Below are 57,671 nucleotides of genomic sequence, written 5' to 3' on the forward strand. Positions count from 1 at the left end.
TCTTCGATCGGCATGTCTTGATTCATAATCGCCGCTCCCCCGCTGCTGTTATGTACTTACCTTATTGAAAGCTTTCGTCGCTTGCCGCGCTGCTTTGCGGTTTCCATTGCAGGGTATAATCCGTGCCCCTATCCCTGGCCCAAGGGTCGAACACATTGACGACGCCGGCAAGCTGATCCTTAAGTTCCGGCATGGTGCGCAGCATGATTCTTTTCAACGGCGATACTTCAACCTCGTGGCCGTTGGAAGGCTTGGGCTCCATTTTTTTGCCGTCGGGTCCGTTGTTCATCACCCATTCCACGCCCAGCGAGGAATAAAATTCCGGACGGAAGCTGGAGGTAAAGAAACGGTCGCTAAACAAACGCCGCGAGGCATTCAGAATGAACACATGGAACTGGGTTTCGGAAATGGCGTAACCGTGCGGACGGGTGAACTCCGACAGCCAACCGACCACGGTATCCAGGTCCTCGATATTGTCGACCATGCTGCCGTCCGGATGCCCCAGGCAATCGTTGATGCGCGAACCATCTTCGTTCAACTGCGCGGCGGTGATGATCTTGCCGGCATCGCATTTATGCTGGCCGTAGACTTCGCGCAACAACCCGGTCAGGCGTTTCTGCTCCAGATATTCCGCGCTGTTGGTCGGCAAGCGCCAGTCGATAAAATCGTCGAAGCTGGTCAGCTGTTTCAAACCGTATTGGCGGCGGAATTCGTTAAAGCGCGGTAAGCCGCGTTCCCGGTCCCGGATCAAATCCAATGCCGCGATATCGATTTTGTTGGTTTCGGTGTTCAGGCGCGGCAAATCCAGGTTTTGTAAAAACTGGGCGTGGTTCTGCAAGGTTAACAAGCCGAGACGTTGCCGGCCCATGCTCAATGCCCAGTTGCTCAATCCGCCGTCGGTCATGGCCTGAGTGGCTTTGCCTCTAAAGGTGCTGATTACCGGCACTTTTTTGGCAATGGCATTCGGAGCCTGTAATTCCCGATATTCCAGCAAATCGGGCAACAAAGGATGCAAGCGGTAAACGGTGGGAAACTCTTCCGGAAAATTGAACGGCGAACCAAAGTGATTAATACCGCCGTTTACATGTTCTGGATTACGGATATCCCAAATATCGCGTTTGTCGATTAATCTGCCTAAAAAGGTCGGATGGTTTTTATAGCGGTGACTGCCCAAGCCGAAGATGCCGGCACCCGATGCGAACACCGAATAAAACTGATTGGCCTTGATTTCTTTTTCGGATTTGGCCAGTTTATTCACGACGATTTTTTCCAACACCTTGGAAACAGGGTCGTCTTTCATTAACAACCCGTTCCAGTTGGCGTTCATACCTAAATAGAGCGGTTCGTCGTATAACAATTGCGTAGTCCATTCAATGGTGTGAATTTTGGCAATCTCGGCAGACACCACCAGACGGGCCGCTTGATACAACTCTTCGTCACTGACTTTTTTGTAAGTAATCACCTGCTCGGGACGATCCGGATTGCGCAAACCGGAGTCTAAATCCGGGTTGACCTCGGCATTGGCGCGGAATTTATCGACAAAGGCGTTATGTTCGCGCACGAACAGGTTATGGTAAAAACTCAGGCCCACCGTCCAGTTATCCGCGAAACCGGCGGCTTCCTGACCTTTCCAGGCAGGATTGATGGGATCGGGGGAACAATCCGGTCCGGCATTTTCGCAACTGTTGAACACCGGCAGATAACCTTGTTTTTCGCCGGCCCCGCTATGATTGCCGCGCGGCGTCATCAATAATTTCGCGGCGTCCTTAGGATCCCGTTTCACCCGTTTTTGCGAAAGTTCATCGAACCCGTAAATTTGCGAAGCATCCCACCAAGCGGTAACGGTGTTTTCCGTGGTGCGGTGAGCGCGGGACAAATAGGTTTTACCCTGGTATTCAAAGGTAGGCGCGGGTTCTTTTTGCGCGACCAACGCCACATCCACCTTGTCATTGGGTCGACATCCCAGTTTGGCGGCCTGCTCGGCGCTCAGCGCTTGTTCCTGGTTATTGACCATTTGGCTGGCGCAACCGACCGGCATTCTGGCCTCGGTATTCTGTCCTTCCCGCAAATGGTAGAACCAATCGTGGGTCATGAACTGTATCCAATAGGCCGCCAATACATTAAAAAACGGGGCTTTCTTATAGTCGCACTCGGCATTTTTGGCATTACCCGGTAAACCCTGCCCTTGTTTACACGCGTCGGGTTTTGATTGACTACGGGTAAATAACTTCCTGGAGATGACTTGCGGATCGGGCTTTAATAAACTCAAGCGGTCGCCATGGCGATTGCGGACCAACTCATTGGCGCCCAGGTCGGGAAAGGTCGAATCGAAACTGACGTTGCGGGCGAATAACTGGTTGGTCGAACCCATGGCCGGATTGAAAATATCGTTGCAGATACCGGTGATATTACGGTGACGGATCAGTTCCCCTTTGCAAACTTGGGTGCCGTCCTTGTCGGTCACCTGCTCATACAAAGGATGAGTATGCGGCAAACGCATTTCCGCCCATACTTTCACCACGGGACCGGCGGTTTTACCAACACCTTTAATGAAGGTTTCGTAGGTTTTATTGTCGTACAGATTGAAGCGTAGCAATTCCATGCGTTGATATTCCAAATCCATCAAGGCGCCATCCACGCCCCGGCCGTTGGGATTGAGATGTTTGCCCAGTTTGGTGACGGATTCCCAGCCTTCCGCCTTGCTGCTGGCATCTCCGGTTCCCCAATAATTGGGCCAATCCACCCACACCACACTACGACCGGCCAAGGCTTTTTTGCCGCCGCGGCATTGTGCAGTGTCCTCGCTGACTTTTCCCAGAAAACGTTCGGTTTGCTGCTCGGCAATCGGCCGTAAACCCTTCGCCACCATTGCCGCACAGGCCCTATCGGCCCTGATTCTTTCCAAGGTTGAAATGGCTTCCGCTTGACAAGTTGTCGCTATAAACCATGAAATGACAAATAGAACCGGCGCATTTAAATTTGTTTTCATTGTCTCGTCCCCATATCCTGTGAATAGTGGTATTCCACTACATGACTCGGGTTCAGCTTAACTGAAGTGTTCAGCCGCCGCCATGACCCAAATGGGTCAATTTTTTGGCCAATCAATTATTTAAGGGGTATGCTAAGCAACACCGTTTCATAACGGGCAGCGCTGCGTTTTGGATTGAATAAACACCTTGATGCAGCAAACTTTTACAGCCGCTTGACGGGAAATTAAACAGACCGGCGACAATCTTTTTAAATCAGATAACCGACAGGAAGCCTTATTTTAGGCTGTGTATAAATTCATAAAAGCAGGCAACGCCCCGCGTTCGCAAATGACGCTTATTGACTGATGACAACACTAATAATAAAAACAAGGGTGGCACTCAATGAGACAATTATCCGACGATCTATATCTGCACACCATACTCGCAAACGCCCCTGGATACCCTTTAATCTGGAACCGTTTTCTGAACGAATTGACTCGACAACTGTGTTTCGATTCCAGCGCGTTATTGGTGACCGATCTAAATGATTACGGAAACACCCGCTTTCTATTCAGCGCCCACATCTCGAACGAATATCAAGAACAGTACCAGGACAAATTAAACCGGCTGGATTTATTCAATCATTACATCAGCAAAAATCCGCGGCGCATAACCTGCAATCAAAACCTGCAATACGGAAATCCTTCTGAACTTAAAAGCGCCTTTTTCGCCCCCGAACAGCAAAATTTTCGATTCGGCGTCGCATTGGCCTGCTCTCAAAATCACGCACTCAGTTTGCTGCTGAATCGTAAACATGCATTTAGTCATGCGGAGCAACAACACATCACCCAGCTGTTGGAAAACATGCTGCCGATACTGCAAGATGCCATACATAAAGAACAACGCCATAAAATCAATAGCCAGTTGCTCCACCACCTGGGCGATCATTTCGACGGCTATATCATCGTCGATCATGAACTGAATATTCTATTTTCCGATCCGATCTATACGGCGATTATCAGCCAGCTGGATTGCGTGCATATTTCCGAGAACCGCTTCGGTATGAAAAACCCGGTCATCGAACAACGATTGCTGTCCCTGATCGAACATAATCAGGAAAGCAGCTCTATTCATAACCAGTGCCAGTCCTGTCAAATTTCCTTGATTCCCATCGCCTCGTTAAAAAATCTGTATCAATGGGAATGTTATATGGATGGCTTCATTCTGACCTTTACCCACGAAAAAGATAAAAATCCGGCCCTGGACCGCTTGATGCATCTTCACAGCCTGTCACGTTGCGAAGCGATTTGCGCCCTGCACTTTATGAAGAACCCTTCCATACCGGACATAGCCAGCCATACCTATCGTTCGCAAGAAACGGTGCGGAATCATATCAAGCACACCATGCAAAAAATGAATGTACATAGTCAGGCGGAACTGATGAAAAAGTTGATTACACTGGCCTCGTTATAAACCAACCCTGTTATGATTGCCTGCCGGATGCCGGCAATCGGCCGCCTCCCACAGATATCAGAGCCTTTGTGAATAGCCCAGAATTTTCCGCATTACCGTTAAAACCCGCCTTACTTGAAAACATTGCATCGCTAGGCTATACCCAGCTAACCCCCATACAGGCCGAAAGCCTACCGCATATACTGGAGGGCAAGGACGTAATTGCCCAAGCCAAAACCGGTAGCGGAAAAACAGCCGCGTTCGGTATTGGTTTAATTTCCCGGTTGGATGTCGGTCATTTCAAAGTCCAAGCCTTGGTAATATGCCCTACCCGCGAACTGGCCGATCAAGTCTGCAAGGAAATGCGTCAATTAGCCCGCTTCACCCAAAATATTAAAGTGTTGGCTTTGTGCGGCGGCGTGCCGTTTGCGCCGCAGCGGGACTCCTTACTGCACGGTGCGCATGTGGTCGTGGGCACGCCCGGCCGCTTGCAGGAACACCTGCAAAAACACAGTTTGCGTCTGGATCATATAAAAGTGTTGGTGTTGGATGAAGCCGACCGAATGTTGGACATGGGCTTTTCGGACATCATTAGCGATGTAATTTCATACGCCCCCAGTCACCGGCAAACCCTGTTATTTTCGGCAACCTACTCCGACACGATTCGGAAACTGAGTCAATCCTTTCAATTTAAACCCATCGCCGTCAGCATAGACACCAACCATCACGACAACGATCTGGCCCAACACTTCCATCGCGTCGACCCAGCGAAAAGATTGCACGCCTTGGGCTATTTATTGGCCTACCACCGACCTGAATCCACGGTAGTATTTTGCAACACCAAGCGTGAATGCCAGGATGTGGCAGGCAGCCTGGCCAATTGCGGCTTTTCCGTGCAAGCCTTGCATGGTGATTTGGAACAAAGAGACCGCGACCAAGTTTTAGTGCGGTTCGCCAATAAAAGTTGCTCGGTATTGGTAGCCACGGACGTAGCCGCCAGAGGCCTGGATATCAAGGAATTGCAGGCCGTCATCAACTATGAACTGCCCTGGGACCCGGAGGTGTACGTGCACCGCATTGGACGCTCCGGCCGGGCCGGCAAAAAAGGTTTGGCGCTGAGCTTGTGCGCCGAGACCGAGCTGGACAGAGTCAAGGCCATTGAAGATTACCTGAACATTTCAGCTCATTGGGACGAACTAGCGCCCTTTAAACTGAGTTATGAACGGCGCTTTCAACCGCCCATGATCACGCTATGGATCGACGGCGGCCGCAAACAGAAAGTACGTCCGGGTGATATTTTGGGCGCCTTGACGGGCACGGCCGGTATTGCCGCCACCGAAGTCGGCAAAATCGATGTATTTGACAAACACGCCTACGTAGCCATAACCCGCCAATATGCCGACCAGGCCTTGACTTGTCTAAGAAACGGCAAAATTAAGGGCCGCCGCTACAATGTGCACAAGTCCCAATGGGATTAAAACGCCGAGTGTTTGCCATGTTGTACTATTCGCGGATACGCGCATCCGAAAAATTGTAATCCGTCAGCACATCGTGATCAGGAAAATACCGTGTCTGAGCCATTGACTAAACCCCAACAGAGCGTTTTATTGAGCCTGGCCTGGCAATCCGTTGCCCATGGCCTAAAAACCGGCAAGCCGCTGAGCGTCGATAATTCGAAATATTCGCCGGCACTGGTAAAGCCCCGCGCAACCTTTGTGATGTTGGAATACCACCAGCAACCACGCGGCTGTATCGGTCGTCTGGACCCGGTTCGCCCATTAGCGGAAGATGTCTCGGAAAATGCCTTTGCCGCCGCGTTTTGCGATAGACATTTCCCTGCCGTCAGTTCCGAGGAACTTGACGAACTGGATATCCATATCGATCTGGTATCCGCGCTGGAACCACTCAGTTTTAATTCGGAAGTAGAACTCATCAGCCAATTAAGGCCGCATATCGACGGCCTGGTTTTACAAGACGGCTCGCACCATGCTTCCTTTTTGCCTTCCAACTGGCAAAGCCTGCCTAGCCCCATGCAATTTCTGCAGCACCTCAAGCACAAGGCCGGACTTCCGCTTACCTACTGGTCTAAAACCATCAAAGCCAACCGCTTCACCACGCAACAGCTGCCCTGCGCGGATTAATACTCCGCATCCGCTCGCTTCGCTGCGCGGTTATATGTGCCTAATCGCCGCCGAACAGTTAAAATAGTCCGTTCGATTGTTTGTATGCTGCCCGCTACAGGCCGAATCAGGCTTAAAGAATGCCGCTAAAATTAACTGCTGTCATTAATCTTCAACCGCCTTTTGCATTAATCGGGCAACCGCAAATTTGATAGACTTCTTTGTATAAAGAGATGAAAGATGGCTTTATCCGGATATAAAAATTTTCTGTTTGTTATGCTGATGGGATCCACGGCTTGCACCACGCTACCGCCGGCGGCAAAAGCCTACGATAACTTCGCCGACTATGCAGAGTCGGTCTTCAGGCACCAAAATGTGTTGATCAGCCGTCTTATGATGATGAACGACAACGACAACGAAAAGCTGGAAGATGCCGAACAAGAAATGAACGACGCCTGCCATCTATTAAATGAATACGCCGAGCATGAAATGGCGGGTGAATCCATGAGCTTATTCTTCAAACGCAAAGTACAAGCCAGTATCGAAACTTGCGATGAACAAGTCCAAAACTTGGAAACCCTGTTAACGGAAACCCTCCCCTAAACCGATGCGAACGTTTGTCGTGCCTGCCGCCTAAGCCCATATCGCTATTATGAGCAATAGCCTGGACAGCGGCATCGCCGTCATACATTCCAACCAACTGGAAGCCCTGCGGGATGTGGTGGAACACTGGCTGCGCCAACACCCGTTGGCGCCGTTGGAAAATGAAGTATTGCTGGTGCAAAGCAACGGCATGGGCCAATGGTTAAAGCAAAGTCTGGCGCAAAACAACGCCTTGGGCATTGCCGCCGCCATGCACATCCAATTGCCGTCTCTGTTCATCTGGAGCGTCTACCGGGCGGTATTGGGACAGCAAATTCCCAAGCAGCAACCGCTGGCCAAAGCCCCGCTGAGCTGGCGTCTGTATCGATTGTTGCCGGCCTTGATCAGCCGAACCGGCTTTGAAAGTCTGGCGCATTTCCTACAACACGATTTCAATAGTCGAAAACGCTTCCAATTGGCGGAACAACTGGCCGATCTGTTCGATCAATACCAAGTATATCGTTCCGACTGGATAGTCGATTGGGCAGCCGGCCAGGATACTTTCCGCGATGCGCATGGCGAAGCACGACCCTTGCCCGACCGGCAAATATGGCAATCGCAACTCTGGCGGGCAATATTGGAAGATCTGGGCAGCGACTATAACCCGTTCGCCAGTCGGGCCTCGGTGCATGCCCAATTCATGGCCAATGTCGACACGCTGCGGCAACGTCCCGCCGGTATCCCGCGCCGCATTGTGATATTCGGTTTGTCGTCTCTGCCGCAACAATCGCTGGAAGTGCTGGCCAAGCTGGGTAGGTTTTGCCAGGTGGTTTTGTTCGTGCATAACCCATGTCAACATTACTGGGCCGACATCATCGAAGACAAGGAATTGTTAAAAGCTCAGCGTAAACGACAAACCTACAAAGCCGGCATGGCCGCCGGCCTGAATCCGGAACTACTGCATCTGCATGCCAACCCGCTGTTGGCGGCCTGGGGCAAACAAGGCCGCGACTATATCCGCTTGCTGGACCATTTCGACGAAACCCAGGCCTATGCCGACTGGCACTGGCCGGATCATAAAATCGATTTGTTCAAGGATTACGGCGACGACGGCCGACGCAGCATCCTGCAACGGCTACAACAAAGTATCCTGGATTTGGAGCCGATACCGGAACAACCGCTGTTGCTGGACAAACCCGATCAATCATTGGCCTTCCATATTGCCCATAGCCGGCAGCGGGAAGTGGAAATATTGCACGACCAGTTGCTGGCTCGTTTCGATGCCGCGCAACTAGCCGGCGAAATACTCTATCCGCGCGACATCATCGTCATGGTGCCGGACATCAATCAATACGCGCCGCATATCCGCGCCGTGTTCGGCCAAGTCCAAGCCGAAGACCCGCGCCATATTCCGTTCAGTCTGGCCGATCAACAGCAACGCGGCGAAAATCCACTGCTGGTGGCCGTGGAAACCCTGTTGAATCTGCCGGAATCGCGCTTCAACGTCAGCGAATTTCTGGGGCTGTTGGAAGTACCGGCCTTGCGGCTGCGCTTCGACATAGACGAAACCGCCATTCCCAAACTCCACCAATGGCTGGAACAAGCCGGCATCCGCTGGGGCCTGAATGCCGAACAACGCGCCCGCACGGTAGAGATGCCGGCCGATTTTGCCGCCAACACCTGGCAATTCGGTTTGCGCCGTATGTTGCTGGGTTATGCGGTGGGCGCGGGGGACGCCTTCAACGGCATCGAGCCTTACCCGGAAATCGGCGGGTTGGATGCGCAATGGTTGGGACATTTATGCCATATCCTGGATACGCTGGAACGTTACGCCGGCAGTCTCGGCCATGAGCAAAATGCCGACGCCTGGTTGCAAGCACTGAGCCAATTGTTGGCGGATTTTTTTGTTGCCGACAACCAGCGCGACCGCAAAACCCTGGATACACTACGGCTGGCCTTGGGCAATTGGCATCAGGCCTGCCTGCAGGGCGGCTGCGGCGCAAACGACCTATTACCGTTAAACGTGGTGCGCGAAGCCTGGCTGGCGGCGGTGGACGAACCCAATCTGCAACAACGTTTCCTCAGCGGTCGGGTAAATTTCTGCACCCTGATGCCGATGCGGGCCATCCCGTTCCGAGTGATCTGTTTGCTGGGCATGAACGACGGCGATTACCCGCGCAACCAATACCCGCACGGCTTCGACTTAATGAACCAGCGCGGCCAATACCGGCCCGGCGACCGCTCGCGGCGGCAGGACGATCAATACCTGTTCCTGGAAGCGCTGCTCTCGGCCAGACAGCAACTTTACATCAGCTGGATAGGCCGCAGCATCCGCGACAATAGCGAACGACCTCCCTCGGTGTTGATCGCCCAATTGCGCGATTTTCTGCAACAAAGTTTTGGTTTGGCGGACGGACAAAAGCTGCTGGAAACCCTGACGCTGGAACACCCGTTGCAGCCCTTCAGCCCGGACTACATTAAGTCCAACCGCGATCCGCGCCTGTTCAGCTATGCCCGGGAATGGTTTCAACCGTCGCCCGACGAGGCAACGGTTGCTACTGACGAAACTGCTAGCGAGGAAATATCCTACACCCTGAATCTGGAAGCACTGGCGCGTTTCCTCAGAGCGCCGGTCAAAACTTATTGCCAGCACAGCCTGAAATTCAGCTTCGACAGCGAGGATGTCACCAGCGAAGATAACGAACCGTTCGGTTTCGACCGCTTACAGGCACACATCCACGGCAAAGAACTGTTGCAGGATTTACAAAGTCGGCAACCGGTCGACCTCGACGGCTTTTATCAACAGCAAATGACCGCGTTAAGCGCTAAAGGCGCGCTGCCGTTGGGCGGCTTCGCCCAAACCACTTTCGCCGGCATCGCCAACCCCGCGGACCGGGCTTGGCATCAATATCGAATGCTGCTTGAGCAATGGCCTCAGGAGATACCGCCCCGGCATATCGAGCTGAGTTTTGTCATTGCGGACCACATCAATGTGCAACTGAGTGCCGGACTCAACCAATTGCGCCGAGCCGACGCTGATGACCCATGTGCATTGCTAAGTTTGACGGCGCAAACGCTGCTTAAAAAAGACCTGATTCAGTATCACAACCTGATCCTGCCCTGGCTGCGGCATCTGGCCGCCTGCGCCGATGGCCTGTCGGTACATAGCTTTATTGCCGCCGCCGACAGTATCATTACCATTCAACCGCTGCCGCAAGCCGATGCAATTAGCCATTTACAGACTTTGCTGGAATCCTGGCGGCAAGGCATGCGGGCCCCGCTACCGGTAGCCTGCCGCACCGCGTTCGCCTGGCTGAATACCTCGGAAGAAAAAGCCCTGGAAACCGCGCAAGCACAATACGACGGCGATGAATGGAACCCCGGCGAAGTTACTTACGATACGTATCTGGGACGTTTTTTCCCCAGCTTCGCCAGTTTGTATCAAACCGAAACCGCACATTTTGAGCACTGGGCAACCGCGCTGTACCAACCGCTTTACCGCCATCTAACACCGCTGCAGCCATGCAACACCTTGCCGACCGACGAATCCGGACCACCAGGAAATTGAATATTCAAACTTGGGCAACTGCGGTTCGGCGGGGCGAAAGCGCTAGCAGACTATTGGCCGCTAACCTGGCTATGCTCAAGCATGTGATACCCATCTTGCTACTGCCAACGCTTTGCCTGGCAAACGATGAGAATCCCGACGTTCCGACCGAACTACGAATTTTCGTGGCAGCGAATACGTCATTATTGGCCTATGCCGGCGCCGATCTGAATGGCGACGGTTTATCCGATTATGTGTTTATCCTCGAACGTCAAAAAATGCATGACGCCGCTCCTGAAACCGAGACAGGCCAACGACCGTTAAAAATTGCCTTGCGCCAGCCAGACAACAGCCTGAAAGTCGTCAAAACCAACCACAAGATCATGTTTTGCTCGACCTGCGGCGGCGTATTCGGCGTCCCGTTCGCCGAGCTGTCGGCCACGGCGAAATCGTTTAGGGTCAGCCACTACGGCGGGAGCAATTGGCGTTGGACCAACAACTTTCAGTTTAACTATTCAAGGCGCGACGATACCTGGCAGTTGGTGCGCGTCGAGGAAAGCGCCTTTCATACGTCCGACCCGGAGACGCTTGAAACGCTCATCTATAAACCGCCCAAGGACTTCGGCAAAATCGATATTGCCGACTTCGATCCGGAGAACTTTAAGGGCGTGGGTAAAAAATAACGGCCCATGCAGGTGGATTGAATACTGCAAACCCGGCGCTGATAGGCCTACGAGTAAAACTCTCAAGCCTATCAAATCGAACCCTCTCGGAGATAGCAACACCTCCCCCTAAACACTCAGACTAACTTTCCGCTTCGCAAATGCTTTTAAACTCCGGTATGCCGGCGGTTAAGCGCGCGCGCAGGAAATTAAACTGTCTTTGCAATTCGTCTTCGGCATCGCCGACATTTTTGAATACTTGAACAACTTTTTGATCGTTCAACATATCGGGATAATGGGCATCTATGAACTCAAGCACTTCCGCATCAAGTTCACTAATGTTGCTCAAAGCGCCTTCCATGCGAGACAATACCGCACGTAACGCTACAAGATCTTCGACCATAAATTTCCTCGGTTAAATAGACGCTTTCTTTAGACGTTTTTGTCGAGATATCTGAAAAACGCCACACAATTTTTTCTGCCGGGCAGGCCGGAAACGCTAACGTTTAACCCGGCCCGCCCTCCAGCAAAATAAACTAGCTTACGCATAGCTCGGCTGAAACGCTTGCTCCGGGTCGGCAACAGGCTCGTTGTTGATACTATCCCAATACGGCGACAGCTTGCGCAGAGTGGCGACGATGCTCGGCATGACTTTCAGCACTTCATCCACATCACTCATACTGTTGTAGCGCGAGAATGAAAAGCGGATGGTGCCGTGAGCAGCGGTATAAGGTATATCCATGGCCCGCATCACATGAGACGGCTCCAGGGAACCCGAGGTACAGGCCGATCCGCTGGAAGCGGCAATGCCGGCTTTATTCAGCAACATCAATATCGCCTCGCCTTCGATATATTCAAAGGCAATGTCGGTGGTGTTGGGCAGGCGGTTGTTCAAGTCGCCGGTGATAAAGCTATGCGGAATGGCTTCAACGATGCCTTGCTCCAAACGATCGCGCATGGCTTTGACCTGAACGTTTTCGTATTCCATGTGCTCTATAGCCAGTTCGCAAGCCTTACCCAGACCGACGATGGACGCAGTGTTTTCGGTACCGGCCCGACGGCCCCGCTCCTGATGACCACCACGCAGCAAGGGCCGATAACGTGTTCCGCGGCGCAGATACAACACGCCAATACCTTTTGGTGCATGCAATTTATGGCCGGAAATCGATAGCATATCGATCTTGGTATCCTGCAACATCATCGGAATTTTACCGACCGCCTGCACGGCGTCGGTATGAAACATTACGCCGGCCGCATTGGCCATTTCGGCCATTTCCACCACCGGAAAAATGGTCCCGGTCTCATTATTGGCCCACATGACCGACACAATCGCCACCTGATCGGATAACAGGTTTTTATAGGCGTCCAGATTCAGCCGTCCGCATTTATCCACCGGCATCCGGTGGATGGTATAACCTTCTTTCTCTAAATTATCCACCAGATTCAGAATCGCCGGATGCTCAACCGCCGTGGTGATGATTTCCTTACGGTTCGGCTGGGCTTTAATAGCGGACAATATTGCCGTGGAATCGGATTCGGTGCCGCACGAGGTAAAAATGATTTCCGAATCATGCTCCGCGCCGATCAACTCTTGAACTTGGCTACGGGCTTTCTTGATGGCCTTGGCCACCCCGTCGGCAAAACGGTGAATGGAAGACGGATTACCGAACTGTTCGGTAAAGAACGGAATCATCGCATCGACCACCACGCTATCCACCTTGGTAGTCGCGTTGTTATCCAGATAGATATCAGGCATGACCAACCTCCTTGATGTTCACCAATTCACTAGTAGGCATTTGCGAAGCAGGCACGACCTTGATGAACTCAGCCATTACTTCCATCAAGCGTTGTTGAATGCCGGCAATAGTCATTGACGACATTTGGCAGCCGCTGCAGGCACCGGTCATATTCACGTAAGCAGTGTTGCCGATCACTTCCACCAACTCGACGTCGCCGCCGTCGGCCATCAATTGTGGACGGAAGGACATAATCACTTCCTCGATTTTCTTAATGCGTTGCAGGTTGGTCAACGGTTTTTTCTCGGCCTTGGCTTCGACTTTTTCAATTGGCGCCGCACTCGGGTCGAAGGTTTCGCCGCGTTCTTTCATGACTTTTTCCAAAATCGCTTCGATATCTTCATGACAGGCGGCGCAACCGCCGCCGGCCTTGGTGAAATTGGTAACGTCTTCAACGGTGCGTAGTTTGTTCGCCCACACCATTTCTTCGATCATCACCGCGTCGATGGCGAAACATTTACACACCAGGGCGCCTTCTTCGTGATCGTCTTTCCACTCTTCGCCGCGATAGTTGGCAACCGCTGCTTGCAGCGCTTCGCGACCCATGACCGAGCAGTGCATTTTTTCCGGCGGCAGGCCGTCCAGTTCCGCGGCAATATCCTGGTTGGTAACTTTTAAGGCATCATCCAGTGTCAAACCCTTGATGATTTCGGTTAACACCGAAGACGAGGCAATCGCCGAACCGCAACCGAAAGTCTGGAAACCGGCGTCTTCGATGACTTCGGAGTCTTCATTGACTTTCAGGGTCAGCCGTAATGCGTCGCCGCAACTAATGGAACCCACTTCGCCAATCGCATTGGCCCCTTCCACCGCACCGGCGTTTTTAGGGTTGAAAAAATGGTCTTTAACTTTATCCGAATAATCCCACATGACTTTAATCTCCGCTTCTTAAGAACAGGTTTTGGGGGTGCCACCGTTATCGCCGGTGGTGAACGAAGAGCCGCAAGCGCAGCTTTTGACTGCGTTGGGATTGCTAAATTTAAAACCCGATCCTTCCAGGCTATCCACAAAGTCGATGGACATACCATCGAGTTTCGGATAACTGGCCGGATCGACAAATACTTTCACTTCACCGCAATCTATCACGGTGTCTTCGGCGGCTTCCTTGTCTTCCAAGCGCAAACCGTAAGACAAACCGGAGCAACCGCCATCTGTCACTTCGATCCGCAGGCCCGCGGTCGGTTTGTCGGAATTGCTGATAAAACGACCTACGGCTTGTACGGCGCTATCGGTTAAAGTAATCATTGTTAACTCTCCTGAACGGTTTGGCATTGATCTTGTAAACAGTTAAAGCAACCGGCATGCCATGCGAGAAAATCTTAGCTAAACCGCTGAATTATCTTGCCTCATGACAACCGGCCACCTTGAATCAGCAATCCGTTTAACAACAATCCCGCTGTCTTTGTCGGCTTTGCTACAAACCCGTAACAGGAGAACACCATGAATATTGAAGATTTGGATTTAGGCGATGTGGTTTTTGCTGCGCATACCATCATCGACGACGGCAGCATGCCGGAGAGCGAGGAAGGCGAAGTGCTGGCGGAAGAAGGCGCGCGCGGCGTCATCGTTATGAAAGGTTATGTGGAGGAAGATCCCAGCCGCAGCGTATTTTTAGTGCGCTTCGAGGACAAGGATATGAATTTGGGCCGGCCGATCGGCTGCTGGACAGAGGATTTGATGATGCCGGAACTGGTATCCTAATTATAGAAGGGCAGTCATCATGACAGCCTTGACCATCATAATTAACGCTTCACACCCAGGACATCATGGAAAACGCCGCCGACGCCGTACTGAATTATCATCAACGCACCAAACATCAATTAAATGCGTATGCCAAAGGTCCGGAATCGCTGGACTGGGATGATCAGCCCAATCCGTTTCGGCGTTTTAAGGGTTGCGAAACGGTAACGTTACCCACGCCGGGCGCCGAACTGGATTGCCTGTTTGCCGATCTGGACAAACCGGAGCTGATTACGCCCGAGCCGCTTACCTTGGCCAAGCTCGGCTTATTATTGGAACTATCCTTCGGTCTGTCGGCCTGGAAGCAATTCGGCCCGGATCGCTGGGCCTTGCGCTGCAACCCTTCCAGCGGCAATCTGCATCCTACCGAAGCTTATCTGATCTGCACCAACGCTGAACTGCTGCCACCCGGCGTGTATCATTACCTCAGCCACGATCACCATCTGGAACGCCGCGCTACATTTGATGCGAACGACAGGGAGTCGGCCTGTTATATCGGCTTGTCGTCCATCCACTGGCGGGAAGCCTGGAAATATGGCGAGCGGGCCTTTCGCTATTGCCAACATGACATCGGCCATGCCTTGGCTGCGCTAAGTTATGCCGCCGCTTGCTTGGGCTGGTCGATAGAGCTACTCGGCGCAACGGGCGATGCCGACCTTGCCCACTGGTTGGGCTTGGACCGGCAGGAGGACTTCGTCGAACACGAACACGAAGCACCTGATCTGCTTTGCCGTTTGCATACCAATAAAGCAAACCCCGGCGGCTTCAATACCGAACAATTATCGCAACTGTATGCAACGGCTAGCTGGTTTGGGCAGGCCGAACGCTTAAGCGGTCGGCATTTTTACCGCTGGCCGGTTATCGACGAAGTGGCAAAAGCAGCAGAAAAACCCGCCACTGCGGTTGAACGTCAACAGATGCCGGTTTTGGCGCTACCGGCAGCCAGCCAAAATTTACCCGCCAGCCGCTTGATACGCCAGCGCCGCAGCGCCCAACATTTCAACGGAAAGGCCGAAGCTTTGCCTTTGGCCGATTTTCAGCGGATTTTGCTGGCGCTTTTACCCAACGCCAAGCCGCCGTTTACGGCCTGGAACTGGTCGCCGCAAATACATATGCTGTTGTTTGTGCACCGGGTCGACGCTCTGGAGCCCGGCCTGCACTTCTTACCGCGCGAACCGCGTGATGTGGCGACTTTAAAACAAGCGTTTTCCAAGGATTTCATCTGGCAAGCGGTTGACGCGCCTTTCGAGTTCTATCGACTGGTAGCGGGCAATGTGCGGCAAGCCGCCAAAACCCTGTCTTGTCATCAACCGATTGCCAGCGACAGCGCGTTTAGCTTAGGCATGCTGGCCCGCTTTGCCGGCAATATCGAGGCCCAAGCCTGGCGCTATCGGCGGCTGTTTTGGGAGTCGGGACTGTTGGGGCAGATTCTTTATCTGGAGGCCGAAGCAGCCGGTATTCGGGGTACCGGTATCGGTTGTTTTTTCGATGACGCGGTGCACGGTGTGTTGGGTTTACAAGATAATGCCTGGCAGAGCATTTATCATTTTACAGTGGGTACACCCTTGGATGACGGTCGCTTAGAAACGCTGCCGGCTTATACGCATTTGTCGAAAGAACCGACACCGATGTGAGTGCTCAAGGTTCATTCATCCGTTTATAAAGCTGGCTGCTTCAGCAGCAACAAAATGGCCGTCCGACCCGCCGGTGAAGCGGGTCGACAGCTTGGAGCAATGGCCGAATCCAGCCCCACGGCAGGTCAAGTTTCGATGCGTTCTGAAGCCGGGATTCGCTGCCCGGTCGCGGGCTCCGACTTTCCGGGCCGGAAAGACGATCAGGAAGGCCTGTTCTATCATTTCACGTTAGCAGCTTGCTAATCGGATAATTCATTTTCAGCGGTTATTTTTAACGTCGAGGCCATGGCAATTAAAGCCCAACCTCGAAAGCTGATATCGACGCTCAGCGAAAACACAATAAACCACAACGATGCAGGCGAATCTATCCAGATAATAATGCCCAGTATAATTGAAACCAATCCCGTAACCCGGTTGGACAAAGGGTTGCGCACTTCTCCAACCGACAGCAGTATGTTCCGATAGATACCCTGCGTTACTAAATATCCTACTATCAGAAGATTTAAATTATTGACGTTACTATTGCTACTGACAGTAACCAGCATACCGACAACAATATCCAGTACGCCACCCTGCATATTAAATAAAAACCCTTGTGCATACTCCGAAGCCAAACCGTCAATACAACGAAAGACCCCAACCAGCAATATGACAATACCAATAATTGGCGCCCAAGAGGCCTCTTCGCCAAACATATAAACATCCGGCGAAACGATGCACAACGCGGCGACGATTATTCCGAGAACAATCATCGCCCCCCCCTGAATGGTGTACCACCAAGGCCTTGCAGTAAACTGAATTAAATCGGCGGTAATTTTAGACTTTATCATTTTTTATAGAATTCAATTGATCCGATTATCGATAGGCTTGCCATCGGTTAGTGCATACCAGCCCACTGCAATCCTGTATATCATCCAAACGATGGTAATAGCCAGCACAAAAATGCCAAAGCCCATGCTAAAGGTAAACCCGGCTAACGCAAACCCTGCCAGCGCAACCCAAGTGGTTTTAATTTGCCAGTTAAAATGAGACTCAACCCAAGTTCCCTGCACATCGTTTTTTTTATAGAAATTAATGGCTACCCCAATCAATAACGGCAAACCTGCCAACATAAATGTCAATACCTGACAAAGGTATACCGTGGCAGCCAATTTTTTTAAAGTTGAATTTTTCTCATTATCTGTTTGTTCCATGGAAGTATCCTTCATAACACACCTACCTTTATTTCGTTGATTAAATTCGACCAGGCCAAGATTATTAATTCAGGCGAGTCATGTTAATAAGTATTACTGTATGCGGAATCAAGATTAAAAAGGCTACTCGCTTCAGCCGAATAGTCCGTACGCCACCGCACATAAATTAATCGTCTAATCACAAACTTCATTCCACTATTGCTTAGCTTCGCGCAACACCACCATCAACGAAGTCTGTAAGCAGCATTCGATAAATCGACCACTATATCACTGCTGATTATCGGGTATCGATCGACTGCCTTAAAACGAATCCTGACTATAAAACTGCTTCGGCAACAACAAAATGGCCGTCCTATCCGCCGGGAAGCGGTTTGTCCGCGGATGCGGGAGACATGGCACTGTATGGCGCAACTAGCTGATCAGAAAACGAATTGCCTAGCACCCATGCAAAGACGTCAGGCATTCGCCGCAAAAGCGGCCGGCAAGGCAGCCGGAAAACTTCAGCAATTCAGCAATCAGGTTTGGTCGGCTAAAACCGGGGGTATATATCATAAGTTTGGATAAACCGGGTTCGCACGCTGGGGTATGCGAGCGTTATCAGCTGGATAAAATCAAATTCAAGTATCCTCTTACCCATACCCGGATTTCGATGAAGGCTCTGAAGCGGATTCTCTCGCGCGACAACCGAAGCGCAAAAGACTCAGCACGGATGAAGTCATTAATTTAATAAGATCACCATTCGTGCTGAAATTGTCAAAGTGCCATTTTTAAAAACGGCTTGTGTTGACGCCATTTATTTCCTTTCAGCTTCCATCTGTACAATGGCGGACTTCATTGCGGCAATGCCTTCTGACAAATTGCCGGCCTTACCTGATTTTAAAGCTTTCTTCATTCTGGCGTCAGCGCGTTGCAAACGAATGGAACTGCCTTTGTCGTTTTGTTCACCTATTGCTGTCAAGACAACCTTGACACTGTCGACAAATGCTTCCGTATCTCCGGTTTCACCGACTTCAATAGCGGTGTTGGATAGGGCAATCAAGTTAGTGAAACTTTCGTTCAGAGGACTACCCGCGGCTCCCGCTGTTAGTGAAAACACCGACAACAGCAACGCCATCAAAAAGTATTTGGTTTTCATATATTTTCCCAGTTATCTAGTTATTAAAAGCGCGCAAGAATAAATTTTGCTGATCGGCCGCTAAAAGCTTCTCATGAAAGCTTACCAAGCACGTAAATTAAACCGTCTTGCATAAAGCGGATTAACGATAATTTGCTAATCGATTTTTACATTTCGGTTGCCGGGCGTTTTTCACCAAGCTATGGTTAGACTACTACAGGAAACCGCCGACGTCTGTGCGCTAGCGTACATACATAATTCCGCAATCAGCCTACCTGCGCTCACCTACGGCTAGCAAAGCCCGTATGACTTAGGCAGCTAAAAGTTCGATGGGTTTTCCAATCCATCAACCGCCGACACCCTGTTTCAGGATGTCACGGCCTTTCAGGGCTGTGCCGTCGCGTGGCAAAATAAGCGGATACCCCCCGTATCCGCCGCTCCAGTTATGGTTTTTACGGATAGGCCATCTTCCACAGCCCTGGACAAGCAGCGCTTTAATCCACAGTTAGCGTCATCAAGGTAGTGGCCATTTCTCGATTGAGTTGCGTTAAACATTGATTGAGGGCCTCGACTCTCAATTGTGCATCGTCGTTATCGGCCGCCACCTTAAAGCTGCTTTGCCGGCTTAAAACCACCCCACCGCCCCGCCCGGCTTGCCACTGAGCGTTCAAGCGGGCTTGTCCTTCGGGATCAATATGAAACTCTAAAACGGTGACGGACAGGGTCAGATTAGCTTGTCTGGCGCGTTGACTGTTAGTTAACACGACGTCCGCCGGCATCAGAACACTCAGATCTTGCAACATCACCCGGGTTATATTGTCGTCAAGACTTTCGGCCCAACGATGCAACTCATCCAGTTGATAGGTGTTTTTGCCGCTGGCGGACACTATTTGGGCCCGCTCCAGATAATGCGGAATGCGAACCGGCGCCAGCGCCAGAGTGGGTTTGCCTGATACCGAAACGTCCGTGGCGGCAATGGGTTCCAGTAAATAAAACTTCGAAGGCGGCGTGGAACCGACACAGGCGACTTGCGCCAATAAGGCCCAGCCCAGGCATGTTCGGATTAAATATCGCATCATAATCACTTCCTATTGCTGCTTTCCGGACAATAACGCTTCCGGGTGTCGTTCCAAATAATCGCCTAAATCGCGAACGGCGCGGGCGGCTTGCTTAACGGCGTGCAAGGTGTCCGTCAAAGCCGACTCCGGCCCAACGGCCCGATCAACTTGTTTTAAAGCGCTTTCGGCTTGCTGCAAGGCAGTGGTTGCCGCGAGCATGGTTTTATCTGAATTGCTCAATAAACTGGGCAAGCTTTTTTGCAACGCTTGCACCATACTGCGGGTGTCTTTGACTAAGTCGTTGCTGTTTAGAATGGCTTTATCGGCATGCACCAAAATCGGTTCAAGATTTTTATTCAGGGTTTTAGTGGACTTCTGCAGTTCAACCAAGGTCTCGGCCAGCGCAATTTGCGATTTTTTAACATCCTCGGATGCTAACAGGACTTTAATTTCGCGTAAGCTGGAGGCAAAGTCCTGTACGATTTCATCCAAGGGTAGCGCGCGTAATTTTTGCGCGACTTCTTCGGCGGTATTCCGCAGTTCATCCGTGGTAGTGGGCAGGCTGGGAATTTCCAACAGCCCCTTATATTCCAAACTGGCGAACATCGGCGGCTTATCGGGATAAAAGTTAAGATCCACATACAGCAAACCGGTTAAGAGACTCTGGGTTTCCAATCTGGCCCGCATGCCAAGTGCAACCAAATTATCGCGATTGACTTTACGCTCATCCCAACTCATTTTTTCCGGCATGTGTCCGCCGCCGGAGCTATTTAAATTATTTCGATCAATTTCCAATACTACCGGTTTATAGATCTTGCCGCCCTTTTGATCGAATTGCAAAGCAATCTCTTTGACCTGGCCTATCTTGACGCCCTGCATCTTCACCGGCGCGCCAACCTCAAGACCGTTCAGCGACGAATCGAAATACACCACAAAGCGGATTTTGTCGGCGTTGAATTCCTGACCACCGCCAAATACCAGTAATGCAATCATCAACAGCGCCAAGGCTCCCAAACTAAAACCGCCAATCAGTGCCGGATTAACAGGCTTACTCATCGTTATAAAACTCCTTTCTGTTTGTCGCCACGGCCCTCGCCTCGGGTCAAAAATTGAATGATCCGCGGATCATCCGACTCGGCCAGCAGTTTTTTCGGATTGCCGGTAGCCAACATGGTTTTGCTTTCCGGATCGAGGAAAACCGAATTAGTGCCTATGGCAAAAATACTGGCTAACTCATGCGTCACGACCACGATGGTGGTACCCAGGGTATCGCACAAGCTGAGAATAAGATCGTCCAGCAAGCGCGCGCTGACCGGATCGAGCCCGGCGGACGGTTCGTCGAAAAATAATATTTCCGGGTCCAGAGCCATGGCTCTGGCTAAACCCGCGCGCTTTTGCATGCCGCCGCTGATTTCGGCCGGATAATAATCTTCAAACCCGGCTAACCCCACCAGAGCCAGCTTGTAAGACACCATGTCGGCAATTTCCGCTTTGTTCAAGCCGGTAAATTCGCCTAACGGCAAGGCGATATTCTCCGCCAGCGTCAATGAACTAAACAGCGCTCCGCTTTGGTATAAAACCCCAATTCGGCGCATGACTTTAATGCGTTGCTCGGCATCCGCCCGCCAAAAGTTTTGTTTATCGTAATATACCTGGCCTTTAGCGGGTCGGTGCAGACCGATCAAATGCTTCAACAAGGTGCTCTTGCCGCAACCGCTGCCGCCCATCACGATAAATACCTCGCCGCGGCCGATAGTGAAACTCAAATCGCGCTGAATTACGAAATCGCCATAGGCCATGGTTAAATGATCCACCGTAATGTGCGCTGTCGTCATAAATTCGCTTCCGGCTAGATCCGCATTTGGTTGAGAATCAAGGTAATCAACGAATCCGATACCACGATATAGACTATGCTGTCGACCACCGCGGCCGTTGCCGCGTCTCCCACCGCGGAAGCGCTGCGACCGCATGCCATGCCGCGCATGCAGCCGGCAATGGCAATTAGCACCGCGAATACGACACTTTTGAAGAATCCGACCGAAAAGTCGACGATATCGACCGCTTTGGTAATTTCATGGTAATACTGAGTTATCGAAACATCGAAGGCGCCGTAGCTGACGGCCGCCCCGCCGAGTATGCCCAGCAGATCGGCGTACAAAGTCAACAAAGGCATCATCAACACCAAGGCCAACATTCGGGGAATCACCAAAAACTCCATCGGTGAAATACCCATGGTTTTTAAGGCATCGATTTCGCTGTTGACGTTCATGGTGCCCAATTGGGCGGCATAGGCGGCGCCGGTGCGGCCGGACATGATGATTGCAGTCATTAATGGCCCCATCTCGCGCACCGTGCCCAACGCCACCAAATCGGCGATATAAATCTGCGCGCCGAACATAGCCAACTGCAAAGCGCCGACAAACGCCAAAATCAAGCCGACCAGCAGACTGATCAATGACACTATAGGAAAGCCGTTGGGGCCGGCATCCTGAACAAAAATAAATAAATCCAGCGCCCGAAACCGCGCCTGCCCTCTTAGCACCTCCCCAACAGCCAATATCAATTCGCCCAGAAAGATTACCAGTTGCCGACTATCTTCAATCAAGTTGAGTACGCTGTTACCGACATTGGCTAAAAAGGGAGCACGTTCTTCGCGGCGGCGAGCTCCACTGCGCTCCGGAACCGCGCGCGCCAAAGCCAATAAATCCTGTACCCCTTGCGGCATGGCACTGACATCCAATTCGATCGCCTTGGCAACGCAATAATCGGCAATTTTTAAAAGATAACTGGGTAAACGGCTATCCCAATCCGCAAGCTCTACCGGCAGTATGGAAAGTCGCTTAACCGGCCGGGATTCAAGCTCCGCCACTACCTGTTCCACCGGTTTGATGCGGGCATCACGCAACCACTGCCCGCTCACTTCCAGGCTTGCGTTAGTATCCGTATCTCTGCGGACAACTGTGTAACCGACAATTTCAGACTGCTGGGTAGAACTGGCTTTACGCATATGCAATTAAATTTGTTGAGTAATGGCCACTCGACATGCAAACAACCGCGTATCGTCCCGCACGGCTCGGCGTTGATAAAATCAACTTATACGATAGAAGTTTAGACGATTGCATGAATAGTCGGACAGTAAGGACATCGGGATTGTTCACTTACCAAGACAATTGCATGAAAAATTAAGCATCATTTCCATGCCGGCAGCGAAAATACCCGACAAAAAATCGCCGCGTAATCGGCGCGAAGCTGTTTAACTTAGCCATTCCATGATGTGGTCTTCAGGATCCACTTGAGGCGATTCCTGAATGGCATAAGTGCGGATCGACATCTTGGCCTGATGCACCGATTGCGCATTACCCGATTTTAACGGGTGCCAATCCGGCAACGGCTGACCGTTGCTCAACAGCCGGTACGCGCAAGTGGACGGTAGCCATTGGTATTCGGCAAAGTCGTGCTGTTTTAAATCGATGCAATCCGGCACCAGAGAGCATCGTTTACTGTAATTTGTACACTGGCAGGTTTTCAGGTCGAGAAGTTTACAGGCCACGTTGGTCAGAGCAATTTCACCACTGTCTTCATCTTCCAATTTAACCAGACAACATTTTCCGCAGCGATCGCAGACCGACTCCCATTCATCCGCAGTCATTTCACGCAAAGTCTTGGTTTCCCAGAATGTCATATCACTGCGGCTTAAGCTGCCGCAACTGGTAATGCAACACCGCCCAGGAACCCAGCACGGCCAGACCCGAGGCCATCATCAATAACAGGATGAATTCGGAAAAACTCAAGTAGAGTAATTGAAAGGAACTGTTATATAAACCGGACAGTTTTTCCACCGGCGTTTCCACTATCAACAACATGACGGTGATAATCAGCCAGGCCGAAAATCCGGCAATAAAACCCAGCCAAAAGCCGGTGTACAGAAAGGGTCTTTGGATAAAGGCATGGGTGGCGCCGACCAATTTGGAGATAAACACTTCATCTTGGCGGTTGTGTAATTCCAAGCGAATGGTGTTGCCGGTAATAAAGGTGACGGCAAAACCCAGCAGCACACCGACTAAGGTGACTCCGCGACCGGCGATGCGCATGATGGCTTGCAACCGCTCCACCCATTGCATGTCGACCTGCACAAAATCCACCTGCGGCATCTGTTTGAATTCCGCCATGAGCGCATCCAATGCTTCGCGGTTATCCAAGACATCCTTGGGCAACACCTGAATTACATTGGGCAGAGGATTACTTTCCAGGGCGTTCAACGCTTCGCCGAAGCCGCTATTGGCTTTGAACTCTTCCATAGCCTGTTTTTTTCCGATGAATTTGATGTTTTCAATCCGCTGGTGCTGCGCCAATTCGTCAGCCAATTTTTGCCCGGCCGATTCATTGACGTGGTCTTTCAGAAACAGCGACATCTGGTTACTGGCTTGCAGATTGCCGGTCAATTGCTGAATGTTGGCCACCACGATATAAAAACAACCCGCCAGCGCTATGGCGACAGCCAACACCAAAATCGTCATGCTGGAAGTCACGGGCGCCCGGCTCAGACGACCTAGGCTGGAAAACAGACCATGGGCATGGTTCAACAAATAGGCCTGAAATATTTCTAGCAACCGCTCGCTGGTACGTTTACGGCGTGTTTGTCGTTTCATGTTCAACTCGCTAACATCCTGCCATTATCAAGCGTCAACACTCGATGTCCAAGACGCTGAATCAGTTCGATATCGTGAGTGGCAATCAGCACCGTCACACCGACCTGCATGAATTGTTCGAACATATGCATGACTTCGGAGGACAAGTCCGGGTCCAGGTTGCCGGTGGGCTCGTCGGCCAGGATCATTTTCGGCTTGTTGACAATGGCGCGAGCAATGCCGACCCGTTGCTGCTCCCCGCCGGAAAGAGACAACGGATATTTTCTCTCCTTGCCCAACAAACTAACCTTATTCAAGGCCGCCCGCACCCGTCGGGAAATATCCTGATGCGAATAACCAGACACGATCAGCGGTAACGCCACATTATCGAATACGGTTCTGTCGTTCAGCAGCTTGTAATCCTGAAAAATCAGCCCTAGATTGCGGCGCAAATAAGGGATTTTACGTTCGCTGATGCGGGTAATATCCTTGCCGTCTAGCATCACATTGCCGCGCGAGCATTGCTCCATCATGGCGATTAACTTTAACAGCGTACTTTTGCCGGCACCCGAACGACCGGTCAGGAATGCCATTTCACCACGCTCCAAACGAAAACTAACATCGATGAGCGCGTCACTGGCATCTGGATAGCGTTTGCATACGTGTTCGAATCTCAACATGGTTTTAGTCTGTCACAAACAGCGCGTCTACGAAAGTCTTTGCATCGAAATCTTGTAGATCTTCCTTGGCTTCGCCAACCCCAATAAAGCGGATCGGAATGCGTAATTGGTTGGCCAATGCGAAGATCACCCCACCTTTTGCGGTACCGTCCAGCTTGGTCAAGGCTAAACCGGTCAGGCCCACGGCCTCGTTAAATAACCGGGCTTGCGATAAGGCGTTCTGTCCGGTTCCGGCATCCAGCACCAACAATATTTCATGCGGTGCACTGGCATCCAGTTTGGCCATGATGCGTTTAATTTTAGACAATTCTTCCATTAAGTTGGATTTAGTATGCAACCGGCCGGCGGTATCGGCAATCAGTACATCGACACCTTTGGCTTTAGCCGATTGCAGCGCATCGAATATCACCGAGGCCGAATCGGCGCCGCTATGCTGCGCTACCACCTGCACATTATTACGTTCCCCCCAGGCCTGCAATTGCTCTACCGCCGCTGCGCGAAAGGTATCGCCAGCAGCCAGCATCACACTATGTCCCTGTTCCTGCAGGCGATGCGCCAGTTTGCCGATTGAAGTGGTTTTACCCGCGCCGTTGACACCCACCACCAAAATCACAAACGGCCCCTCTTGCCGGGATATTTGTAATGGCAGGCTGCAAGGTTGCAGCATTTCGAACAGGTTTTGCTTCAAAGCCTGGGTGAGCATCGCGCCATCCTTAAGCTGATCTTTCTGCAGGTTTTCCTTTAGATGCTGAATAATAGCCGTGGTGGTTTCAATGCCGATATCCGCCATCAATAAATTGGCTTCTACATCGTCCAGTAAATCGCGTGTAACCGCCTCCTGCCCCGTTAATATACTTAACACCCCGCCGATGCTGCCGCGGGTTTTCTTTAACTGGGTTTGCAGCCGCAAATAAAGCGATACCGGCTCTTCAGGCAATGCCTTTTCCAGCGTCTCCGCAGGTATTTCGACCAGAACCTGGCTTTCCGCCTGCTCTTCGCCCGGCAATGCATACCGGCTAAAAAAGTATATTCCCAACAAAGGCAACATCAGCAATGCGGCAAAAGCATTGTGTGCCACGGCCAAAGCCAAAGGCACCCCGTGTTTGACCGTAAAAATGCCGATAACAATTTGCACCAATAACAACACGCTCAACAGCACACCGGAACGGCGAACCGATCGGGGATATTGTTCCGAAGTGGCTGACAGCATCAGCCAGGACAACAGCAAAAAGGTGATTACCGCGCCTACTCTATGCAAAGCATGGATTGCTACTTTGCCGGCCGCGGATAAAGAGCTGCTGTCTTGCGCAAGAAAATTAAAGGCGTTGGCATAGCCAGTTTCAGGCAACCATTGACCCTGACAACGCGGAAGGTCGGTACAGGCCAACGCCGCGTAATTACTGCTGACCCAACCCCCCAAGGCGATCTGCAGAAAAAGCACCAACATGCCCAGCAGCGCAAACAAGGCTGGACCAGCTACGGTTGAGCGGCGCTGAATGTCCGGGTTGCTGCGTAAATACGTCCAACTAATAGCCCAAAAAGTAATAAAACCCATTAGCAAGTGCAGCATCACGATCAAGGGCATGACTTTTAAATGGACGGTCCACATGCCGAGAGCGGCTTGCAATGCAACCAGCAACAGCAGCACAAAGGTCCAGGTAATGGCGGCGCTGCGCTGCTGCGTTAAACGCCAGGCCATGGCGAATAAAATCAACACAACAATACCCAAACCGCCGGCCAGGTAGCGATGAGTCATTTCTTTCCAGGCTTTAGTCGTGTCCAGTGGATTTTCGGGGAATACGGCTTCCGCGTCGGCTTTAAACTGAGCACTATCATTAACCATGGCCTGACCGTAACAGCCCGGCCAATCCGGACAACCCAGCCCGGCATCCGACAGCCGCACATAAGCGCCCATAACAATGACTATTAACGCCAAAATGGCGCAAAACAAACTCAATTTTCTAAACATGCTTTTAACCGATTTGTGAAATTCGTAATAACTTACTTAAGTCATTTCTGACTTTATAGGGGTCGTAACCAGGATCATATTTCATCATCAGGTTACCCAAGGGATCCATTACCAACAAAGCGCCGGGTTGATCAGCGGCGGATATTCCCTGGATGGTGGCTTTTAACCTTTCAGCAGGCAACACTTTCAATAAGCGGGCATCCTCTTGCCATTGTTTTGGCAGCGGTTGAGCGGCCTGATTAAAGATCACCGCCAATCGGCGAATACGCGCTATGTCCTTGCCCATCATCAAGGTGATTTGCTGGGTTTTATATAAGCCTTCCTGGCAGACTTTTTGGCACTCGTGCTGTTGCAGCACATTGATCAATATCCAATGACCTTGCAACTGTTTGATATTGTCGGCCGAAAAGCTATCGTAACCGGTAAAGTCGCTTATTTCGGTGGTTAGCGGCGGGCTGATCAATTCGCCGTTATTCGTACCCAATTTGACTTTGCCGGGGTTATCCGCCAAAAACCACGCTATGGCAAAAGGGATAACAGACATGGCGAAGATCACCAAAATGATGATGCGGTTTTTTTTAAGCTGTGTGTTCACTACGATTTTTGATACTTATCCAAATAAACAGCGCGGTCAACGTCAGCGCTAAACCGAACCATTGTACTGCATAGGCCAGATGCTTTTCAGGTGGGATTGGCACATTGATCCTCCATTCCCTTTTGTAACCGTCGGCCACCGAAGCCTCCAGCTCGATCTGGAAAGCCGCGATTTCATAGCCCAATTTTTGCGATAGCACCTTGCTATCCACAATTTGCACAACAGACGGCCAATTTTCGGTCGGGATTTCCGCGCCTTTTAAGACCAGCCCAACCGATGGAAATTGATTGATACGGCCCGTCACTTCAGTAGGTTCCGTCCGCATGGTCAGATCAGGCATTTGGTTTCTATCGCCACCCACCGCTAACCAACCGCGATTAATCAGAATCGCGCTCTGCCGCCCATTCACCCGAAATGGCGTCAGCACAAAATAACCAGTCTTGCCGTCCACAATCTGGTTATCCAGCAAAAATTGATGAGCAGGGTCATAGTGTCCGGTTAACTTGGCTTTGCGATAACGCACCGCCGACACATCAGCCACGGCCTGTTGGTTCAAATTAATGACACCTGAATCAATCGCGGCTTGCTGTTGCAACAACATCTGTTTTTTTTGTTCCGCGCGTCCCAGTTGCCAAACACCCAGGCTGCATAACAACAGCATCATCAGCGCATAAGCACTCACCCCCAGCCATGACATCTGGAAAGACCGATTTAATAACTTGAATTTCATAATGTCCTTTACTAGCGCCTTAAAATGATTGGCAAGATGGCTTTAATCATCCAGAATGAAGTACTCCGTTTATTTTACGTATTTGCCATGACTATAAAAACTATTGCCGTTGTTATTTTTATTGCCATTCTCGCAAGCTTGGGTTCGGCTTTATTCCATCTGGTTAAACACGGTGATGAAGAACATTCCCGCAAAACCGCAAAGGCATTAACCTTTCGTATTGGCCTATCCTTGATTTTATTTATTTTGTTATTCGTGGCGTTTGCCACCGGCTTATTCCAACCCAGCGGCATCGGCGCCAGGATTCAACAAGCCCACGAGCTTAACAGCAACCAGCCGGTAGCGAATCCTTAAATTTTTCGCAAAAAAAAAGCGCGCCCCGACCGGAACGCGCTTTTTTAGCTTTTTTGCGATTACAAGATGTAAACGAAGATAAACAAACCCAACCAAACCACGTCAACAAAATGCCAATACCAAGCAGCCGCTTCGAAAGCGAAATGGTTTTCCGGGGTGAAGTGGCCTTTCCAGCTTCTGAATAACACCACTGACAGGATAATAGCCCCCACGCAAACGTGGAAACCGTGAAAACCGGTCAGCATGAAGAAAGTTGAGCCGTAGATACCCGAACCCAGAGTCAAACCCATCTCGTGATAGGCTTCGTAATACTCGGTCGCTTGGAAAGCCACGAACAAAAAGCCCAGGCCGACGGTTGCCAATAGACCTTTAATCAACTGGCCGCGGTTTTTAGCCAACAAGCCGTGATGTGCCCAAGTACAGGTTACCCCGCTGGACAACAGTAGCAAGGTATTGATAAACGGCAAACCGAATGCGCCCATGGGTTCGAAGTCACCACCAACTTTTCCGGGACCATTAGTCGGCCATACCGCCTCAAACGCCGGCCATAAAACATCGTGAGTGGATCGTCCCGGACCGCTGATCATGCCGCCCTCGCCCAGATGCGGTATGGAAATATTCCGTGCATACCAAAGTGCGCCGAAGAATACGGCAAAAAACATCACTTCCGAAAAAATAAACCACATCATGCCCATGCGGTAGGAAATACCGACACCGTGGTTGTACATGCCGGATTCGCTCTCGGTTGACTGCAGGGCAAACCACAAGCCCAGCATGACCAAAAAGGCCACAAAGCCGGTCAACATCATACCGGAGCCGATCGACGAGCCGTTTAAATAATTGGCAAATCCAGCCAGCATCAGCATCAAGCCAGCAGTAGCCATTACTGGCCAGACCGCCTTATGCGGGATGTAATAAGCGCCGTTAGTAGACATAACCTTCCCCTCTCAATTTTCAGTGTTATTAGTTCTATCAAAAAAAGTGTAAGACAATGTAATGGTTTTATAGCGTTCGGGTAGCATGGGATTCACCACAAACCGCACCGGCATGGATTTTTCCTCATTCGCTTCGAAAGTTTGTAATTCAAAACAAAAACACTGTACTTTTTTAAAAAATTCTTCTGCAAGGCCCGGCGTTATGCTGGGAATGGCCTGGACTTTGATTTGCTGCGGCAAATTATTTTTGGCATAAAAGTTCACCGTGTAATATTGCCCCGGATGAACTTTCATGCTGCGCGTTTCCACGTGAAAATCCAGCGGAGTTGATTCATTCACAGAGGTTATAAACTCAACGTTCACTACTCTGTTCTCATCAACCACAAACGATTGCTCAGTCTCGACCGATTCCTCCAATTTAGCGTTCTGCCCGGTGATGCTGCAAAGCACATCGTAAATGGGCACTAAAGCATAGCCAAAGCCGAACATCAGCAGCGCCACAATCACCAGCTTTTTTACCAGTTTTGTGTTCTTCTGCCTTAACTCATCGCTCATTGCGACATCGCCTTCATCACAGCCATAACGTAAATCGCTAACGCCACCGCAATCAAAACCGCGGCCGTCAGGATATTTTTTTTCTTAGTATCCATTTATTCAGCTATCCCCACCTTTAGCTGGTAGGGATGCTGCCTCTATAATTAATTATCAACCTTAAAAATGCTCGGTTGGTATGACTGCGGGTGGAGTCGTAAAGGTGTGGTATGGCGCAGGGGAAGGCACTGTCCACTCAAGACCGTGCTTAGCGGCGTCTTCCCATACCTCATCAGTGACTTTCTCACCGGTACCGCCTCTGATGGTGTCGATAACAATGTATACAAACAACAACTGGCTAAAACCGTAAATGAACGCACCGATACTGGAAACCATATTCCAGTCCGCAAATTGAATCGCATAATCCGGAATACGGCGCGGCATACCGGCTAAACCCAAGAAATGCTGCGGGAAGAACAGGATGTTGACCGAAATCGCCGATAACCAGAAATGCAATTGCCCGATTTTCTCGTTGTACATATGACCGGTCCATTTAGGTAACCAGTAATAGCCCGCCGCCATCAGGATAAATATGGAAGCAGGAACCAGGGTGTAATGAAAGTGAGCCACGATGAAATAAGTATCGTGATATTGAAAGTCGCTCGGCGCGACAGACATCATCAAACCGGTAAAACCGCCCATGGTAAACAGCACCACGAAAGCAATGGAGAACAACATCGGTGTTTCGAAGGTCATGGAGCCTTTCCACATGGTGGCGGTCCAGTTAAACACTTTAACTCCGGTCGGAATCGCGATCAGCATGGTCGCATACATAAAGTACAATTCGCCTGCAACCGGTAAGCCTACCGTGAACATGTGGTGAGCCCAAACGATGAACGACAAGAAGGCAATCGCGCCGGTCGCATAGACCATGGAGGCATAACCGAACAAAGGCTTACGGGCGAATACCGGAATAATGGTAGAAGCCACCCCGAAGGTGGGCAAAATCATTACATATACCTCGGGGTGACCGAAGAACCAGAAAATATGCTGATACAACACCGGGTCACCACCACCAGCCGCATCAAAGAAACTGGTATCGAAGAAACGGTCGGTCAACAACATGGTCACCGCACCGGCGAAAACCGGCATGATGGCGATCAACAAAAATGCAGTGATCAGCCATGTCCAAACGAACAGCGGCATTTTCATCAGCGTCATGCCAGGGGCACGCATATTGAAAATAGTGGCGATCACGTTGATGGCACCCATGATGGACGAAATACCCAGCAAGTGAACCGAGAAAATCGCAAACGGAAAGGCTTTTCCGGTTTGCAACACCAACGGCGGATACAAGGTCCAGCCGGCTGCCGGCGCGCCGCCTTCCATAAATAAAGTACTAGCCAGTAATAAAACACCCGCCACCAGCATCCAGAAACTCATGTTGTTCATACGAGGCAAAGCCATATCCGGCGCACCGATCATCATCGGAATCATCCAGTTGGCCAGACCGACGAAAGCCGGCATCACCGCCCCAAAGACCATGACCAGCGCATGCATGGTAGTCATGGAATTGAAGAATTGTGGATCAACGAATTGCAAACCCGGCTCGAACAATTCGGAACGAATGATCAAGGCCATGGTGCCGCCCACAAAGAACATAATTAGCGCGAACACCAAATACATGGTGCCGATATCTTTGTGGTTAGTGGTAATTATCCATCTTAAAAAGCCCTTCTCGGGACCGTGATCGTGATGATCGTGGTGATCATCATGTTCAGCTACGACAGCAGACATACTTAATACCTCAATAAATATTGAAAAATGAGTTGGACAAGGAAACCCACGGGTTTACTCATCATCGTCCCATTTAGGAGTGATCTTATCAGGCTGAATTTCATCACCCACGTTATTGCCTAATTCCGGTGCGTTTCTGATATAGGTAATCAGCTCCGCCAATTCATCATCCGGCAATTTACGGAAAGCAGGCATTTTGCTGGTACCGGCTTGTATAAAACCGATCAGCTGATCCATATTACCGGTGACTTTGGCGCTACCACTCAAAGCAGGGTACCAACCATCGATGCCTTTACCGTCTATCTGGTGACAGGCCACACAATTTTTCAAATAAACCGATTCACCTTTCGCCATCAATACCGAGCGACTTTCGTCGCTTAGATCAGTCGCTTGATTTTGTTTTTCCAGGGTTTCTTTTACCCAGGCATCATAACGATCCTGCTCCATCGCGACGACGACTATCGGCATGAAACCATGGTCGCGACCGCATAATTCGGTACATTGTCCGCGATAAGTACCCGGATTCTCGATAGACGTCCAAGCTTCGTTAATAAAACCCGGATTGGCATCTTTTTTCCAGCCCAAATCAGGCACCCACCAGGAATGGATTACATCGGCGGCTGTGAACAGAAAACGGATTTTCTTTTTGGTCGGAATGACCAGAGGCTTGTCAACATTCAATAAATAGTTGGCAACCGTGCGCGGATCGCCGTCTTTAAGGCGATGAACTTTCTCGCTGGCTTCGTCCAGATGACTTTCAAAGTGGACGCCGCTATCCAGGTATTCATAATCCCAATACCACTGCTTACCCGTAACCTTAATACTCATATCGGACTCTTGCACTTTATCCAGATCCATTAAGGCTTTGGTTGCGGGAATTGCCATGCCCACCAGAATCAAAGTCGGAATAATGGTCCAAATAATCTCCACCGTGGTGTTCTCGTGGAACGAGGCTGCTTGATGTCCTTTGGATTTACGATGATGAAATATCGAGTAGAACATGGTGCCGAATACACCAATACCGATAAACACGCAGATCCACAGGATGAGCATATGCAAATCATATACTTCATGACTGAGTTGCGTCACCCCTTGTACCAGGTTAAGAGTGTAGTCCGCATGCGCAGTCCCGAGACCTAAGGCCATCAAAACCAAACACGCGAGCAGTTGCTTTGTTTTCTTCACGGAGCAGCCTCCTCGATTGTAGTTATAAACTTGTATGCGTAAATCTTATTGTAATTTTGCAGCCTGCAATCAGACAGACAACTGTTCCTTTTACCGATTTTTATCACGAATTAACCGGTTAATTTTAACCTATGACTCTCCGCTTAACCAGAAGAGCTTTTCCAGACACGTCAAATACATAAAAAAGGCCCGCGAATATGCCTATTCGCAGGCCTTTATTTCTTAAAATAAAACTATCTATTACTGTAACGCCGACGAATAAGCCTTATCAAAAGTAGGGATATGACTATCCAACCAGCTTTTTACCATCTGACCGACTTCATCCGTCACGTCAGCCTCGCCCGCATGAAACTTTTTCTGTAAATCCGCACAAATTCCCACTAGGGCATCATGTTCGGCTTTATGGCGCTCGTATCCGCTAAAACCTTTAGCCATCATTTCTTTCTCTTCATGAGCGAAATGCTCAACAACATAGGCTATTAATGCATCCAACGAAGCACCAATTACGCCGCGCGCCGCGCCACCGGTTGCATCGTCGTACACTTTATTTAACAATCCGAACAAAGTTTGATGTTCTTGATCGGCAAATCCGACATTAGTGCCGTATTGTTCCGCAGTCCAAGTGATTAACGCCATAGTCTACCTCCAAAGTTATTTTTTATTATGGAACGCTAATTGTCAGTACATCACTGCCTGTCTATATTGATTTACATCAATAAATTTTCACTTTGGAAGTGTGATCAAGGCAGCCAGATATGCGAAATCGGGACTAGGCAAATGCGGCAACACGCCCAACAGAGGCGAACCGATCCGCTGTTTCAAGAAATCCAGATTGGCCTGAAATTCAGGCATATCCTTGTCGATCAGCACAGCCAGCCAACCCGCCAACTCGCATCCGGACTGTTGAATAGCTCGATATGTCAAAAGAGCATGATTAATGCACCCCAATCGCACCCCCACCACTAATATAATCGGCAATTGCAAGGCAACCGCCAAATAGGCATTGTCCCAAGCGCGACATAGGGGAGAAAACCAGCCTCCCGCGCCTTCGACCAATACGCAATCGCCCTGGGTTTTTAAAAACCGATAGGCATTCAAAATGACATCCAACCTCACATCAGTATTGCCGCAAGCTATGTGCGGCGACACCGACGGCTGAAATGCATAGGGATTTATATGTCGGTAATCCAAAGCCCTGGAGGCGTACTGCTGCAGCAACAAAGCATCCGAATTTCGCCAGCCACCCTGTAGCCATTCGCAGCCGGCCGCTACCGGTTTCATACCGTTGACCGACAGCCCCTGTCTTTGCAGGGCCCGCATCAATGCCAGCGTACTCCAGGTCTTACCGACATTGGTATCTGTACCCGTTACAAAAAATCCACTGCTCATCCCGCTATTTCCGCCTTCACGAAAATAATTTCATAACTGGCCACGATGCCGGAACCGAAATCTGGCCGAGGATATTGCTTAATCATCTGTTGCAGCCGCGATTTGGTGGTCGGCCTGGGATTACGCTTTCGATTAACATTGTGGGCGCCTATCCCTTTCAGCTCTCTCATCAGGCTTTCAACATCGGGATATTCGGATTGATACAACACACTCGTAACATTAATTTCCTTAAAACCCGCGGCTCGCAAAAACAACTCAACCTGGGCCGCGGCATGAAATTCGTTGACGTGGGTGTAATTATCCGCGGCAGCCCAAGCCGTTTTTAATTCAACCAAAGTCTGCGGGCCAAAAGTGGCAAACACCAAACTGCCCCGGTTTTTCAGCACCCGCTTAAAATCCAACACGGCAACCGATAAATCCTGCGCCCATTGCAACGCCAGATTGGAATAAATACGGTTAATACTGTTATTGGCAAATGGCAATTTTTCCGCATCGCCGCACACATAATCGGCGCGCATAGTAGGATATTTAAGACGGCTGGCAGACAGCATCGGCATGGCTATATCCAGCGCCAGCAGTTTTCGCACCGATAGGTTCGCCGCCAGTTGATGGGATAGAAAACCGGTTCCGCAGCCCACATCCAATATCACATCAGCGTCATGACATAAAGGGAAGCGACGTAACAAATCCAGCCCTACTTGCCGTTGCAGTGAAGCGAGACTGTCATAACTGGCTGCCGCGGCCGCAAACGAGCGCCTGACCTTGTGTTTATCCAGTAGGACTTCGGCATTCATAGCGTATTGTTTATAGTCGCGAGTAACTGATGCGGATGCGACAGAAATGGCGCATGCCCGGCCGATGCCAAAACATGCAATTTCACGTCAGGACACAATCTCCGCACGGCCTCTGCGCAGCTCAAGGGAATCAAGGTGTCTTTTTCACCCAGAATCACACTGGTAGGCACAGCATTACTCCGCATAAACGCCCGTAAATCGCTGTTCTTCAAAATACCCAACCCGGCCTGCAGCACCATGACTGGCGGGGATGGGCATTCATGCAGGGCATGTTTCAAAGTTTGCAGCAAAACCTTGCCGTGCGCCAAGCCGTTCACTTGCAGCGCTAAAAATCGAATCAGGGTCTGCTGCACATCGGTTTTTAACAGCTCGGCAAACCCATCCAGCGTCTGGCTTTTTACACCCGGCCAGTCCTGGGTTTGTACAAAACACGGATTACCGGCCAATACCACTAAATGACGGATGCGTTGCGCGGCCTGTTCGGCCATCGCCATCGCCACCGTCGCGCCTAACGACCACCCCAGCAAGGAAAACTCCCGCACCGGAATTGCCTGTAACACGGTCCCGGCAACATTTTCCAAGTCGAACGGCTCGAGAACTTCGCTGCGGCCATGTCCGGGCAAATCCAGGCAAATCACTTGATAATGCAACGCCAGCTGCCGGGCAAAATGACGCCAAACACCGCTATGCATGGCCCAACCGTGTATCATCACCAACGGCTGCCCCTGCCCGTATATCTCGGTATGAATATGGGTCACGTCATCACCTTACACAGCGCATCGAGCAAGGCATCGACATGCTGCGTTTCATGTTCGGCGGAAAAAGTTACCCGCAGCCTGGCCGTGCCGGCCGGCACGGTCGGCGGCCGAATCGCCGACACCCAAAAACCTTGCCGCAACAGGGACTGGCTGATGGACACAGCCAGCTGGCTATCGCCTACCAATACGGGTTGAATCGCAGTGAAAGAATCCATTAATTGCAAACCCTGCTGCAGCGCGCCGGCTCTAAACCGTGCCACTAAAAACCGCAATTTATCCCGCCGCCAGGTTTCTGTTTGCATCAAGCGCAGACTGACCCGCGTCGCTTCCGCAATGGCGGCCGGCAACGCGGTGGTAAATACATAACTTCTGGCTTTCTGGATCAATATCTCTATCAAGTCATCGGAACCGGCCACAAACGCACCGAAGGTGCCGAATGCCTTGCCGAAAGTCCCCATCAGAATTGGTACGTCGCCAGGCGCTAAACCGAAGTGTTCGACAATGCCGCCCCCGTTACGCCCCAGCACGCCGAAACCGTGAGCATCATCGATCAACAAACCGGCTTGATGCTGTTGCGCCAATGCCGCCAAAACCGGCAAATCAGCCAGGTCTCCATCCATGCTGAACACGCCGTCGCTGACGATTAAGGTTCTTTCCGGATGCGCGAGCAGGTGTGCTTGCAATTCCTTGCCGTCAAGGTGCCGGAAACGCATGAACCGCGCACGCGACAATAGACCGCCGTCCAACAGGGAAGCGTGATTGAGCCTGTCTTCAAACACCCTGTCGTTACGCCCAACCAAAGCCGATATCACCCCCAGATTGGCCATGTATCCGGTGGAAAACAGTAAGGCGCGATCGCGACCGGTAAACTCCGCCAACTCTTCTTCCAAGGCATGATGAGCGCTGCCGTGACCGCAAATCAGATGTGCTGAACCGCTGCCGACACCATATCGATCAACCGCCTGTTTAAATCCGGCCGCTACCTCGGGATGGTTGGCCAGTCCCAGATAATCGTTGCTGCAGAAATTAATGACTTGCTTGCCATCGACCCGCACCAAAATACCTTGCGGCCCATCGGTAACTCGCCGCCGCCGGTACAGGCCTTGCTGGTTTAATCGTGTCAGCTGATCGGCAAAATCGTAAAAATCCGAACTCATCAAGCGTAACTGGACCCGCCCATTCTTACACCTAAACGATCAAACAATTGTTTATCGTGATTGGTCATCGGATTATCGGTGGTCAGCAGTTTGTCGCCATAAAAAATGGAATTGGCGCCCGCCAGAAAGCATAAGGCCTGCATTTCGTCGCTCATGGCTTTGCGCCCGGCCGACAAGCGTACCCGCGATTGCGGCATCAAAATCCGCGCCGCGGCGATGGTACGCACAAAGGTCAATGGATCCAAATCATCGACACCGTGCAACGGCGTACCCTCCACTTGCACCAGCATATTGATAGGCACGCTTTCCGGATGCTTCGGCATGTTGGCAAGTTGCAGCAGCAATTTGGCCCGGTCGGCTTGCGTCTCGCCCATGCCGACAATGCCGCCGCAACAGACATTGATACCGGCGTTGCGCACCCGTCCCAGGGTATCCAGCCGATCTTGATAAGTGCGGGTGGTGATGATCTCGGAATAATAATCCTCGGAGGTATCCAGATTGTGGTTGTAATAATCCAAGCCACCGTCCTTCAATGCCTGGGTTTGTTTGTCGGTCAGCATGCCCAGCGTGACACAGGTCTCCATGCCTAGCGCCTTTACGCCCTGTACCATTTCCACAACCCTGGCGATATCTCTGTCCTTGGGGCTACGCCAAGCCGCCCCCATGCAAAACCGCGAAGCCCCTTCCGCCTTGGCCTGCTGGGCGGCTTTTAATACCGCATCGACCGGCATTAAGGCCTCCGGATTCAGATCGGAATCGTAACGCGCGCTTTGCGGACAATAACCACAATCTTCGGAGCAGGAGCCCGTCTTGATGCTCAACAAACTGCTCACCTGGATCTCATTGGGATCGAAATATACCCGATGCATAGTTTGTGCTTTGAACAACAAATCGTTAAACGGCATGACCAACAGCGCTTCGACTTCGCTTAACCGCCAATCGTGGCGTAATGGCGCTTTTATTTGGATGGGTTCCGACGTAACAGACATTCTGGTAATCTCCAAGCAATGCAGGCCAACAGCAAACGAACGCTTATCAACCTTTTTAAAAAAATAATGTGAACAACTGGCTGAATATTATACAGAACAAATGCCTGCCATCGCGCTGTATGTTTTGCGGACAGCCGGGCTTTGATGATATGGATTTGTGTCAGGCCTGTTTTAATGACCTACCCAGAAATCACAATTGCTGTTATCGCTGCGCCGAACACTTCGAAACACCCCTACAGTCTCCGCAGTTGTGCGGCCGCTGTTTAAAAAAAACACCCAGCTTCGACGAAACCCATGCCCCGTTTTTATATGGCGACGCTCTACGCTTTTTGATAACCCAGCTCAAATTTAACCGACAATTCAAGCATGCCCGCTTGCTAGGAACTTTGTTAGCCCGGCACTTGGTTGAGAATGTGGAATTACCGGAATGTATTATCCCTGTGCCATTGCATCGCAACCGATACCGCGAACGCGGCTTCAATCAATCCATAGAGATCGCCCGACACTTGTCGGCACAACTATCGCTGCCACTGGATTTAACCAGCTGCATTCGCAACCGGGATACGACACATCAAACCGATTTACCGGCCAAGCAACGCAGAAAAAACATGCGGCAGGCTTTTACGGTAAGCCAACCGTTGGCTTACCGGCATATCGCTATTGTCGACGACGTGATGACTACCGGCGCAACAGTCGCAACCCTGGCATCCGTTTTAAAAAAACAAGGAGTCAACCGGATAGATATTTGGGTTTGTGCCCGTGCCTGACTGGATTTTGAGCACATCCCATGGAAAAGGGATTTTTAACCTTGCTCTGTCTTAGGTTCATTTTGTTCAGCTGAAGGTTTCTTGGTCCGCCGCCGCCCCTCTTTCAGCTTTTTCGCCTGATCCGCATCTATTTTGGTCACTTGACCCGCCGCATTGCCTTCCAGGTCAACCCTGACGGCGTCCTCGACCAGACATTCCCAATAGCGTTTGCCCCAGCACCAAGTCTTAATAGCAGCCCGCAATTCATTTTTAGCGATACCCAGCTGTTCGGATTGTTCAAATAACTCTTTATGGATTCCAATCTTCAAAGGTACTTTTGGTGCGGGATTTTTTGGAAATGCCAAGGGATATTTCTTTTGCAGTTGACCGATTATCAACACCACGGGATCGACTTTGTCCGCCTTCTTTGCCGTCGCACTGCCCTCCTCCTTGATCTGGCGTTTTTTTAATTTCTCAGCCGCAGCCTGCTGCGCCAATTCGTCCCTGAGTGATGCAAGTTGTTCAAAGCCCATAAATTTTTCGCAGTTAAGTTCAGAAATAAGTAAACATGTTATTCGCCGTTTACGTCATTTATCAAGTTCTTAACAAATTTAAATAATCACGCTTGGAATTTATCCGACCGACTGGCAGGTTGCTAAGTACTAATCACAAGGACGAAATTATTGGTTACCACACAGCTATAAAACGTATCAGCCCACGCTAGCGTTGCGGTCCCCCAGCGGCTTTTGATGGTATGTCGATCGATAAAAATACAGGTAATACAAAAAGTATGACCAGCTTCAACAACATAATTGCCATTCCCAAACCCCACAAACCGGCAAAATAATTAAGCACCGGATTGACTTCGTCCACGGCGGCGAAACTCAGTCCATGATAGGTTACCAAGCCATCGGCGATATGCAATACACCAAAAAACAAAATCAGCAACGCATTCACCACATGTTTTGGCTGCGTAAGCCAATAGCCATTGGGTTCTAATAGCCTGACTGCACTGGCATTTACAATTTTACAAAAGTTGATGGGCTGCATGTCGTACTCCTCTAACTGGTAATACGCAATTTCATTCGGTAAAAAATACCCCACCATCAAAAAATCTACATTACTCTAGCCGTGCTTGAGCCAATTAAATTAGAAAGTAGTGTGATAATCGGTTACCGTTTAATCGATATATCCCATTTCACTTCCAAGACTAAATTCATTCGCCTTAGTTAATGAACGCAACTCAACTATAAACTCTTACAAATGGTTTACAATACACAAATATATGTATTATTTATTTCATATATGGCAACAAAATTCCCCCATTCCTGCATTGCAAACCCATTAGGTCAACGGTAAAGTAAGTAAATAAAGATAAGCACGAGCCGATCACGCAGCAATGCTTCGCTATGCGCTAAAAATTCAACACATTTCCAAATCAAAATGGCGAAATCAATCACTTATTTGAATGTTCCTTATGCGCAAAAAGATGCGGCGAAAGCGTTAGGGGCCCGCTGGGATACCGTCAATAAGAAATGGTATGTGCCCATCGGTAAGGAGATAGCGCCGTTCGCGCAATGGCTTTCCGACTTTGTTCCGCAACAAGCAGGTAATTCCGTCGCACCGAATAAGCCGATATCCACAGTATCGGCGACTAAAAAAACCATTTCGGCCAGCCAAAATTCAGGTGTGTTGACTTACCCCTCAATTCCGGATTTTGTCCCTTATGCCGGGGAAGAACCGCCTTGGGATTAATATTTCTTTATTCCAAGTACAATCTTTCCGGCCGGTAACTGTTCGGCTAAAGGGCGCGAGCAGTGACCATCGGTGCTTGATGCCGTTGGCATGGGAATATCTATTGGTTTTATGACCGAACGAGATCATTCACCAATAATCAAGCCAATAAAGCTGCGATGATACCTGTCAGAAAAATTCCGTCGAACGTCCCCGCCCCCCCTATCGACGCCACCGGAACATCAAGGCTGCCGATAATTTTCAGATGCAGTATGTCGGCACCTATCAATACCCCTATCACCCCGCCGATATAGGCAAGATGCGCGGCATGCGCGGGGTCGAGCAGGAGCGCCAACATAGCCGACGCCAGCGGAGCTATGAATAACGGCATGGCAATACCGAGGCCGGGAACGGGCCGACTAAGGCGATAACTTAAGCCGGCTATCATCAGGATGGCCACGCATAGCAATATCGGTTCAATTAATTGCAGCGAAATGAAATATACACACAAACCAACCGGAATCACGCAACCGCCGACATTGATGGCGATAATGGTATAAGCTTCCCTGGCAGGCTGAAATAATTCCCAAATAGGCTTTCTACCCGGCATCGTGACCAGATGACCGGTATTTCGGGTTTTTATTTTAAAAATGGGCAAATTGATACCGCTGCCCAACAGGGTCCCGATCAATACCGCCAGCGTAGCTTCCGGAGTCAAGCCGAGCTTGGTAAAGGCAATTTCAAAGAAATGTACCTGTATCATCGCCACCAATACCAAGGACATCAGCAAAAACAGCATCAATGAAATGGCGGGCATGGTTGGCTCCTATGGTGTTTATTGCGAAAAGGCTCGGACATAGTTTATGTCAGGTTATCATTGCATAGACCGACTTAAAACCGTCCGAGTATATACGCCCCCTTCTCGGCGCTTTATATCAGGCTATTCGAAGGGGGCTTCGACCAAGCTGACAGCCAACCAGAAAAACTTTCCACCTAAACCAGAATTAAGTTGACAATCCCGTCAATAGGCCTAGAATCAGTTCCAGCTAGAAAATATGATTTACCCTTGTTTACCGTTTCGATGTCTCTTCTGTAGCTCCTTCGTCCTGCTTTTCATTCAGTAATTTCCGCATTGTCCAGCTATATCGGCCTTACCCAAGGCTTTATCTTACTAATTTTTTAAGGACTTATATGTCTACTACAATGACAACCGGCATCGTTAAATGGTTTAACGCCGACAAAGGCTTCGGCTTTATCGAACAAAAATCCGGCCCCGATGTTTTCGTACACTTTAAAAACATTCTCGCCACCGGCAACGGTTACAAAACCCTGGACGAAGGACAACATGTTCAGTTCAAGCTTGGTCAAGGCCCTAAAGGCCCGCAAGCGGAAGACGTGTCCATCGTCTAAATATCGAATTCAATCACAGCCATCATATAATGGCTGTGATTGACAATAGCATTGCACTCTGCAACCTATTTAATTTGCTAGAACCATCCTTGTCTTACCTATCGCGCTCAAAGCAGTTTTATTCAAAGCATCACATATGCGGTAATCGGGCAAAGCACAGCCTTTCAAAAAGGCTTTTTTAACCAAAACAATCTCAAACATAACCATGCAAAAATTAATCGTAAAACCTCGCACAACACCGCCACCCCGCATTGGCTGGCACTATGACACTTATTTTCAAGAGCAATTAGCTAAGCTCAAAAAAGTTAATCACCCCCACTAAAGAAATTTAACACCACGGCATTAAGCCAGCTTTAAATTACTATAATGACAATGCCATGCCATAGCTGAGATAGGCAGAGCCCATTGACATACAGCAACGAAGCCTAAGAAAACCAGTGGCTCCAGAATAAACCCCCGAACTTTAGAATAAGTAAAAAATACCTTGCTTTCACACGCTGTTGTTAAGGTGACTTTCGGCATTTACCCAAGCAGTTATCCCCAAAACTGGAGATCCAAACTCATGAAAACTTCACTGAAAATTCTAATTTTATCGGCTCTCTTTTCCCTGAGCGCAGCCAGTTATGCCCAACAACCGCCCATGGGTGACGGCAAAGGCATGGAACACAATATGGGCGCAATGGACCCGGCAAAAATGACTGAGCATCTCAAACAAAAACAAGAAAACCTGCTGATGATGCACGACTTGTCGAATAAAATTCTGGCCGAAAAAGACCCGCAAAAGCAGCAAGCGCTTAAGGATCAACAACTAGAACTCATGAAAGCCCACCATATGGAAATAATGTCCATGCATCACGGCAAACCCATGGATCACAAGAAAATGCATTAACTCAGAGCTGATTTAACATCGCTCAATGTGAAAAAGCCGGCTAATACCGGCTTTTTTGGTAATGGCTGTATCCAGACGCCAAGAAACCTTAAAATCACCGTTTCACAACAGCCATTTTTACCTAATGTCTTCCTTGAAATATTTATCCGGCTATCCCGTAGCGGTCAGCGCGCAAATCGAGCAACTGCTTGAACAGGACAAACTCGGTGAAATCCTGTTAAAAAAATATCCAGCCAGCCATGACATACGTACGGACAAAGCGTTGTATAGCTATGTCATGTCCCTTAAAACCCAGTTCCTGCGCCAATCCGGCCCGCTAAGCAAAATCGTCTACGACGACAAAATTGACGTTTTACATCAGGCGCTAGGATTACATTCTTTCGTTTCCAGAGTTCAAGGCGGTAATCTAAAGGCAAAAAACGAAATCCGCATCGGCTCGGTATTTAAAGCCGTACCCCTGGAATTTTTACGGATGATTGTGGTGCACGAACTGGCGCATTGCCGGGAAAAACAACATAACAAAGCCTTTTATAAGCTATGCGAACATATGGAGCCCGACTATCATCAACTGGAATTCGATCTGCGGCTTTACCTTACCTACCGCGACCGCATCGGCCCGCTCTACTCATGACGGAGACGTGAATTAAGGTTGCAACAAGATTTTCCTGACTCCGGGCTGTGCCGCATGTTGCAAAGCGGCTAGGCCGTCTCTTAAGCTGTAGCGTCCATCCACCATTGTCTCTAGCGGGATGTTTCCTTGCCGCAATACCGCTAAAGCCTCGTCAAAAGGGCCGCAACGCGAACCCACTATATTCAATTCCCCAACCACCACCTTGGTTAGGTCGACAGGCTCGCTTGCCGAAAAGGTACTTTTCAAAACCACCGTACCGCCAGGCTTGGTCATTCTTAGCGCTTGGCTAAAGCCGCCGGCTTGGCCGCTGGCATCCACCACGTAATCATAATAATTCGCCGATACATCCTGGACCAAAGCAGTCTTGAGTTGCCACTGCTTAGGTAATGCCAAGGACATTGCCGATCTGCCCAGTACCTCGACATCGTAACCGGCCAAAGCCAGGACTTTGGCGATCAATAAACCCAAGCGTCCGGGGCCGATTACAGCCACCGGTTTAACCGGCCAATGTTCCAATTGCTTGAACACCCGAATCGCCGCCGCCAAAGGCTCGGTAAATACCGCCATTTCGTCCGGCACATCCTCCGGCACCAGGTAAAGATTACCGACCGGCAAGCTCACATAGTCGGCAAAAGCCCCGTCGTGTCCGCGTATACCCAGCACCCGACGATTCAGACAATGTTCGGGGCCGTCCCGCCGGCAAACATCGCAAATCCCACAGCCGATATTAATCGAACCCACCACCCGCTTATTCAGCCAGTGACGGTGCGTTTCCTGACTAACGGCTTCGACCACGCCGACGAATTCATGACCAATGGTACCGGTGAATTGTGCGTAGCCTTTCACCAATTCCAGATCGGTCGCGCAAATCCCGGCCAGTTTCAGCCGAATCAAAGCCTCGTCGGCGGAAACCTCCGGAATAGGCTTATCCTGGCGATAATTCAAACCCTTGTTTAATTCTAACGCTTGCATGGGATGGGTTGACAGAAGATATCAGTAGCTAGCATGAATATTAACAGTCTATCAATTACACGCCGGATAGGAATCCATCTTCAATTTGTTTCATCGTTTTTCCGTTCGCCGATTTCCAACTCTGAGGCCCACTTCTTGAAGTGCCTGCAACAATAGCAGCAGCATAACTAGAAGAACTTAATAAGATATCGTCGGTAGCAACCAGTTTATCGCCATCTTCTTTAAGATAACCGGTTTTAAGCAATTGCGCTTTAATGTCTGCCAGTTTTCCGGGAATACTTCCGGAATTCGTTTTTGAGAGCAGCGATCCTTGTTTAAGCACAAAACCTTCATTAGTAGCAGCACCTTTAGCTATTAAATTATTGACAGTAAAAGTTAGCTCACTAAGTGGGTTTATTCGTGTATTTTCTGCGCTAACCAGCCCTTCTCGTTCTTCGACATATTTTGTTTGTAAGATTAGCTCAAGAATGGGGTAACCTAAAACGCCTAAGACCATGCGCACATTAACGACAAATTCTTCCATCGCGTCTCGATCAGCACGCGGAAGGCTTGATTCAGGAGGATTATTTCCATTCTCGAGCTGATATCTGTCTGCTTGTTTAGCCAAACAGACCAGTACCGACTCCAAGTATTTAATATGCGCCTTGGTGAGATTTTCGTCTTTGCTAGTAAAGATAATTACTTCATTCCAGAACTCCTTATTTCTGTCGTGCGAAGTCAGTCGCTGCAAAACATTCTCCGATTCTCCAACATAAGCAATTGGTTTTGAATCGCCAAAACGGCTTTCAAACAAAAAATAAACTCCTGGCTTTGATGCTTCAGGCCATTTAGGTAGTTCGTTCAACCTACTTCGCGGACATGCAATAGCATGGCCTGTCCAATTTACTAGCTCAGCGTATCTAATTCCAGTTGCAGTAGCATCCGCCAAATAGATTCGAATTGATTTACCTATTGCCACAGTTGCCCCTTAAAATATATAGCTAAAATTAGGTAGTTCATCTATATCATCCAGTATCACCCCACTCTAAGCAACAGATTCAGCGATTTCCCGTACGACACGCACCGCGCTTCATCGCCGACAAGCCAACATATCAAGCCCATCCAACGATCGGTTACAATGCCCTTTTTCGAACCCAAAAACGGAATGACCAGGTATGCAAACAGAATTGCCGGCTAAATATTCTCAATGGCTGTTGCCGGTGCTATCCGGCGTCTTGATTGGTACCAGTTATATCCCGTTTCCGCCCTGGGCATCGTTATTCTGTTTTGTGCCGTTGTGGTTGTTTTGGCAGCAACAGCACCGCTTGAAAAACGTGCTGGTTAGCGGGGTTTTGACCAGTTTTATATACACGCTGATCGGCTTCAACTGGGTGACGTACACCTTGCACGAATTTGCCAAGGTGAACTGGTTCGTATCCGGCATCGGCATGATTTTGTTCGCCTTGTTCGGGCATTTATTTGTACCGATTGCCGGAGTGGCGTGGTTCTGGATTCGCAAACGATTAGCCTGCAACGCCGGCTTGTCGTTTGCTTTAATGGCCGTCCTCACGGCATTAGCCGAGCTTTACGTGCCGATGCTGTTTAAATGGAATTTCGGCTACAGCTGGTACGGGGCCGGCTTGCCGGTTTATCAGTGGGCTGAAATCGTCGGTTTTACCGGGCTGAGCATGTTAAGCATATTGACCAATCTGCTGGTATTGTGGGCTTGGCGGCGGCGGGCGACTATCCACGGCAAACTTGGTTTTACACTGTTGCTGATGGTTTTCGCCGGGCTGAATGGGGGCGGCATCTGGCTAAAAAACCGCCTGCCCGAGCCGGACTCCGCAGTAGATGTGCTGCTGGTACAAGCCAATATCGGCAACCTGGAGAAGCAATCGATGGAACGCGGCAAGGGCTTCCGGGCGGAAATCTTGACTCACTATTTCCAGGCCACCGACGCCGGCTTGGCGAAAAATCCGCAGGTGGATTTCGTGATGTGGTCTGAAACCGCCTTTCCTTCGCTGCTGGGCGGCGAATACAACCAGTCGTTTTACGCCGAACTGCTGCAAGAGTTTCTGCGCAACCGGCAAGTGTCATTACTTACCGGCGCGTACGCAAAAGACCCAAAATCCGGCTTGATCACCAATTCTCTGTTTGCCGTCGACCAGGAAGGCACTATCCTCGAACCGCATTACAGCAAGACCATTTTATTGGCCTTGGGCGAATATATTCCGGGTGAGGAAACCTTCCCCTGGCTCAGAACCATGCTGCCGATGGTGGGACATTTCGGACGCGGCCCGGGACCGACCATGCTGCTAAAACTCAACGGCCATGCCATGGGTCCGCAAGTCTGTTACGAAAGCTTGTTTCCGGAATTTTCCAAGGGACTGGCGGATTTGGGTGCGCAATTTATCGTTAATGTCACCAACGACTCCTGGTACGGCAGCTGGCAGGAACCTTATCAGCATTTATACATGACCCTGGCCCGCGGCGTGGAATTCAGACGGCCGGTAATGCGGGTCACCAATACCGGCGTCTCAACCGTGTCGCTGGCCAACGGCGACGTGCTGGAATTGTCGCCGCTGGATACCAGCTGGGCGGGCGCTTACCACGTACCTTTCGTAACCCAACCGCAAGCCACGTTCTACCAGCGTCATCTCAACCTGATGCCGGGGCTGTTGTGGACAGGCTTGTTAGCGTTGTTCGGCGCGGGCTTCATGCAAAAAACCAACCGGCTAAGCTGATGACTAACAATACCATTATTTATCTGCACGGCTTCAATTCCGCATCCTTGGATTTAAACGGCAACTTGCTGGTCGGCAAACAAAAACTGGCGGTGATGCAGGCGTTTTGCGCCGAAAACGGCATCGGGTTTGATACCCCGAATGTCGACTACCGGGATTTTCAAAATATCGTTGAAGACTTGCTGTTTAGCTGGAACCAATATCTGGATCAAGGTCATGAAGTGGTTTTCATGGGCTCGTCCATGGGCGGCTTTGCCAGCGAATACCTGGCCATGAAAACCGGCTGCAAAGCCGTCATGATCAATCCGGCCATCAGCCCCAGCGAATTATTGCCGCGGTTTATCGGCGTGAGCGAAAATTTTGAAACCGGCCAGCCTTATGATTGGACTCAACAGCATTGCGACCAATATCAACGCTACGAGCAAGAACTCGCCAACAGTGCGCAAGCGCTAGACAGAACCGTTTTACTGGATATGGCCGACGAGCTGCTGGATGCGGAAAAAACCCTGGCGAAATATAAAGCCATCGCCAAGGTGGTGACATTTGCCAGCGGTTCACATAGTTTCGAACACATGCGCGAGGCATTGCCTGTCATTGCGCAACTCCTCTCGATGTAACTTCACGGGCCACAGTTTCGCCCGGTGAAATGCCATCAGCCCCGTTATTCGAGATCGGCTTCTAAACGCCACCGGCGCGGAAAATGCTTTACCGCTGGAAGTGGAGCAAGATCACGCGGGATACGGCGAGCATCAGGCGCGACAGGTCATCGCCCAATTGCACAAACCAGCCAGGGCGCATGGTGTAACCGGCAGAGTTGCCAACAATACCCGCGCCGAGTTGACATTGCAGGGCGGCGGCATTTGGGACTATGCGGCAACCAATTATATTGCGCCGACCCGGCTATCGCTGAAAAAGCACTGCCCAACCAGGATTGAGATTGTTTCAGTCGACATCCAGGTAATGCTACTCTCGCAGATCGGCTGACCTGGCTATATTAGCCAGACACCATTACCAAATAGCGCGAACCATTGAGTATAAAACGTCCAGGGACAAAAAAGTTTTAGTGCTCTGGTCGCCAAAAATTTCAATTTACGAATCGCCAATATATTCGACGGAAACTTCGGCTAGCCCGGAAATACCAATCTGTTTCGCCGCGCCTTGCGACAAATCAATCAACCGATCGCTTTTAAAAGGCCCCCTATCGTTAATCATTACCTCCACGGAACGGCCGGTTTTAAGATTGGTGACTTTTACTCTCGACGGGATAGGCAAGGTTTTATGGGCCGCGCTAAGCCCATGCGGATGAAAGCGGGCGCCACTCGCCGTGCGACTGCCGGATTGACCACCGTACCAGGATGCCATGCCCGTGGCTTTATAGCCAACCGCACTGGGCAAGGGCGCGTAAGTTTTACCTTTAACTTTGTAAGGTTTGTTATAAGCTGCCAAGCGGTTATAGGCGGGCAGCTTGGCTTCCGGAAACTGGCTGGAAGTCATCATGGGCGATATGCTTGCACAGCCTCCCAGCGAAACCCAGGTTGTAACCGTCATCAGCCGAACCATTTGCCTGTTTGACCCACTAAAGCACGCCGTTAACCATTCGAAAAATCTAATCATTATTCCGCCTGTCTTCATTGCCGCAAATCAACGCTGCAACCACGTTACGAAGCATTCATTCACTTTGCTGATAATTAAGGATTTGTTTATTCTACAAAATCCTTCTTAAAATCAGATGAGGCTGAAATTATGATTGGGTTAAATTCATCAGCGCTTAAAACAGCGGCAGACGCTATTCAGGGCAGCGTTAAGACATAAAAATTCGAAAAAATTTGGTCAAAAACAGGACATAAAATGGTTACTCTCAACTTGTCGTCCTAAACGCAGTCGCGAAATGGATGGCGATTTGTAAACACCTCAATCCAAATGCCCGCAGGGGGTGCGGGCGAATGACTCATCTTAACCAGGCTTTTTATTTCAAGGCAACGACCTCGATCCGGTCGGCGATACTGATGCTAATTTTGTCTTCCAAAGCCAGCCAGCCAATACTGCGCTGGACGATTTTCTCCTCTTCCGGAAGCTCCTTTACCAATTTAGCAACGGAGGTCTCGCCGTTTCCAGACAAGTAATGCCAAATAGTACCCGCGGTTAAACCGACCCGCTCGGCCATCGGTAATTCCGGTTTTGCCGCCGCCGGTTTGACTGGCTTGGCTTTAGGCTTTGCAGCAGCCGGCTTCTTCGGCGCAGTCTCTACAACCGAAGCAGGACGGGGTTGTTCGACGTTGACTTGCGGCGCTACCGCTTTAGGCTTCTTTTCCGGTGCCTGGCCGGCGCTGGTTTTTTTCGGCGTCAGCTTGGCAGCGGCTTTGGGAGCAACAGCAGCTTCGACTGTAACTTTCGTTGCAGGTGTTTCGGGAGAGATTTTGGTCTTTTTCATAATGCGATAGCCCTTAAAAAACAAAGTACGCAGTATAAACCATTCGGAAATAAACCCACTCCAACAGTTAACGGGGGGCTGGAATTTCGCAGCCAATGGCAATAATACGTTAGTATCCGCTCAACGATACATCAGCTTGAGACGCTCAGCTAACCCAATATTAACTCGCCATGATTACAGTTTCATTGCCCGACAATCACACGCCTGCCTCCTCAAGTGCTTTAATCGGTTGCGAATGGCTGCTGCAAAACATCGATCGTCCCAACCTGGTTATCCTGGACGCCACGTTCTTCTTAGCCAGACAACACCGTAACGCCCGACAGGCATTCGAACGCCAGCATATTCCCTGCGCACAGTTCTTCGATATAGACGTAATTGCTGACCAGGACAGCGCCCTGCCGCATACGCTGCCCAGTGCGGCACAATTTGCCCGGCAAATGGGGCAATTCGGCATCGATAATGACAGCAGGGTAATTATTTACGACCATAATCACTTTTTTGCCGCAGCCCGCGTCTGGTGGATGTTTCGGGTATTTGGGCACGACAAAGTCAATGTTTTGGACGGCGGCCTGACGCGCTGGGCAACATTATCGTACCCCTTGACCGCCGAGGCCAAGTCGCCGGCATCCAAACCGTTTAATGTTGTTTTTCAACCCCGGCTTTATGTGGATTTGCAACAGCTACTTGCCATACATCGACAAGGCTGCGCACAAATTTTGGATGCCCGTTCCGAGGACAGTTTTAACGGCCGACGCCCGTTACCCGATCCCGCTCTTCATCCCGGCCATATCCCGGGCAGCGTTAATCTTCCCTACCAGAACTTATTCAACGAGGAGGATCACCGCTTAAAGCCAAACGAATCGTTACAACAGCTCCTATCGGCCGCCAAAGTGGACTGCACCCTGCCGATGGTCGCCAGTTGCGGCTCGGGCGTGTCTGCGGCACTATTGATTCTGGCGCTTTATCAACTGGGTATCCACAATGTACCGCTGTACGATGGCTCCTGGGCGGAATGGGGACGGCGGGCGGATTTGCCCAGGCAAACGCTGGCTTAAGCCGGTTTAATTTCATCCGGCAAAGCTTATGGATCGAAAAACCAACACCTTGCAAGAAATCGAAACAATCACGCTGGGTCACTATAATCAAAACGCAGCGGACTTTTGGCGCGGAACGCAAGATCACGACGTCAGCCAAAACTATGCGGCTTTCTTGGCCCCGTTTCCAGAGGATAGCAAACTGGATATTCTAGACTTGGGCTGCGGACCCGGCAGGGATGTTTATTACTTCAAAACCTTGGGCCATAGACCTGTTGGCCTGGACGGCAGCGAAGTATTTTGCCGGATGGCCCAGGCCTATACCGGATGCCGGATACTGCAACAGAACTTCCTGTCCCTGGACCTACCCTATCAGGCTTTCGACGGCATTTTCGCCAATGCAGCCCTATTTCACGTACCCAGTCGCGAATTACCCCGCGTTCTGAACCAGCTATATGCGACTTTAAGGCCGAATGGTATATTGTTCATGTCCAACCCGCGCGGCAACGGTGAGGGTTGGTCGGGAAACCGCTACGGCCACTATATGCAGGTCGATCGCTGCGAACGTTTTTTGGCGGATGCCGGCTTTAACATGCTGGATTTTTATTACCGCCCCCCAGGCAAACCTTTGCATGAACAGCCCTGGTTGGCGGTTACCGCCATCAAACCAAGCTAAAATTTTCGCCACCGCATCCAGCCATTTGCCCAGCATAAACAAAAAGCCTCCTATAACAGAGGCTTAGTTTATTTTATTTACATTTTAATCCCAGGTGTAAATCAAAACGGAATATCGTCATCGAAATCATCGTAACTGGCGGGTGCCGGTTGCGACGGCGCGGAAGGAGCAGAAGATGCTGGGCGATTGTCGTAGCTGCTGGCAGGCGGCGCGTTATCAGAATAGTTAGTGGTGCCACCGCTTCGACTACCCAGCATATTCATGTTATCGGCAACGATTTCAGTTGTGTAGCGCTCTTGCCCATCCTGACCTTGCCATTTCTGAGTACGAATGCGGCCTTCAACATAGACCTGACTGCCTTTTTTCAGATATTCGCCGGCAATTTTTGCCAAACCACTAAAAAACACTACCCGATGCCATTCAGTTTCTTCCTTGCGTTCGTTGGTATTACGATCTTTCCAGCGACGGGTGGTCGCGAGTCTTATCGTAGTAATGGCATCGCCACTTGGCATATAGCGTACTTCAGGATCGGCTCCGAGATTTCCGATCAGCATAACTTTGTTCAACATGGTTGTCTCCGTTTAAAAAATTCAATAACAATGACTTACTGCCATTGCTTTAAAAATAGGTTTAATTCGTTTTTATCCAACCGCTGACTATCGACTTTTAAATAGGCGGTATTTTCTTCGAAATGCAACCGCACCTCTTCGACACCGTTGAGGGCTATTAGCCGCTTGGAAAATTCCGTTCCCCGCTCCGGTTTAACGGCTTGCAGCGAAAGCAGCAAGTTGGCCAGATAACGCGGCGGCGACATGAATAGAGCAACTAACGCCCAGCTGGCCGCAATGGCGGCGGAAAATATAAACACCGAGCTGGGGCCGTATTCGCCGTATAACCAGCCACCGCTGGTACCGCCTAAAAAAGCGCCCATGAATTGAGAGCTGGAATATATCCCCATGGCCGTGCCCTTCAAATCGCCCGGCGCGGTTTTGGAAATCAGCGAAGGCAACGTGGCTTCCAATAAGTTAAAGCCGCAGAAAAACACCCACAGGCAGGCGATCAAACCGATCAACTGGCCGTGTAGCAGAATAAAGCCCAAATTGGCAAGCACCAGGGAAATCACCGCACCGACGAATACTTTCTTCATCTGGCGCTTTTTCTCGGCGATGATCACGAACGGAATGATGGCCGCCATGGATGTAACCAGCACCGGCAAATAAACCAGCCAATGTTTACCGGCCAGCAATCCTGCGTCGCGCATCAATAACGGCACCACCACGAAGCTGGCCATTAAAATCAGATGCAGCGAAAAAATACCGTAATTAAGCCGCAGCAAATCGGCGTTTTTGATCACCGAGCTCAGCTCGGACGGAATATATTCGGCATCGCGGTGCACGCTTATCTTGCGGGGATTAGGCACGATGAACACGATAACCAGCACAGCCAACGACGCCAAAATCGCAATCGTCCAAAAAATGCCGCTAATGCCGAAATGGTGGGCGATCAGCGGCCCCACGGTCATCGCCACCCCAAACGAAACGCCTATACTGGCACCTATGGTGGCCATGGCTTTGGTGCGATTTACCTCCTGGGTCAAATCCGCCAACAAGGCCATCACGGCAGCCGAAACCGCCCCGCAGCCTTGTAAGGCGCGCCCGATCAGTATCCCGTAAATATCCGTCGCCAGCGCCGCCACCACGCTACCGGCTAAAAACAGCAGCAAGCCGATGACGATAATCGCTTTGCGACTGAAGCGATCCGACAATAAACCGAACGGGATTTGCAGTACGGCTTGCGTCAGGCCGTAAATCCCCATGGTCAATCCGACTAATTTGGGTGTCGAGCCCGGCATTTGTTCGGTAAACAGCGACAATACCGGTAATAGCATGAATAAACCCAGCATTCTGAGCGAATAAATACTGGCCAGCGAAACAGTTGCCCGCTTTTCCATGCGCGTCATTGCACCCGAAACATCCTGAACCTGTGTCAAACCCCAACTCCTCTTTGCCTTGCATCGTGAAAGACACGTATAGTATCAGGTTCTTTAAATTGCAGGAATCGACACAGTGGACACCATTAGTATTCGCGGCGCCCGCACTCACAATCTGAAAAACATCGACCTGGATCTGCCCAGGGATAGCTTGATCGTCATCACCGGCTTGTCCGGCTCCGGCAAGTCGTCGTTGGCATTCGATACGATTTACGCCGAAGGCCAGCGCCGTTATGTGGAATCCCTATCCGCCTACGCCCGACAGTTTTTATCGATGATGGAAAAACCGGATGTCGACCATATCGAAGGCCTGTCGCCCGCCATTTCCATCGAACAAAAATCCACGTCGCACAATCCGCGCTCCACGGTCGGCACCATTACCGAGATTTACGACTATCTGCGTCTACTATATGCCCGGGTCGGCATCCCGCGTTGCCCCGAGCACGGCGGCTCGCTGGAAGCCCAAACCGTCAGCCAGATGGTGGACCAAGTCTTGGCGCAGCCGGATGGCGAGCGCTGGATGCTGCTGGCGCCGGTAGTTAATGACCGCAAGGGCGAACATGTGCTGCTACTGGAGGACTTGAAAGCCCAGGGCTTTTTGCGGGCCCGGATCGACGGTGAAGTCTATGAACTGGACGAACCGCCCACCCTGGATTTAAAGAAAAAACACACAATAGAAGTTATCGTCGACCGTTTCAAAATTCGCGACGACATTGCCTTGCGGCTGGCGGAATCGTTTGAAACCGCGCTGCGTTTATCTGACGGTCTGGCAATTGCCGCCTCGATGGAGACCGAGCAAAAGCTGCTGTTTTCCGAACGTTACGCCTGTCCGCATTGTGGCTATAGTTTGAGCGAACTGGAACCGCGAATTTTTTCTTTCAACAACCCGAAAGGCGCCTGCCCGAGCTGCGATGGCCTGGGAGTACGCCAGCACTTCGACCCGCAACTAGTGGTACATAATCCGGACATCAGCCTGGCCGGCGGTGCTGTGCGGGGCTGGGACCGCCGTAATGCCTATTATTACCAAATCATTTGCGCCTTGGCCGAGCATTACGGCTTCGATCCCGAAACGCCGTTCTCGAAAATCTCCCAAGACATACAGGCTGTGATTTTGTACGGCAGCGGCGAAGACAGCATCACCTTCCAATTCCAAATGGGCCAAGGCAAACCCAAGATCAGCCGCCATCCGTTTGAAGGCATCATTCCCAATATGGAGCGGCGCTATCATGAAAGCGACTCGCAGATGGTGCGGGATGAGTTGTCCAAATATCTGGCTCAGCAAACCTGCGCAGTCTGCAACGGCGCCCGCTTAAACCTCGGCGCGCGCAATGTGTTTGTGCAGGACCAGCCTTTACATCACGTCACCCGCTTACCCATCAAGCAAACCTTGCGTTTTTTTCAACAGCTGTCGATACCCGGCCACCGCGGCGAAATCGCGGCTAAAATCAACAAGGAAATCCAGGAGCGGCTGGAGTTTTTGGTGAACGTCGGCCTGGATTATCTGACGCTTGATCGCAGCGCAGACACCTTGTCCGGCGGCGAAGCGCAGCGCATACGCCTGGCCAGCCAGATAGGCGCGGGCCTGGTAGGCGTGATGTATGTGCTGGACGAGCCCTCGATAGGTCTGCATCAACGCGACAACCAGCGTTTGCTGAATACCTTGTTCCGACTACGCGATCTGGGCAATACCGTTATCGTGGTGGAACACGACGAGGACGCCATCCGCGCCGCCGACCATATCGTCGACATCGGCCCCGGCGCCGGGGTGCACGGCGGCCAAATAGTCTCGCAAGGTACCCCAGCGCAAATTCTGGCCGATCCCAACTCACTGACCGGCCAGTATTTATCCGGCGCTTTGTCGATCCAAATGCCGGACCATACCACGTCGCGCGACCCATCTCGGCAATTAACCATACGCAACGCTCACGGTAACAATTTGAAAAACGTCACGGTGAGTTTCCCGGTGGGACTGCTAACCTGTGTCACCGGCGTGTCCGGCTCCGGCAAATCCACGCTGATTAACGATACCTTATACAGCCACGCCGCCCGCAGCATCAACGGCGCCAGTTGTATTCCCGCCCCTTGCGAAGCGGTCGAAGGTCTGGAGCATTTCGACAAGGTGGTAGATATCGATCAAAGTCCGATCGGCCGCACCCCGCGCTCCAATCCCGCTACCTACACCGGTATTTTTACGCCGGTGCGGGAATTGTTCTCGGCCACGCCGGAAGCCCGTTCGCGCGGTTATACGCCGGGCCGCTTTAGTTTTAACGTCAAAGGCGGCCGCTGCGAAGCATGCTCCGGCGACGGGGTCATCAAAGTGGAAATGCATTTTCTGCCGGATATTTTCGTGCCTTGCGACATCTGCCACGGCAAGCGCTATAACCGGGAGACACTGGAAGTGCGTTACAAAGGCAAGAGCATCCACGAAGTGTTGGAGATGACGGTGGAAGACGCCGCGCAGTTTTTCTCGGCGGTCCCCAGTCTGGCCCGTAAGCTGCATACCTTAATCGACGTAGGTTTGAGCTATATCACGCTGGGGCAAAATGCTACAACGCTGTCGGGCGGCGAGGCACAGCGGGTCAAGCTGGCCAAGGAACTATCCAAACGGGATACCGGCAAAACCCTGTATATCCTGGACGAACCGACCACCGGCTTACATTTTCATGACATCAAACAATTGCTGTCCGTACTGCACACGCTGCGCGATCACGGCAATACCGTCATCATCATCGAACATAATCTGGATGTGATTAAAACAGCGGATTGGATTGTGGATATGGGACCGGAAGGCGGGAATGGCGGCGGCACGCTGGTTGCCGAAGGCACTCCGCAAGAAATTGCCCGGCACACCGACTCGCATACCGGCGTTTATCTGCGGCGATTTTTTAGTTGAAATCTGGTGGGTGCTGAGGGGTTCGAACCCCCGACCCTCGCCTTGTAAGGGCGATGCTCTCCCAGCTGAGCTAAGCACCCGACTCCAACCGGCGGGCATTCTATACAAATTCTCCCGCATTGCAAAATGTTTTTGTAACAGAATAAATACCCGGATTGCTCTATCCGAAATGCTTGAACCCCATCAAAGATAAATTATTATTGTTGCTATAGTTGAAAAAAACCATACTTAGCATATCTTTAATGAGCCAGAAACTTAAGTTTGAATGCAAAAATTGATTTATTAAGGTCTCGTCCGGCTAGCTTTTTGAGACCTACCGTTAAATTCATCGGGCAAGGAATATCTCGACTAGCTTGCCAGTAAAATCAACGCCTCAATCTCATTTATATAAAAGATATGGACCATAGCGCAGCGCTTTTACCCGTTTACGATTTTTCCTTTGCTCTGAATTCCGATTATCTTAAAAAAATTATTCCGCTGCTAACCCAGCATCAAATAGCCGCAAATCCAGTAAATTATGCTATTTTTTACGATTATGTTACCGAACTAAATCCTTCCTTAACTTCGGCCGTCAATCAATTGTTGAGCCGGAATATCTCGTTCGACCACGAGACCAGCCTAGAGTTATACGGCAACTTTATCAGCAATGCTTCGCTAAGATCGTTCGACAACATCAATCAGCAAATTCATAAAGTGATTCGTCAGGCAACGGATGCTATTAACGATACCTGTCACAAAGCCGAACAGACTAACGATAGCTTTCAGAAAAAATCGGCAATTCTGGAAAACACACCAGAGATAGCTACCACCCAATCAATTTTGCAAGAAATCATTCAAGAGACAAAATCGCTTGCCGCCACCAGCCAAGCCATGCAAATTCAATTAAATAAAGCCAATGTGGAAATGGAACAACTGCGTGCCGAGTTGGCCCAAGTTCGGCAAATAGCTGTAACGGACGGCTTGACCGGCTTGTTAAACCGCAGGGCTTTCGACCAGACTTTGAGCGAGATTATTGAACAACCCGGCAAAGCGACAACTTGCCTGTCCTTGCTGGATATCGATCATTTCAAACGGGTAAACGACACCTACGGTCATACCATAGGCGATAACGTCATCAAATTCGTGGCGACATTAATGAAAAAACACGCGGAAGATCATCACCATGTGGCGCGCTATGGCGGCGA

General features: G+C 50.5%; 61 protein-coding genes and 1 tRNA gene (2 of these 62 running past the window's edge). 23 read left to right on the forward strand and 39 right to left on the reverse strand.

Annotated elements, in window-relative coordinates; all coding sequences use genetic code 11:
• On the reverse strand, positions 1-26 hold the start of the coding sequence (locus tag M0R33_RS08395) for a catalase (RefSeq protein ID WP_292567761.1). The gene continues 928 nt to the left of window position 1, outside the view; only the first 26 of its 954 coding nucleotides appear in the window; its start codon is at positions 24-26; the stop codon falls past the left edge of the window.
• Between the two features lie 35 nt (positions 27-61).
• On the reverse strand, positions 62-2,989 hold the full coding sequence (locus tag M0R33_RS08400; protein ID WP_292567763.1) for a peroxidase family protein: 2,928 nt from the start codon (positions 2,987-2,989) through the stop codon (positions 62-64).
• Between the two features lie 382 nt (positions 2,990-3,371).
• Between M0R33_RS08400 and M0R33_RS08405 the strand changes: the two genes are divergently transcribed.
• The 6 genes from M0R33_RS08405 to M0R33_RS08430 all read left to right on the forward strand — a co-directional run bounded on the left by M0R33_RS08405 (position 3,372) and on the right by M0R33_RS08430 (position 11,353).
• Positions 3,372-4,442: a LuxR C-terminal-related transcriptional regulator gene (locus tag M0R33_RS08405; RefSeq protein ID WP_292567765.1), complete on the forward strand. Its 1,071-nt coding sequence runs from the start codon at positions 3,372-3,374 to the stop codon at positions 4,440-4,442.
• A 68-nt stretch (positions 4,443-4,510) separates the two neighbouring features.
• Positions 4,511-5,899: an ATP-dependent RNA helicase DbpA gene (gene dbpA, locus M0R33_RS08410; RefSeq protein WP_292567767.1), complete on the forward strand. Its 1,389-nt coding sequence runs from the start codon at positions 4,511-4,513 to the stop codon at positions 5,897-5,899.
• A gap of 90 nt (positions 5,900-5,989) precedes the next feature.
• The gene (amrA, locus tag M0R33_RS08415) at positions 5,990-6,562 is read left to right on the forward strand and encodes an AmmeMemoRadiSam system protein A (protein ID WP_292567769.1); all 573 of its coding nucleotides are present in this window, start codon (positions 5,990-5,992) and stop codon (positions 6,560-6,562) included.
• 219 nt (positions 6,563-6,781) lie between these two features.
• Complete coding sequence (locus tag M0R33_RS08420; protein ID WP_292567771.1) at positions 6,782-7,144, forward strand: hypothetical protein; 363 nt, start codon at positions 6,782-6,784, stop codon at positions 7,142-7,144.
• A 49-nt stretch (positions 7,145-7,193) separates the two neighbouring features.
• Positions 7,194-10,691 carry an exodeoxyribonuclease V subunit gamma gene (recC, locus tag M0R33_RS08425; protein ID WP_292567772.1) on the forward strand — a complete coding sequence of 1,166 codons (3,498 nt, stop codon included), beginning with the start codon at positions 7,194-7,196 and terminating at the stop codon, positions 10,689-10,691.
• Complete coding sequence (locus M0R33_RS08430; RefSeq protein WP_292567773.1) at positions 10,688-11,353, forward strand: hypothetical protein; 666 nt, start codon at positions 10,688-10,690, stop codon at positions 11,351-11,353. Before recC ends, M0R33_RS08430 begins: the two co-directional genes overlap by 4 nt.
• Before the next feature lie 121 nt (positions 11,354-11,474).
• Here M0R33_RS08430 and M0R33_RS08435 read toward each other — a convergent pair whose 3' ends face one another.
• From M0R33_RS08435 to M0R33_RS08450, 4 genes are all read right to left on the reverse strand, one after another.
• Positions 11,475-11,735, reverse strand: a complete 261-nt coding sequence (locus M0R33_RS08435) for a hypothetical protein (RefSeq protein ID WP_292567774.1) — start codon at positions 11,733-11,735, stop codon at positions 11,475-11,477.
• A 138-nt stretch (positions 11,736-11,873) separates the two neighbouring features.
• Positions 11,874-13,088 carry a cysteine desulfurase NifS gene (gene nifS / locus M0R33_RS08440; protein ID WP_292567776.1) on the reverse strand — a complete coding sequence of 405 codons (1,215 nt, stop codon included), beginning with the start codon at positions 13,086-13,088 and terminating at the stop codon, positions 11,874-11,876.
• Positions 13,081-13,998: a Fe-S cluster assembly protein NifU gene (nifU, locus tag M0R33_RS08445; RefSeq protein ID WP_292567778.1), complete on the reverse strand. Its 918-nt coding sequence runs from the start codon at positions 13,996-13,998 to the stop codon at positions 13,081-13,083. The genes nifS and nifU overlap by 8 nt, the downstream gene beginning before the upstream one ends.
• Before the next feature lie 18 nt (positions 13,999-14,016).
• The gene (locus M0R33_RS08450) at positions 14,017-14,373 is read right to left on the reverse strand and encodes an iron-sulfur cluster assembly accessory protein (protein ID WP_292567780.1); all 357 of its coding nucleotides are present in this window, start codon (positions 14,371-14,373) and stop codon (positions 14,017-14,019) included.
• A gap of 195 nt (positions 14,374-14,568) precedes the next feature.
• Between M0R33_RS08450 and M0R33_RS08455 the strand changes: the two genes are divergently transcribed.
• The 3 genes from M0R33_RS08455 (at position 14,569) to M0R33_RS08465 (ending at position 16,745) form a co-directional block, all read left to right on the forward strand.
• A complete protein-coding gene (locus M0R33_RS08455; protein ID WP_292567782.1) occupies positions 14,569-14,829 on the forward strand; it encodes a nitrogen fixation protein NifZ in 261 nt (86 codons plus the stop codon).
• A gap of 65 nt (positions 14,830-14,894) precedes the next feature.
• On the forward strand, positions 14,895-16,502 hold the full coding sequence (locus M0R33_RS08460; protein WP_292567784.1) for a SagB/ThcOx family dehydrogenase: 1,608 nt from the start codon (positions 14,895-14,897) through the stop codon (positions 16,500-16,502).
• A gap of 54 nt (positions 16,503-16,556) precedes the next feature.
• Entirely contained in the window at positions 16,557-16,745 is a 189-nt protein-coding gene (locus M0R33_RS08465; RefSeq protein WP_292567786.1) for a hypothetical protein, read from the forward strand.
• Here the strand turns inward: M0R33_RS08465 and M0R33_RS08470 are convergent.
• The 13 genes from M0R33_RS08470 to M0R33_RS08530 all read right to left on the reverse strand — a co-directional run bounded on the left by M0R33_RS08470 (position 16,742) and on the right by M0R33_RS08530 (position 28,469).
• Positions 16,742-17,332 (reverse strand): hypothetical protein, encoded by a 591-nt coding sequence (locus M0R33_RS08470; RefSeq protein WP_292567788.1) that lies wholly within the window; start codon positions 17,330-17,332, stop codon positions 16,742-16,744. The genes M0R33_RS08465 and M0R33_RS08470 overlap by 4 nt on opposite strands.
• Positions 17,333-17,344: 12 nt before the next feature.
• On the reverse strand, positions 17,345-17,695 hold the full coding sequence (locus M0R33_RS08475) for a hypothetical protein (RefSeq protein WP_292567790.1): 351 nt from the start codon (positions 17,693-17,695) through the stop codon (positions 17,345-17,347).
• Positions 17,696-18,488: 793 nt separating this feature from the next.
• The gene (locus tag M0R33_RS08480) at positions 18,489-18,830 is read right to left on the reverse strand and encodes a hypothetical protein (protein WP_292567792.1); all 342 of its coding nucleotides are present in this window, start codon (positions 18,828-18,830) and stop codon (positions 18,489-18,491) included.
• Positions 18,831-19,303: 473 nt separating this feature from the next.
• Entirely contained in the window at positions 19,304-19,888 is a 585-nt protein-coding gene (locus M0R33_RS08485) for a PqiC family protein (RefSeq protein ID WP_292567794.1), read from the reverse strand.
• A gap of 9 nt (positions 19,889-19,897) precedes the next feature.
• On the reverse strand, positions 19,898-20,923 hold the full coding sequence (locus tag M0R33_RS08490; RefSeq protein WP_292567796.1) for an MlaD family protein: 1,026 nt from the start codon (positions 20,921-20,923) through the stop codon (positions 19,898-19,900).
• 2 nt (positions 20,924-20,925) lie between these two features.
• On the reverse strand, positions 20,926-21,702 hold the full coding sequence (locus M0R33_RS08495; protein WP_292567798.1) for an ATP-binding cassette domain-containing protein: 777 nt from the start codon (positions 21,700-21,702) through the stop codon (positions 20,926-20,928).
• 14 nt (positions 21,703-21,716) lie between these two features.
• On the reverse strand, positions 21,717-22,874 hold the full coding sequence (locus M0R33_RS08500; protein WP_292567800.1) for an ABC transporter permease: 1,158 nt from the start codon (positions 22,872-22,874) through the stop codon (positions 21,717-21,719).
• Positions 22,875-23,120: 246 nt separating this feature from the next.
• Positions 23,121-23,549, reverse strand: coding sequence for a YcgN family cysteine cluster protein (locus M0R33_RS08505; protein WP_292567802.1), 429 nt, complete (start codon positions 23,547-23,549; stop codon positions 23,121-23,123).
• Position 23,550: 1 nt separating this feature from the next.
• Entirely contained in the window at positions 23,551-24,516 is a 966-nt protein-coding gene (gene ftsX / locus M0R33_RS08510) for a permease-like cell division protein FtsX (protein ID WP_292567804.1), read from the reverse strand.
• A 2-nt stretch (positions 24,517-24,518) separates the two neighbouring features.
• Positions 24,519-25,175: a cell division ATP-binding protein FtsE gene (gene ftsE / locus M0R33_RS08515; RefSeq protein ID WP_292567806.1), complete on the reverse strand. Its 657-nt coding sequence runs from the start codon at positions 25,173-25,175 to the stop codon at positions 24,519-24,521.
• A 4-nt stretch (positions 25,176-25,179) separates the two neighbouring features.
• The gene (ftsY, locus tag M0R33_RS08520) at positions 25,180-27,144 is read right to left on the reverse strand and encodes a signal recognition particle-docking protein FtsY (RefSeq protein WP_292567808.1); all 1,965 of its coding nucleotides are present in this window, start codon (positions 27,142-27,144) and stop codon (positions 25,180-25,182) included.
• A gap of 4 nt (positions 27,145-27,148) precedes the next feature.
• Positions 27,149-27,739 carry a hypothetical protein gene (locus tag M0R33_RS08525; protein WP_292567810.1) on the reverse strand — a complete coding sequence of 197 codons (591 nt, stop codon included), beginning with the start codon at positions 27,737-27,739 and terminating at the stop codon, positions 27,149-27,151.
• On the reverse strand, positions 27,723-28,469 hold the full coding sequence (locus M0R33_RS08530) for an SURF1 family protein (RefSeq protein WP_292567812.1): 747 nt from the start codon (positions 28,467-28,469) through the stop codon (positions 27,723-27,725). The genes M0R33_RS08525 and M0R33_RS08530 overlap by 17 nt, the downstream gene beginning before the upstream one ends.
• A gap of 87 nt (positions 28,470-28,556) precedes the next feature.
• On the opposite strand from M0R33_RS08530, the gene M0R33_RS08535 reads away from it, so the two are divergent.
• Positions 28,557-28,823: a twin transmembrane helix small protein gene (locus M0R33_RS08535; RefSeq protein WP_292567948.1), complete on the forward strand. Its 267-nt coding sequence runs from the start codon at positions 28,557-28,559 to the stop codon at positions 28,821-28,823.
• A gap of 59 nt (positions 28,824-28,882) precedes the next feature.
• Here M0R33_RS08535 and M0R33_RS08540 read toward each other — a convergent pair whose 3' ends face one another.
• From M0R33_RS08540 to bioB, 10 genes are all read right to left on the reverse strand, one after another.
• A complete protein-coding gene (locus tag M0R33_RS08540; RefSeq protein ID WP_292567814.1) occupies positions 28,883-29,758 on the reverse strand; it encodes a cytochrome c oxidase subunit 3 in 876 nt (291 codons plus the stop codon).
• 12 nt (positions 29,759-29,770) lie between these two features.
• Positions 29,771-30,313 carry a cytochrome c oxidase assembly protein gene (locus tag M0R33_RS08545; protein WP_292567816.1) on the reverse strand — a complete coding sequence of 181 codons (543 nt, stop codon included), beginning with the start codon at positions 30,311-30,313 and terminating at the stop codon, positions 29,771-29,773.
• 156 nt (positions 30,314-30,469) lie between these two features.
• Positions 30,470-32,086 (reverse strand): cytochrome c oxidase subunit I, encoded by a 1,617-nt coding sequence (ctaD, locus tag M0R33_RS08550; RefSeq protein WP_292567818.1) that lies wholly within the window; start codon positions 32,084-32,086, stop codon positions 30,470-30,472.
• 54 nt (positions 32,087-32,140) lie between these two features.
• A complete protein-coding gene (gene coxB / locus M0R33_RS08555; protein WP_292567820.1) occupies positions 32,141-33,271 on the reverse strand; it encodes a cytochrome c oxidase subunit II in 1,131 nt (376 codons plus the stop codon).
• A gap of 240 nt (positions 33,272-33,511) precedes the next feature.
• Positions 33,512-33,907, reverse strand: coding sequence for a bacteriohemerythrin (locus tag M0R33_RS08560; RefSeq protein WP_292567822.1), 396 nt, complete (start codon positions 33,905-33,907; stop codon positions 33,512-33,514).
• 87 nt (positions 33,908-33,994) lie between these two features.
• Entirely contained in the window at positions 33,995-34,660 is a 666-nt protein-coding gene (gene bioD / locus M0R33_RS08565; protein WP_292567824.1) for a dethiobiotin synthase, read from the reverse strand.
• On the reverse strand, positions 34,657-35,454 hold the full coding sequence (gene bioC, locus M0R33_RS08570) for a malonyl-ACP O-methyltransferase BioC (RefSeq protein ID WP_292567826.1): 798 nt from the start codon (positions 35,452-35,454) through the stop codon (positions 34,657-34,659). Before bioC ends, bioD begins: the two co-directional genes overlap by 4 nt.
• A complete protein-coding gene (gene bioH / locus M0R33_RS08575) occupies positions 35,451-36,212 on the reverse strand; it encodes a pimeloyl-ACP methyl ester esterase BioH (protein ID WP_292567828.1) in 762 nt (253 codons plus the stop codon). The genes bioC and bioH overlap by 4 nt, the downstream gene beginning before the upstream one ends.
• The gene (gene bioF, locus M0R33_RS08580; RefSeq protein ID WP_292567830.1) at positions 36,209-37,369 is read right to left on the reverse strand and encodes an 8-amino-7-oxononanoate synthase; all 1,161 of its coding nucleotides are present in this window, start codon (positions 37,367-37,369) and stop codon (positions 36,209-36,211) included. The genes bioH and bioF overlap by 4 nt, the downstream gene beginning before the upstream one ends.
• Positions 37,369-38,358, reverse strand: coding sequence for a biotin synthase BioB (bioB, locus tag M0R33_RS08585; protein WP_292567832.1), 990 nt, complete (start codon positions 38,356-38,358; stop codon positions 37,369-37,371). The genes bioF and bioB overlap by 1 nt, the downstream gene beginning before the upstream one ends.
• Before the next feature lie 68 nt (positions 38,359-38,426).
• Here bioB and M0R33_RS08590 point away from each other — a divergent pair, with 68 nt between their 5' ends.
• Positions 38,427-39,125, forward strand: coding sequence for a ComF family protein (locus M0R33_RS08590; RefSeq protein WP_292567834.1), 699 nt, complete (start codon positions 38,427-38,429; stop codon positions 39,123-39,125).
• Positions 39,126-39,160: 35 nt separating this feature from the next.
• On the opposite strand, the gene M0R33_RS08595 is transcribed toward M0R33_RS08590, so the two are convergent.
• Together M0R33_RS08595 and M0R33_RS08600 are read right to left on the reverse strand one after the other, a co-directional pair.
• Positions 39,161-39,637, reverse strand: coding sequence for a ProQ/FinO family protein (locus tag M0R33_RS08595; protein WP_292567836.1), 477 nt, complete (start codon positions 39,635-39,637; stop codon positions 39,161-39,163).
• A gap of 187 nt (positions 39,638-39,824) precedes the next feature.
• Positions 39,825-40,154, reverse strand: coding sequence for a DUF5658 family protein (locus tag M0R33_RS08600; protein WP_292567838.1), 330 nt, complete (start codon positions 40,152-40,154; stop codon positions 39,825-39,827).
• A gap of 393 nt (positions 40,155-40,547) precedes the next feature.
• On the opposite strand from M0R33_RS08600, the gene M0R33_RS08605 reads away from it, so the two are divergent.
• Entirely contained in the window at positions 40,548-40,859 is a 312-nt protein-coding gene (locus M0R33_RS08605) for a DUF5710 domain-containing protein (RefSeq protein ID WP_292567840.1), read from the forward strand.
• A gap of 139 nt (positions 40,860-40,998) precedes the next feature.
• On the opposite strand, the gene M0R33_RS08610 is transcribed toward M0R33_RS08605, so the two are convergent.
• Positions 40,999-41,655 carry a DUF1614 domain-containing protein gene (locus M0R33_RS08610; RefSeq protein ID WP_292567841.1) on the reverse strand — a complete coding sequence of 219 codons (657 nt, stop codon included), beginning with the start codon at positions 41,653-41,655 and terminating at the stop codon, positions 40,999-41,001.
• Positions 41,656-42,029: 374 nt separating this feature from the next.
• On the opposite strand from M0R33_RS08610, the gene M0R33_RS08615 reads away from it, so the two are divergent.
• The 3 genes from M0R33_RS08615 (at position 42,030) to M0R33_RS08625 (ending at position 43,768) form a co-directional block, all read left to right on the forward strand.
• A complete protein-coding gene (locus M0R33_RS08615) occupies positions 42,030-42,248 on the forward strand; it encodes a cold-shock protein (RefSeq protein ID WP_292567843.1) in 219 nt (72 codons plus the stop codon).
• 562 nt (positions 42,249-42,810) lie between these two features.
• Positions 42,811-43,137, forward strand: a complete 327-nt coding sequence (locus M0R33_RS08620) for a hypothetical protein (RefSeq protein WP_292567845.1) — start codon at positions 42,811-42,813, stop codon at positions 43,135-43,137.
• 124 nt (positions 43,138-43,261) lie between these two features.
• Positions 43,262-43,768, forward strand: coding sequence for a M48 family metallopeptidase (locus tag M0R33_RS08625; protein WP_292567847.1), 507 nt, complete (start codon positions 43,262-43,264; stop codon positions 43,766-43,768).
• Positions 43,769-43,780: 12 nt separating this feature from the next.
• Here the strand turns inward: M0R33_RS08625 and M0R33_RS08630 are convergent, their stop codons facing one another.
• Both M0R33_RS08630 and M0R33_RS08635 read right to left on the reverse strand, forming a co-directional pair.
• Entirely contained in the window at positions 43,781-44,740 is a 960-nt protein-coding gene (locus M0R33_RS08630; RefSeq protein WP_292567848.1) for an alcohol dehydrogenase catalytic domain-containing protein, read from the reverse strand.
• A 55-nt stretch (positions 44,741-44,795) separates the two neighbouring features.
• Positions 44,796-45,584 carry a GIY-YIG nuclease family protein gene (locus M0R33_RS08635; RefSeq protein ID WP_292567850.1) on the reverse strand — a complete coding sequence of 263 codons (789 nt, stop codon included), beginning with the start codon at positions 45,582-45,584 and terminating at the stop codon, positions 44,796-44,798.
• Positions 45,585-45,894: 310 nt separating this feature from the next.
• On the opposite strand from M0R33_RS08635, the gene lnt reads away from it, so the two are divergent.
• From lnt to M0R33_RS08650, 3 genes are all read left to right on the forward strand, one after another.
• Entirely contained in the window at positions 45,895-47,463 is a 1,569-nt protein-coding gene (lnt, locus tag M0R33_RS08640; protein ID WP_292567852.1) for an apolipoprotein N-acyltransferase, read from the forward strand.
• Complete coding sequence (locus tag M0R33_RS08645; RefSeq protein ID WP_292567854.1) at positions 47,463-48,080, forward strand: YqiA/YcfP family alpha/beta fold hydrolase; 618 nt, start codon at positions 47,463-47,465, stop codon at positions 48,078-48,080. Before lnt ends, M0R33_RS08645 begins: the two co-directional genes overlap by 1 nt.
• 100 nt (positions 48,081-48,180) lie before the next feature.
• Positions 48,181-48,447, forward strand: coding sequence for a hypothetical protein (locus M0R33_RS08650; RefSeq protein WP_292567856.1), 267 nt, complete (start codon positions 48,181-48,183; stop codon positions 48,445-48,447).
• A 105-nt stretch (positions 48,448-48,552) separates the two neighbouring features.
• On the opposite strand, the gene M0R33_RS08655 is transcribed toward M0R33_RS08650, so the two are convergent.
• Positions 48,553-48,960, reverse strand: coding sequence for a septal ring lytic transglycosylase RlpA family protein (locus tag M0R33_RS08655; RefSeq protein WP_366043414.1), 408 nt, complete (start codon positions 48,958-48,960; stop codon positions 48,553-48,555).
• Here M0R33_RS08655 and M0R33_RS08660 point away from each other — a divergent pair.
• Positions 48,959-49,186, forward strand: a complete 228-nt coding sequence (locus M0R33_RS08660) for a hypothetical protein (protein WP_292567958.1) — start codon at positions 48,959-48,961, stop codon at positions 49,184-49,186. The genes M0R33_RS08655 and M0R33_RS08660 overlap by 2 nt on opposite strands.
• A gap of 243 nt (positions 49,187-49,429) precedes the next feature.
• Here M0R33_RS08660 and M0R33_RS08665 read toward each other — a convergent pair whose 3' ends face one another.
• Entirely contained in the window at positions 49,430-49,894 is a 465-nt protein-coding gene (locus M0R33_RS08665) for a winged helix-turn-helix domain-containing protein (RefSeq protein WP_292567858.1), read from the reverse strand.
• Between the two features lie 170 nt (positions 49,895-50,064).
• Between M0R33_RS08665 and sseA the strand changes: the two genes are divergently transcribed.
• Positions 50,065-50,949 carry a 3-mercaptopyruvate sulfurtransferase gene (gene sseA / locus M0R33_RS08670; protein WP_292567860.1) on the forward strand — a complete coding sequence of 295 codons (885 nt, stop codon included), beginning with the start codon at positions 50,065-50,067 and terminating at the stop codon, positions 50,947-50,949.
• A gap of 28 nt (positions 50,950-50,977) precedes the next feature.
• Positions 50,978-51,604, forward strand: coding sequence for a class I SAM-dependent methyltransferase (locus M0R33_RS08675; protein WP_292567862.1), 627 nt, complete (start codon positions 50,978-50,980; stop codon positions 51,602-51,604).
• Positions 51,605-51,705: 101 nt separating this feature from the next.
• Here M0R33_RS08675 and ssb read toward each other — a convergent pair whose 3' ends face one another.
• Positions 51,706-52,173, reverse strand: coding sequence for a single-stranded DNA-binding protein (ssb, locus tag M0R33_RS08680; RefSeq protein WP_292567864.1), 468 nt, complete (start codon positions 52,171-52,173; stop codon positions 51,706-51,708).
• A 35-nt stretch (positions 52,174-52,208) separates the two neighbouring features.
• Positions 52,209-53,594 carry an MFS transporter gene (locus M0R33_RS08685; RefSeq protein WP_292567866.1) on the reverse strand — a complete coding sequence of 462 codons (1,386 nt, stop codon included), beginning with the start codon at positions 53,592-53,594 and terminating at the stop codon, positions 52,209-52,211.
• Between the two features lie 76 nt (positions 53,595-53,670).
• Here M0R33_RS08685 and uvrA point away from each other — a divergent pair, with 76 nt between their 5' ends.
• Positions 53,671-56,487 (forward strand): excinuclease ABC subunit UvrA, encoded by a 2,817-nt coding sequence (gene uvrA, locus M0R33_RS08690; protein ID WP_292567868.1) that lies wholly within the window; start codon positions 53,671-53,673, stop codon positions 56,485-56,487.
• 4 nt (positions 56,488-56,491) lie between these two features.
• On the opposite strand, the gene M0R33_RS08695 is transcribed toward uvrA, so the two are convergent.
• Positions 56,492-56,567 (reverse strand) — tRNA-Val (locus tag M0R33_RS08695).
• Positions 56,568-56,883: 316 nt separating this feature from the next.
• Here M0R33_RS08695 and M0R33_RS08700 point away from each other — a divergent pair.
• A protein-coding gene (locus tag M0R33_RS08700) for a GGDEF domain-containing protein (protein ID WP_292567870.1) crosses the window boundary here: on the forward strand, positions 56,884-57,671 show its 5' portion. The gene runs 247 nt beyond the window's last position; 788 of the gene's 1,035 nt are visible here — the first part of the coding sequence; the start codon lies at positions 56,884-56,886; its stop codon lies beyond the right edge, outside the window.

Source organism: Methylomonas sp., from assembly GCF_023228165.1.
Taxonomy (GTDB): Bacteria; Pseudomonadota; Gammaproteobacteria; order Methylococcales; family Methylomonadaceae; genus Methylomonas.

Coding starts and splice junctions, on each gene's coding strand:
- M0R33_RS08535 (WP_292567948.1), top strand. CDS start 28,557: ATGACTATAAAAACTATTGCCGTTGTTATTTTTATTGCCATTCTCGCA.
- M0R33_RS08665 (WP_292567858.1), bottom strand. CDS start 49,894: ATGAAAAAGACCAAAATCTCTCCCGAAACACCTGCAACGAAAGTTACA.
- M0R33_RS08500 (WP_292567800.1), bottom strand. CDS start 22,874: ATGCGTAAAGCCAGTTCTACCCAGCAGTCTGAAATTGTCGGTTACACA.
- M0R33_RS08435 (WP_292567774.1), bottom strand. CDS start 11,735: ATGGTCGAAGATCTTGTAGCGTTACGTGCGGTATTGTCTCGCATGGAA.
- nifU (WP_292567778.1), bottom strand. CDS start 13,998: ATGTGGGATTATTCGGATAAAGTTAAAGACCATTTTTTCAACCCTAAA.
- recC (WP_292567772.1), top strand. CDS start 7,194: ATGAGCAATAGCCTGGACAGCGGCATCGCCGTCATACATTCCAACCAA.
- M0R33_RS08465 (WP_292567786.1), top strand. CDS start 16,557: ATGGCCGTCCGACCCGCCGGTGAAGCGGGTCGACAGCTTGGAGCAATG.
- M0R33_RS08615 (WP_292567843.1), top strand. CDS start 42,030: ATGTCTACTACAATGACAACCGGCATCGTTAAATGGTTTAACGCCGAC.
- M0R33_RS08600 (WP_292567838.1), bottom strand. CDS start 40,154: ATGCAGCCCATCAACTTTTGTAAAATTGTAAATGCCAGTGCAGTCAGG.
- M0R33_RS08505 (WP_292567802.1), bottom strand. CDS start 23,549: ATGACATTCTGGGAAACCAAGACTTTGCGTGAAATGACTGCGGATGAA.
- M0R33_RS08405 (WP_292567765.1), top strand. CDS start 3,372: ATGAGACAATTATCCGACGATCTATATCTGCACACCATACTCGCAAAC.
- ftsE (WP_292567806.1), bottom strand. CDS start 25,175: ATGTTGAGATTCGAACACGTATGCAAACGCTATCCAGATGCCAGTGAC.
- M0R33_RS08660 (WP_292567958.1), top strand. CDS start 48,959: ATGGGCGATATGCTTGCACAGCCTCCCAGCGAAACCCAGGTTGTAACC.
- M0R33_RS08630 (WP_292567848.1), bottom strand. CDS start 44,740: ATGCAAGCGTTAGAATTAAACAAGGGTTTGAATTATCGCCAGGATAAG.
- M0R33_RS08560 (WP_292567822.1), bottom strand. CDS start 33,907: ATGGCGTTAATCACTTGGACTGCGGAACAATACGGCACTAATGTCGGA.
- M0R33_RS08475 (WP_292567790.1), bottom strand. CDS start 17,695: ATGGAACAAACAGATAATGAGAAAAATTCAACTTTAAAAAAATTGGCT.
- M0R33_RS08605 (WP_292567840.1), top strand. CDS start 40,548: ATGGCGAAATCAATCACTTATTTGAATGTTCCTTATGCGCAAAAAGAT.
- M0R33_RS08545 (WP_292567816.1), bottom strand. CDS start 30,313: ATGAGCGATGAGTTAAGGCAGAAGAACACAAAACTGGTAAAAAAGCTG.
- M0R33_RS08675 (WP_292567862.1), top strand. CDS start 50,978: ATGGATCGAAAAACCAACACCTTGCAAGAAATCGAAACAATCACGCTG.
- M0R33_RS08530 (WP_292567812.1), bottom strand. CDS start 28,469: ATGAAATTCAAGTTATTAAATCGGTCTTTCCAGATGTCATGGCTGGGG.
- M0R33_RS08620 (WP_292567845.1), top strand. CDS start 42,811: ATGAAAACTTCACTGAAAATTCTAATTTTATCGGCTCTCTTTTCCCTG.
- sseA (WP_292567860.1), top strand. CDS start 50,065: ATGATTACAGTTTCATTGCCCGACAATCACACGCCTGCCTCCTCAAGT.
- M0R33_RS08420 (WP_292567771.1), top strand. CDS start 6,782: ATGGCTTTATCCGGATATAAAAATTTTCTGTTTGTTATGCTGATGGGA.
- M0R33_RS08480 (WP_292567792.1), bottom strand. CDS start 18,830: ATGAAAACCAAATACTTTTTGATGGCGTTGCTGTTGTCGGTGTTTTCA.
- M0R33_RS08610 (WP_292567841.1), bottom strand. CDS start 41,655: ATGCCCGCCATTTCATTGATGCTGTTTTTGCTGATGTCCTTGGTATTG.
- M0R33_RS08470 (WP_292567788.1), bottom strand. CDS start 17,332: ATGATAAAGTCTAAAATTACCGCCGATTTAATTCAGTTTACTGCAAGG.
- M0R33_RS08490 (WP_292567796.1), bottom strand. CDS start 20,923: ATGAGTAAGCCTGTTAATCCGGCACTGATTGGCGGTTTTAGTTTGGGA.
- lnt (WP_292567852.1), top strand. CDS start 45,895: ATGCAAACAGAATTGCCGGCTAAATATTCTCAATGGCTGTTGCCGGTG.
- nifS (WP_292567776.1), bottom strand. CDS start 13,088: ATGCCTGATATCTATCTGGATAACAACGCGACTACCAAGGTGGATAGC.
- M0R33_RS08625 (WP_292567847.1), top strand. CDS start 43,262: ATGTCTTCCTTGAAATATTTATCCGGCTATCCCGTAGCGGTCAGCGCG.
- bioD (WP_292567824.1), bottom strand. CDS start 34,660: ATGAGCAGTGGATTTTTTGTAACGGGTACAGATACCAATGTCGGTAAG.
- ctaD (WP_292567818.1), bottom strand. CDS start 32,086: ATGTCTGCTGTCGTAGCTGAACATGATGATCACCACGATCATCACGAT.
- ssb (WP_292567864.1), bottom strand. CDS start 52,173: ATGTTGAACAAAGTTATGCTGATCGGAAATCTCGGAGCCGATCCTGAA.
- M0R33_RS08655 (WP_366043414.1), bottom strand. CDS start 48,960: ATGATGACTTCCAGCCAGTTTCCGGAAGCCAAGCTGCCCGCCTATAAC.
- ftsY (WP_292567808.1), bottom strand. CDS start 27,144: ATGTTTAGAAAATTGAGTTTGTTTTGCGCCATTTTGGCGTTAATAGTC.
- M0R33_RS08595 (WP_292567836.1), bottom strand. CDS start 39,637: ATGGGCTTTGAACAACTTGCATCACTCAGGGACGAATTGGCGCAGCAG.
- bioB (WP_292567832.1), bottom strand. CDS start 38,358: ATGTCTGTTACGTCGGAACCCATCCAAATAAAAGCGCCATTACGCCAC.
- M0R33_RS08540 (WP_292567814.1), bottom strand. CDS start 29,758: ATGTCTACTAACGGCGCTTATTACATCCCGCATAAGGCGGTCTGGCCA.
- M0R33_RS08485 (WP_292567794.1), bottom strand. CDS start 19,888: ATGATGCGATATTTAATCCGAACATGCCTGGGCTGGGCCTTATTGGCG.
- bioF (WP_292567830.1), bottom strand. CDS start 37,369: ATGAGTTCGGATTTTTACGATTTTGCCGATCAGCTGACACGATTAAAC.
- M0R33_RS08455 (WP_292567782.1), top strand. CDS start 14,569: ATGAATATTGAAGATTTGGATTTAGGCGATGTGGTTTTTGCTGCGCAT.
- bioC (WP_292567826.1), bottom strand. CDS start 35,454: ATGAATGCCGAAGTCCTACTGGATAAACACAAGGTCAGGCGCTCGTTT.
- M0R33_RS08400 (WP_292567763.1), bottom strand. CDS start 2,989: ATGAAAACAAATTTAAATGCGCCGGTTCTATTTGTCATTTCATGGTTT.
- M0R33_RS08460 (WP_292567784.1), top strand. CDS start 14,895: ATGGAAAACGCCGCCGACGCCGTACTGAATTATCATCAACGCACCAAA.
- M0R33_RS08645 (WP_292567854.1), top strand. CDS start 47,463: ATGACTAACAATACCATTATTTATCTGCACGGCTTCAATTCCGCATCC.
- ftsX (WP_292567804.1), bottom strand. CDS start 24,516: ATGAAACGACAAACACGCCGTAAACGTACCAGCGAGCGGTTGCTAGAA.
- M0R33_RS08495 (WP_292567798.1), bottom strand. CDS start 21,702: ATGACGACAGCGCACATTACGGTGGATCATTTAACCATGGCCTATGGC.
- M0R33_RS08450 (WP_292567780.1), bottom strand. CDS start 14,373: ATGATTACTTTAACCGATAGCGCCGTACAAGCCGTAGGTCGTTTTATC.